Source organism: Flavobacterium sp. UBA7680 (genome assembly GCF_002482975.1).
Classification (GTDB): Bacteria; Bacteroidota; Bacteroidia; order Flavobacteriales; family Flavobacteriaceae; genus Flavobacterium.
Window position 1 is genome coordinate 1 of the sequence record NZ_DLHA01000045.1, and the last position, 57,671, is coordinate 57,671.

Annotated in this window: 51 protein-coding genes (1 of these 51 running past the window's edge); 26 read left to right on the forward strand and 25 right to left on the reverse strand. The window is 32.9% G+C overall.

Annotation, left to right across the window (positions count from 1 at the left end):
* Positions 1-7: 7 nt before the first annotated feature.
* Positions 8-391 (reverse strand): 30S ribosomal protein S12, encoded by a 384-nt coding sequence (gene rpsL, locus B3C18_RS19220; RefSeq protein ID WP_007136570.1) that lies wholly within the window; start codon positions 389-391, stop codon positions 8-10.
* Between the two features lie 183 nt (positions 392-574).
* Between rpsL and B3C18_RS19225 the strand changes: the two genes are divergently transcribed.
* The 5 genes from B3C18_RS19225 to B3C18_RS19245 all read left to right on the forward strand — a co-directional run bounded on the left by B3C18_RS19225 (position 575) and on the right by B3C18_RS19245 (position 8,803).
* Complete coding sequence (locus B3C18_RS19225) at positions 575-2,278, forward strand: hypothetical protein (RefSeq protein WP_291150364.1); 1,704 nt, start codon at positions 575-577, stop codon at positions 2,276-2,278.
* Positions 2,279-2,362: 84 nt separating this feature from the next.
* Entirely contained in the window at positions 2,363-5,659 is a 3,297-nt protein-coding gene (locus B3C18_RS19230; RefSeq protein ID WP_291150367.1) for a SusC/RagA family TonB-linked outer membrane protein, read from the forward strand.
* 42 nt (positions 5,660-5,701) lie between these two features.
* Entirely contained in the window at positions 5,702-7,141 is a 1,440-nt protein-coding gene (locus B3C18_RS19235; protein WP_291150372.1) for a SusD/RagB family nutrient-binding outer membrane lipoprotein, read from the forward strand.
* Positions 7,142-7,226: 85 nt separating this feature from the next.
* The gene (gene rlmB, locus B3C18_RS19240) at positions 7,227-7,961 is read left to right on the forward strand and encodes a 23S rRNA (guanosine(2251)-2'-O)-methyltransferase RlmB (protein WP_073486710.1); all 735 of its coding nucleotides are present in this window, start codon (positions 7,227-7,229) and stop codon (positions 7,959-7,961) included.
* Positions 7,962-8,002: 41 nt separating this feature from the next.
* Positions 8,003-8,803, forward strand: coding sequence for a DUF2490 domain-containing protein (locus B3C18_RS19245; protein WP_291150377.1), 801 nt, complete (start codon positions 8,003-8,005; stop codon positions 8,801-8,803).
* A gap of 2 nt (positions 8,804-8,805) precedes the next feature.
* On the opposite strand, the gene B3C18_RS19250 is transcribed toward B3C18_RS19245, so the two are convergent.
* Both B3C18_RS19250 and B3C18_RS19255 read right to left on the reverse strand, forming a co-directional pair.
* A complete protein-coding gene (locus B3C18_RS19250) occupies positions 8,806-9,312 on the reverse strand; it encodes a hypothetical protein (RefSeq protein ID WP_291150380.1) in 507 nt (168 codons plus the stop codon).
* Positions 9,313-9,364: 52 nt separating this feature from the next.
* On the reverse strand, positions 9,365-10,147 hold the full coding sequence (locus tag B3C18_RS19255; RefSeq protein ID WP_291150383.1) for a rhomboid family intramembrane serine protease: 783 nt from the start codon (positions 10,145-10,147) through the stop codon (positions 9,365-9,367).
* A 162-nt stretch (positions 10,148-10,309) separates the two neighbouring features.
* Between B3C18_RS19255 and B3C18_RS19260 the strand changes: the two genes are divergently transcribed.
* Positions 10,310-11,587, forward strand: a complete 1,278-nt coding sequence (locus tag B3C18_RS19260; protein WP_053470818.1) for a replication-associated recombination protein A — start codon at positions 10,310-10,312, stop codon at positions 11,585-11,587.
* A 13-nt stretch (positions 11,588-11,600) separates the two neighbouring features.
* Here the strand turns inward: B3C18_RS19260 and B3C18_RS19265 are convergent, their stop codons facing one another.
* From B3C18_RS19265 to B3C18_RS19280, 4 genes are all read right to left on the reverse strand, one after another.
* Positions 11,601-12,347, reverse strand: a complete 747-nt coding sequence (locus B3C18_RS19265) for a hypothetical protein (protein ID WP_291150389.1) — start codon at positions 12,345-12,347, stop codon at positions 11,601-11,603.
* A 2-nt stretch (positions 12,348-12,349) separates the two neighbouring features.
* Entirely contained in the window at positions 12,350-13,036 is a 687-nt protein-coding gene (locus tag B3C18_RS19270; RefSeq protein WP_291150391.1) for a YjjG family noncanonical pyrimidine nucleotidase, read from the reverse strand.
* A gap of 3 nt (positions 13,037-13,039) precedes the next feature.
* Positions 13,040-13,729, reverse strand: a complete 690-nt coding sequence (gene radC / locus B3C18_RS19275) for a RadC family protein (protein WP_291150393.1) — start codon at positions 13,727-13,729, stop codon at positions 13,040-13,042.
* A 172-nt stretch (positions 13,730-13,901) separates the two neighbouring features.
* Positions 13,902-15,257 carry a UDP-N-acetylmuramate--L-alanine ligase gene (locus B3C18_RS19280; protein WP_291150395.1) on the reverse strand — a complete coding sequence of 452 codons (1,356 nt, stop codon included), beginning with the start codon at positions 15,255-15,257 and terminating at the stop codon, positions 13,902-13,904.
* 207 nt (positions 15,258-15,464) lie between these two features.
* Here B3C18_RS19280 and B3C18_RS19285 point away from each other — a divergent pair, with 207 nt between their 5' ends.
* On the forward strand, positions 15,465-21,788 hold the full coding sequence (locus B3C18_RS19285; protein ID WP_291150397.1) for an alpha-2-macroglobulin family protein: 6,324 nt from the start codon (positions 15,465-15,467) through the stop codon (positions 21,786-21,788).
* A 244-nt stretch (positions 21,789-22,032) separates the two neighbouring features.
* Here B3C18_RS19285 and B3C18_RS19290 read toward each other — a convergent pair whose 3' ends face one another.
* Positions 22,033-24,177, reverse strand: coding sequence for a S46 family peptidase (locus B3C18_RS19290; protein ID WP_291150401.1), 2,145 nt, complete (start codon positions 24,175-24,177; stop codon positions 22,033-22,035).
* A gap of 312 nt (positions 24,178-24,489) precedes the next feature.
* Between B3C18_RS19290 and B3C18_RS19295 the strand changes: the two genes are divergently transcribed.
* Positions 24,490-25,020 (forward strand): outer membrane beta-barrel protein, encoded by a 531-nt coding sequence (locus tag B3C18_RS19295; protein WP_291150403.1) that lies wholly within the window; start codon positions 24,490-24,492, stop codon positions 25,018-25,020.
* A 118-nt stretch (positions 25,021-25,138) separates the two neighbouring features.
* On the opposite strand, the gene obgE is transcribed toward B3C18_RS19295, so the two are convergent.
* The 4 genes from obgE to hpt all read right to left on the reverse strand — a co-directional run bounded on the left by obgE (position 25,139) and on the right by hpt (position 28,941).
* A complete protein-coding gene (obgE, locus tag B3C18_RS19300; RefSeq protein WP_291150406.1) occupies positions 25,139-26,140 on the reverse strand; it encodes a GTPase ObgE in 1,002 nt (333 codons plus the stop codon).
* Positions 26,141-26,284: 144 nt separating this feature from the next.
* Complete coding sequence (locus B3C18_RS19305; RefSeq protein WP_291150409.1) at positions 26,285-27,559, reverse strand: hemolysin family protein; 1,275 nt, start codon at positions 27,557-27,559, stop codon at positions 26,285-26,287.
* Positions 27,560-27,762: 203 nt separating this feature from the next.
* Positions 27,763-28,335 carry an adenylate kinase gene (locus B3C18_RS19310; protein WP_053470808.1) on the reverse strand — a complete coding sequence of 191 codons (573 nt, stop codon included), beginning with the start codon at positions 28,333-28,335 and terminating at the stop codon, positions 27,763-27,765.
* Between the two features lie 75 nt (positions 28,336-28,410).
* The gene (hpt, locus tag B3C18_RS19315; protein ID WP_291150414.1) at positions 28,411-28,941 is read right to left on the reverse strand and encodes a hypoxanthine phosphoribosyltransferase; all 531 of its coding nucleotides are present in this window, start codon (positions 28,939-28,941) and stop codon (positions 28,411-28,413) included.
* 186 nt (positions 28,942-29,127) lie between these two features.
* On the opposite strand from hpt, the gene B3C18_RS19320 reads away from it, so the two are divergent.
* The 5 genes from B3C18_RS19320 (at position 29,128) to purE (ending at position 35,290) form a co-directional block, all read left to right on the forward strand.
* Entirely contained in the window at positions 29,128-30,402 is a 1,275-nt protein-coding gene (locus B3C18_RS19320; RefSeq protein WP_291150417.1) for a PQQ-dependent sugar dehydrogenase, read from the forward strand.
* A gap of 159 nt (positions 30,403-30,561) precedes the next feature.
* Positions 30,562-32,652: a TonB-dependent receptor family protein gene (locus B3C18_RS19325; protein WP_291150421.1), complete on the forward strand. Its 2,091-nt coding sequence runs from the start codon at positions 30,562-30,564 to the stop codon at positions 32,650-32,652.
* Between the two features lie 30 nt (positions 32,653-32,682).
* A complete protein-coding gene (locus B3C18_RS19330; RefSeq protein WP_291150424.1) occupies positions 32,683-33,234 on the forward strand; it encodes a hypothetical protein in 552 nt (183 codons plus the stop codon).
* A 298-nt stretch (positions 33,235-33,532) separates the two neighbouring features.
* Positions 33,533-34,687 (forward strand): 5-(carboxyamino)imidazole ribonucleotide synthase, encoded by a 1,155-nt coding sequence (locus B3C18_RS19335; protein WP_291150427.1) that lies wholly within the window; start codon positions 33,533-33,535, stop codon positions 34,685-34,687.
* 117 nt (positions 34,688-34,804) lie between these two features.
* Positions 34,805-35,290 carry a 5-(carboxyamino)imidazole ribonucleotide mutase gene (gene purE / locus B3C18_RS19340; RefSeq protein ID WP_291150430.1) on the forward strand — a complete coding sequence of 162 codons (486 nt, stop codon included), beginning with the start codon at positions 34,805-34,807 and terminating at the stop codon, positions 35,288-35,290.
* A 113-nt stretch (positions 35,291-35,403) separates the two neighbouring features.
* On the opposite strand, the gene B3C18_RS19345 is transcribed toward purE, so the two are convergent.
* Positions 35,404-36,072: a hypothetical protein gene (locus tag B3C18_RS19345; RefSeq protein ID WP_291150434.1), complete on the reverse strand. Its 669-nt coding sequence runs from the start codon at positions 36,070-36,072 to the stop codon at positions 35,404-35,406.
* A 221-nt stretch (positions 36,073-36,293) separates the two neighbouring features.
* Between B3C18_RS19345 and B3C18_RS19350 the strand changes: the two genes are divergently transcribed.
* Positions 36,294-38,321, forward strand: a complete 2,028-nt coding sequence (locus tag B3C18_RS19350) for a M3 family metallopeptidase (RefSeq protein ID WP_291150437.1) — start codon at positions 36,294-36,296, stop codon at positions 38,319-38,321.
* A 118-nt stretch (positions 38,322-38,439) separates the two neighbouring features.
* On the forward strand, positions 38,440-39,099 hold the full coding sequence (locus tag B3C18_RS19355; protein ID WP_291150440.1) for a SanA/YdcF family protein: 660 nt from the start codon (positions 38,440-38,442) through the stop codon (positions 39,097-39,099).
* 31 nt (positions 39,100-39,130) lie between these two features.
* Here B3C18_RS19355 and B3C18_RS19360 read toward each other — a convergent pair whose 3' ends face one another.
* The 11 genes from B3C18_RS19360 to B3C18_RS19410 form a co-directional block, all read right to left on the reverse strand.
* Entirely contained in the window at positions 39,131-40,318 is a 1,188-nt protein-coding gene (locus B3C18_RS19360) for a hypothetical protein (RefSeq protein WP_291150443.1), read from the reverse strand.
* Between the two features lie 10 nt (positions 40,319-40,328).
* Positions 40,329-41,243: a glycosyltransferase family 2 protein gene (locus tag B3C18_RS19365; RefSeq protein WP_291150446.1), complete on the reverse strand. Its 915-nt coding sequence runs from the start codon at positions 41,241-41,243 to the stop codon at positions 40,329-40,331.
* Between the two features lie 6 nt (positions 41,244-41,249).
* The gene (locus tag B3C18_RS19370) at positions 41,250-42,512 is read right to left on the reverse strand and encodes a hypothetical protein (RefSeq protein ID WP_291150448.1); all 1,263 of its coding nucleotides are present in this window, start codon (positions 42,510-42,512) and stop codon (positions 41,250-41,252) included.
* A gap of 15 nt (positions 42,513-42,527) precedes the next feature.
* The gene (locus B3C18_RS19375; protein ID WP_291150450.1) at positions 42,528-43,340 is read right to left on the reverse strand and encodes a hypothetical protein; all 813 of its coding nucleotides are present in this window, start codon (positions 43,338-43,340) and stop codon (positions 42,528-42,530) included.
* 191 nt (positions 43,341-43,531) lie between these two features.
* A complete protein-coding gene (locus tag B3C18_RS19380) occupies positions 43,532-44,110 on the reverse strand; it encodes a hypothetical protein (protein WP_291150452.1) in 579 nt (192 codons plus the stop codon).
* Position 44,111: 1 nt separating this feature from the next.
* The gene (locus tag B3C18_RS19385; protein ID WP_291150455.1) at positions 44,112-45,533 is read right to left on the reverse strand and encodes a radical SAM/SPASM domain-containing protein; all 1,422 of its coding nucleotides are present in this window, start codon (positions 45,531-45,533) and stop codon (positions 44,112-44,114) included.
* Between the two features lie 78 nt (positions 45,534-45,611).
* A complete protein-coding gene (locus B3C18_RS19390; protein WP_232680630.1) occupies positions 45,612-45,782 on the reverse strand; it encodes a DUF1843 domain-containing protein in 171 nt (56 codons plus the stop codon).
* Positions 45,783-45,871: 89 nt separating this feature from the next.
* Positions 45,872-46,048, reverse strand: a complete 177-nt coding sequence (locus B3C18_RS19395) for a DUF1843 domain-containing protein (protein WP_291150462.1) — start codon at positions 46,046-46,048, stop codon at positions 45,872-45,874.
* A 23-nt stretch (positions 46,049-46,071) separates the two neighbouring features.
* Positions 46,072-46,725 carry a hypothetical protein gene (locus tag B3C18_RS19400; RefSeq protein WP_291150465.1) on the reverse strand — a complete coding sequence of 218 codons (654 nt, stop codon included), beginning with the start codon at positions 46,723-46,725 and terminating at the stop codon, positions 46,072-46,074.
* A 665-nt stretch (positions 46,726-47,390) separates the two neighbouring features.
* Positions 47,391-48,875 carry a hypothetical protein gene (locus tag B3C18_RS19405; RefSeq protein ID WP_291150468.1) on the reverse strand — a complete coding sequence of 495 codons (1,485 nt, stop codon included), beginning with the start codon at positions 48,873-48,875 and terminating at the stop codon, positions 47,391-47,393.
* 141 nt (positions 48,876-49,016) lie between these two features.
* On the reverse strand, positions 49,017-49,430 hold the full coding sequence (locus B3C18_RS19410) for a DUF1842 domain-containing protein (RefSeq protein ID WP_291150470.1): 414 nt from the start codon (positions 49,428-49,430) through the stop codon (positions 49,017-49,019).
* Between the two features lie 401 nt (positions 49,431-49,831).
* Here B3C18_RS19410 and B3C18_RS19415 point away from each other — a divergent pair, with 401 nt between their 5' ends.
* From B3C18_RS19415 to B3C18_RS19460, 10 genes are all read left to right on the forward strand, one after another.
* Positions 49,832-50,335 carry a GbsR/MarR family transcriptional regulator gene (locus B3C18_RS19415; RefSeq protein WP_073486775.1) on the forward strand — a complete coding sequence of 168 codons (504 nt, stop codon included), beginning with the start codon at positions 49,832-49,834 and terminating at the stop codon, positions 50,333-50,335.
* Between the two features lie 801 nt (positions 50,336-51,136).
* Positions 51,137-51,874 carry a YqjF family protein gene (locus B3C18_RS19420; protein ID WP_291150473.1) on the forward strand — a complete coding sequence of 246 codons (738 nt, stop codon included), beginning with the start codon at positions 51,137-51,139 and terminating at the stop codon, positions 51,872-51,874.
* A gap of 19 nt (positions 51,875-51,893) precedes the next feature.
* Positions 51,894-52,253, forward strand: coding sequence for a hypothetical protein (locus B3C18_RS19425; RefSeq protein WP_291150475.1), 360 nt, complete (start codon positions 51,894-51,896; stop codon positions 52,251-52,253).
* A 5-nt stretch (positions 52,254-52,258) separates the two neighbouring features.
* Positions 52,259-52,645: a hypothetical protein gene (locus B3C18_RS19430; RefSeq protein ID WP_291150477.1), complete on the forward strand. Its 387-nt coding sequence runs from the start codon at positions 52,259-52,261 to the stop codon at positions 52,643-52,645.
* A gap of 67 nt (positions 52,646-52,712) precedes the next feature.
* Complete coding sequence (locus tag B3C18_RS19435; RefSeq protein ID WP_291150479.1) at positions 52,713-53,495, forward strand: fatty acid desaturase family protein; 783 nt, start codon at positions 52,713-52,715, stop codon at positions 53,493-53,495.
* 119 nt (positions 53,496-53,614) lie between these two features.
* Positions 53,615-54,526 carry a TIGR01777 family oxidoreductase gene (locus B3C18_RS19440; RefSeq protein ID WP_291150481.1) on the forward strand — a complete coding sequence of 304 codons (912 nt, stop codon included), beginning with the start codon at positions 53,615-53,617 and terminating at the stop codon, positions 54,524-54,526.
* Positions 54,523-54,915 carry a hypothetical protein gene (locus B3C18_RS19445; protein WP_291150483.1) on the forward strand — a complete coding sequence of 131 codons (393 nt, stop codon included), beginning with the start codon at positions 54,523-54,525 and terminating at the stop codon, positions 54,913-54,915. The genes B3C18_RS19440 and B3C18_RS19445 overlap by 4 nt, the downstream gene beginning before the upstream one ends.
* The gene (locus B3C18_RS19450; protein WP_291150485.1) at positions 54,912-55,367 is read left to right on the forward strand and encodes an SRPBCC family protein; all 456 of its coding nucleotides are present in this window, start codon (positions 54,912-54,914) and stop codon (positions 55,365-55,367) included. The genes B3C18_RS19445 and B3C18_RS19450 overlap by 4 nt, the downstream gene beginning before the upstream one ends.
* 69 nt (positions 55,368-55,436) lie before the next feature.
* The gene (locus B3C18_RS19455) at positions 55,437-55,832 is read left to right on the forward strand and encodes a DUF1090 family protein (protein ID WP_291150488.1); all 396 of its coding nucleotides are present in this window, start codon (positions 55,437-55,439) and stop codon (positions 55,830-55,832) included.
* Positions 55,833-56,369: 537 nt separating this feature from the next.
* On the forward strand, positions 56,370-56,636 hold the full coding sequence (locus B3C18_RS19460) for a DUF3781 domain-containing protein (protein WP_291150490.1): 267 nt from the start codon (positions 56,370-56,372) through the stop codon (positions 56,634-56,636).
* Here the strand turns inward: B3C18_RS19460 and B3C18_RS19465 are convergent.
* Positions 56,631-57,437, reverse strand: coding sequence for a hypothetical protein (locus B3C18_RS19465; RefSeq protein WP_291150494.1), 807 nt, complete (start codon positions 57,435-57,437; stop codon positions 56,631-56,633). The genes B3C18_RS19460 and B3C18_RS19465 overlap by 6 nt on opposite strands.
* Before the next feature lie 211 nt (positions 57,438-57,648).
* Between B3C18_RS19465 and gcvP the strand changes: the two genes are divergently transcribed.
* Positions 57,649-57,671: the 5' portion of an aminomethyl-transferring glycine dehydrogenase gene (gene gcvP / locus B3C18_RS19470; protein WP_291150497.1), read on the forward strand. The gene runs 2,827 nt beyond the window's last position; 23 of the gene's 2,850 nt are visible here — the first part of the coding sequence; the start codon lies at positions 57,649-57,651; the stop codon falls past the right edge of the window.

Sequence of the window (57,671 nt, forward strand, 5' to 3'; positions counted from 1 at the left end):
TTTTAAATTACTTTTTTGCTTCTTTTGGGCGTTTAGCACCGTACTTAGATCTTCTTTGCGTTCTTCCTGCAACTCCTGACGTGTCAAGCGCTCCACGAACGATATGATATCTAACACCTGGTAAATCTTTTACCCTTCCGCCTCTAACTAATACTATCGAGTGCTCTTGTAGATTGTGTCCTTCTCCAGGAATGTAAGCATTCACTTCATTACCATTTGTCAAACGCACACGCGCAACTTTACGCATTGCAGAGTTTGGTTTTTTTGGTGTAGTAGTGTAAACACGCGTACAAACCCCTCTTCTTTGAGGACAAGAATCTAAAGCAACCGATTTACTCTTCTTAGTTATCTGAGTTCTTCCTGTTCTTACTAATTGTTGAATTGTTGGCATAATTAATACTAAAAATTATTATGTTTATTAAATTCCCGCTTTTTACGGGGTTGCAAATGTATAAAATAATTTTCACTATACAAACGTTAATCTATTAATTTTCAACAACATTATTTATTAGTATGTTTTTACAAACAAACAATAGATATTTGCATACACTTTAATTAAACAAAACATTTTCACTTGAAACAGTTTTTTAATACATTGTTTTTTTTGCTTATAAGCTTTTCTGCTTATACTCAAACATTTCATCTAAAAATAAATGGATTAAATGATGTTGAAAACAAAATTATCGACTCCTTAAACTATAATACAATTCACCCAAATATCAAATCGCTATTTGACGAAATAAAAAACACTTCCGGAAAACTTTCAAAAAAGGGCTTTCTAGACAATAAAACACTAGAAAACAACAAAATAAATGACAGTACTTATACCGCTATTTTTAGTCTAAAAAACAGAATAAAAAGTATACATATATATATAGGTATAAATAATCATTTTTTTGATTCCCATAAAAACCAAAATGATTCCATAATCATCCCTTATTCTGAAATTGAAAATTATTTAAACACCAAAATAATTCAAACCGAAAAAGAAGGTTTTGCACTAAGTAAAATTAAACTCGAAAATATTCGAAGAAAGAATTTGATAATTTATGCCGACTTAAATTTTAAATCCGAAAAAAAACGTAACGTAAATTCAATTATCCTAAATTATGTAAATAGTAATTCTGGCGACTTTTTCCCTAAAGGTCATTTAAAACAACTTAATAAAAAATACCTAAACAAAACATTTAATCAGGAAATAACAAAACAACTTTACGAAGACATTAATAGTTTCGAGTTTGTTTCTCAAACCAAATACCCTGAAATACTTTTTACCAATGATTCTACCAAAATTTATACTTACGTAGAAAAAAGAAAAGCAAACACTTTTGACGGTTTTATTGGATTTTCAAATGACGAAAACAAAAAAGTAACTCTTAATGGATATCTTGACGTTCTATTAATCAATACACTTCACGCTGGGGAACAATTTTCATTATACTGGAAAAGCGATGGAAACCAACAAAAGACTTTTAGCACCAAACTCGAAATTCCATATATATTCAAATCACCACTCGGAATAAAGGCCCAATTAAACATATTCAAACAAGACAGTACTTTTCAAAACACAAAAACAGCAATTGATTTAGGTTATTACATAAACTACAATTCTAAAGTATATCTAGGATACCAATCTACAGAATCAAGCGACATTCAAAACACAAATAACTCGACTATTAGCGATTTTGACAATTCGTATTTTACATCAACTTTTGAATATAAAAAAGCTGACTACAACAATAACCTTATGCCCAAAAAAGCATTCTTGAATTTAGCTGGCGGCTATGGAAAAAGAAACACAAATAATGATTTGGAAACAGCAGGATCAAGCAAACAATTCTATATAAATTTAAATGCCGGCTATAATTTTGAACTCAATGACAAAAACTATATTAACATAAATTCACAAAATTTTTATCTGCAAAGCAAAAACTACATTTCGAACGAATTATTCAGATTTGGCGGAATCAGGTCAATAAGAGGATTTTTAGAAAATAGCCTTCAGGCAAATTTCACAGCGTCCATTCTTACAGAGTATCGATATATCGTTTCACCAAACCTTTACATTAATTCAATCTTGGATTATGGAATATACCAAGACTTGACAAGCGTTTCAGATCCAAACAAAATAAAAAAATTAATAGGAATTGGAATTGGAACCTCAATACAAACTCCAAACGGATTAATAAATATTAATCTCACAAACGGAGGAAACAAAACACAGGAATTACAATTATATAACACTATCATAAACATATGTTATAATGTTAAATTTTGACCTTTAACGAAAAAAAAAAATATTTTACTAGGAAAGTTAACAAATTATTAAGAGTTTTGCGATACTAATTCAAAATATTTAAAAATGAAACTAAAGTTCAATGGATTCTTAGTGCTTTTATTAGTACTAGTTGCGCAACTTTCTTTTGCGCAAGAAAGAGCTGTTTCGGGAACAGTTTCTGACAATGCAGGAATGCCTTTACCAGGTGTTAGTGTAATCGTCAAAGGAACGAAATCTGGAACGCAAACCGATTTTGATGGTAAATATTCTATCAAAGCTTCATCAAGCCAAATTTTGGTATTTAGCTACATTGGGATGAAAACCCAGGAAATAGCTGCAACTTCATCAACAGTTAACGTAAAATTAGCTGGAGATGCGCAAGAACTTGAAAGCGTTGTTGTAACAACAGCTTTAGGTGTTAAAAGAGAGAAAAAATCTCTTGGTTATGCAACACAAGAGGTAAAAGGCGGAGACCTGAAAGCAGGAACTTCAAGTGGAAACTTCTTAAATGAACTTTCTGGAAAAGTTGCCGGTGTTAACATCACAAGAAACCAAAACTTTGGAGGTTCTACAAGTGCAGTTTCTCGTGGTATTAAAGCTATCGGACAAAGTAATGAGATGCTTATCGTAATAGATGGTATGCCAATTAACAACAGTAATACTTCTGTTGATGGAACAACAAATCAACAAAGAGGAGCTACTGGTTATGATTATGGTAACAATGGTATGGACATCAACCCTGACGACATAGAAAGCGTTAACGTACTTAAAGGTGCTGCTGCATCTGCATTATACGGATACTTAGCTGGAAATGGAGTATTGATGATTACTACTAAAAAAGGTAAAGCTAAAAAAGGTCTTGGAATTACAGTTTCATCTGAAGTTGTAACAGGAACTATTGACAAAGATACTTTTGTAAAATACCAAAAACAATACGGAGCTGGATATGGTGCTTCTTTTGGAAGTGAAGACGTTAATGGTGATGGTATTCCTGATCAAGTTGTTGCAATGGGAGATGATGCTTCTGCAGGTGATGCTTTTGATCCATCATTAAATGTATACCAATGGGATGCTTTTTCTGCTTACCCAGGTAACAACAATTATGGAAAAGCGACTCCATGGGTAGCTGCTAAAAATGATCCAACAAAATTCTTCAAAAATTCTCTTTCTTTAGTTAATGGAATCTCTTTTGAAGATGCAAATGACAAAACAAATGTAGTTTTCAACTACACAAACACTAAACAAACTGGTATACTGCCAAATAGTGAATTAAACAAAAACAACTTCAGTTTAAAATTGAATCACCAATTTACTGACAGATTATCTCTTGCAACATTTGCTAACTTTTCTAACCAAGCAACTATAGGTAGAAACATTACTGGATACAGTGATAACTTTGTTACTGGATTCCGTCAATGGTGGCAGACGAATGTTGACATCAAACAATTAGAAGATGCTTACAACAATTCTGGACACCAAAACATTACTTGGAATAGAAAAACATCCGCTAATGGAGCTCCAAACTATTGGAATAACCCATATTTTGAACGTTACCAAAATTACCAAAATGACAGCAGAAATCGTTTTGTTGGATATGCTAACTTAACATACAAAGTTGCAGAATGGTTATCTGTAACTGGAAAAATTTCAACAGATACATATGCCGAGCTTCGTGAAGAAAGAGTAGCAGTTGGATCTGTAACTAAAACATTTGGTATTAACTTATTAGATGAATCATCTGGTTACCAAAGATATAATGGTAATTTCTCTGAACAAAACTATGATTTACTTCTTAACTTTAAGAAGAATTTTGGTGAAGACTTTAGTTTAACTGGAATTATTGGAGGTACTGTAAAAAGAAATGAATTCACATCAATTACAGCATCAACACAAGGAGGATTAATTGTTCCTGGATTATATGCTTTATCAAACTCACTTCAAACAAGCCCTTTCCCATATGAAAGAGCTCAAAAACTTGGTGTAAATAGCTACTATGCTTCAGCATCGTTAGGCTACAAAGATTTCTTATATGTTGACGGTACTACAAGAAGAGATGCATTCTCAAATCTTCCTGTAGACAACAATTACTTATGGAGTAACTCTATCTCTGGCAGCTGGGTATTCTCAAACAATTTAAAAGCTGATTGGTTAACTTTTGGTAAAGTTAGAGCTGGTTATTCTGAAAGCCCGCTTGGAACTCCTGGATTAGCATTAGTAGATACTTATACTAAAATTGATGCTTTTAATGAACAGCAACAATATTCTGTTAACAACATCAAAAACAATCCGAACTTAGAGCCAATTAAAACTAAAACTCAAGAGCTTGGTCTTGAAATGCAGTTCTTAAAAAGAAGAGTTGGATTTGATGTAAGTGTTTACAAAAACGTAAACAATGGTGAAGCTGTAAACGTTCCTTACTCTACTGCAACTGGATATACTTCTCGTTATATCAATGCTGCAACTGTAGAAAATAAAGGTATTGAGGTTCAATTTAATTTGACCCCTATTAAAACAAATGATTTTTCTTGGGATATCAATGTAAACTGGTCTAAAAATGACAACATGGTAACAGCATTGGCTCCAGGAATCTCAAACTTACTTATCACTACTTACCCAGGTTCTGGAACTTTAAATGCAGTAGTTGGACAACCTTTTGGAGTAATAAAAGGTACAGATTATACATACTATGATCCAAATTTCGTTCCTAGCTACCCAGGAGAAGTTAATAAAAATGGACCAAGAGTTGTTAGTGCTACAACTGGAAGATACGTAATCAATACTTCTACAAACAATATTGTTGGAAATGTTAATCCAGATTGGATTGGTGGTATCCGTAACAAATTTGCTTATAAAAACCTATCTTTAAGTTTCTTAATTGACATGAAAAAAGGTGGAGATATTTTCTCAACTGACCAATGGTACGGTGTAGGAACTGGTTTAGGTGTACAAACTGCTGGAAACAATGACTTAGGCAACCCTATTAGAAATACTGTAGCAAATGGTGGTGGTGTAATTTTTGACGGAGTTACTCCTGATGGAGCAGTTAATACACGTAGAACTGCTTATTTCAGACCTGAGGCAGGAGCAATCACAAACTCTTACTCTGGTGGTGCTACTAAAGGATATGTTTATGATGCAAGTTTTGTGAAATTAAGAGAGGTAAATATTACTTATAATGTACCAACTTCTTTAGTTCAAAAAATCCATTTAGTTGATGCTAAAATATCTCTTGTTGGATCTAACTTATGGATCATCCATAAAAACCTTCCAGATGCAGACCCTGAAAGTGGACTTGGTTCAAATACTGGTTCTATGGGACTATCTATCGGATCTTTACCAACAACCAGAAATATTGGTTGTAACTTAACAATAAAATTCTAAGCTATGAAAAATAGACTGCTTATATTTATCCCCCTTTTAGCTTTGTTTGCATCATGTACTGATGACATTACAGGACTAAACCAGGATGTTAAACGTCCTACCACTACAAAACCAGAGTTCTTGTTCACTAGTGCTGAACATGCAATGATGGATCAAGTAACAAGTACAAGTGTAAACTTCAATGTATTTAGATTATATGCTCAACAGTGGACTGAGACATCATATCCACAAGAATCTCAATATGATCTAACTGGTCGTAGTATCCCAGACAGACATTGGGCTACATACTATCGTGATGTATTAAAAGATTTCAAAGAAGCTAAAAGTATCTTACAAGACCAAAAAGCTAATTTTACAGGAAGCCCAGCTGATTTAAAGGTTCTTGAAAACAAGATATACATAGTTGATATTTTAACTGCCTATTCTTATGGGGTTTTAGTTGATACTTTTGGTGACATTCCTTATACAGAAGCTTTAGATATCCTTGGTAATCCACAGCCTAAATATGATGACGCTCAGACTATCTACAAAGATCTTATATCGAAATTAACAGCTGCATCTCATGGTTTAGATCAAAGCAGCGACAGTTATGGTGATGCAGATCTTGTATATGGCGGAGACACTGCGAAATGGGCTAAATTTGCGAACACTCTTCGTTTAAGAATGGCTATTAATATCGATGATGTGGATCATGCTTATGCAAGCACACAAGCCTTAGCTGCTCTTGCTGATGGTGTTATTATAAACAATGCAGATAGTGCTTATTTGAACTATGCTGCCGTTCAGCCAAACGCTAACCCTTTGTATGTTGATTTAGTAGCTTCTAATCGTGATGACTTTGTTCCTGCAAATACTTTAGTAAATAAAATGAATACTCTTGCTGACCCAAGACGTCCTAAATTTTTCACAGACTACCCAGTAGGATCAGGAAATTATGCAGGTGGTGTATATGGTGTTCTTAATGTTTATACTAATTATTCACATATTGCAGGAACACTTAAAGATCCTGAATATCCTGGAGTTTTGTTAACTGCATCTGAAGTTCAATTTTTACTAGCTGAAGCTGTAGAAAGAGGTATTGCCGTAGGTGGTACTGCAGAATCTCACTACAACTCTGCAATTACATTATCTATGCAGGATTGGGGTGTAGCAGCAGCAGATATTACAGCTTACTTAGTTAAACCAACTGTAGCTTATACAACTGCAACAGGAACTTGGAAACAAAAAATTGGTGAGCAATCTTGGATTGCATTATACAACAGAGGTTTTGAAGCATGGACTTCATACAGAAGATTAGACTTCCCTGTATTAGTAGCACCTCCAGTTACATTTGATGATGCTGATGGTCCAACTACTATTGTTCCGAGACGTTATTCTTATCCAGGTAACGAGCAAACACTTAATGCTGACAATTACGCAGCAGCAGCAGCTAAACTTGGAAGTAACGGTACTTCAAAACGTATTTTCTGGGATAAATTCTAATTTTATTCTAAATCAAATACTAAAAGCCATCCCGTTCATTCGGGGTGGTTTTTTTTTATATAAACATTATACCTATATTTGCCTCATGGAAAAAGAACATCAAATATTTGGTATTAGAGCCATTATAGAAGCGATACAAGCTGGTCAGGAAGTTGACAAAGTATTTATACAAAAAGAAATTTCTGGAGAATTAATGAAAGATTTAATGAAGGTAATGAAACGTGCCAACATTAATTTTTCTTATGTTCCAGTTGAAAAACTAAATAGATTAACACCAAATAATCATCAAGGTGCTGTTGCAACAATCTCCCCTATTGGATTTATTGATATAGAACATTTAGTAGAGTCAACAATTGCTTCGGGTTCAAAACCTTTATTTTTAATATTAGACCAAATCTCTGATGCGAGAAATTTTGGTGCTATTATCCGAACTGCCGAATGCACAGGAGTAAATGGAATTATCGTCCAAAAAGCAGGTTCTGCACCAGTAAATGGTGACACAGTTAAAACATCTGCAGGAGCAGTATTCAATGTGCCTATTTGCAAAGTTGAACATATCAAAGATGCTATATTCTACCTTCAGGGATCTGGAATAAAAACTGTAGCTGCCACTGAAAAAACAGATCAAAACATTTATGATTTATCCTTAAATGAACCTTTAGCTATTATAATGGGATCTGAAGATAGAGGTATAAATCCTTCTGTTTTGAAAATTGTAGATGAAAAAGCAAAATTGCCAATGTTTGGTTCCATAGGATCGCTTAACGTATCTGTTGCATGCGGTGCGTTTTTATACGAAACAGTTCGTCAGAGAAGTTAATAAAGCATCCAGAAGTAGAATGACAACTTAATAACTATTAAATGTCTTCAAAACTTGCTCAAAATATAGTACTTAGAAAAATCTGTTTTGTAATTGTAATTTTTCTAATTACAACCATGAGTTATGGACAAACAACAAAGTATAATCAATTTTGGGGTGAAGTTCAATTTACCAAAACCATCACCAAAAAATGGTCAGCCGAACTTAATTTGGGAACAAGTTATAGCAGTACTGAATCATCCCCAAACATTTTTGAGCAAAATACACAAAGATCATTTAGAGCCTGGGGGCATTATTATTTAACTCCTCGATGGAAACTATCTTCATTTATAGGATACTTTAACAACAAAGATGTCCCTGAAATTGGTCAGTTTGAATCTCCAGAATGGCGATTTGCCCTGCAAGGTATTTATTATTTCCACAAAACCGGATATACTTTAAGTACAAGAATGCGAACGGAGCTTCGTCATATGAAAAATGAAGATGACTCTTATGAAACCGTAGTTCGATATCGCCAGCAAATTAAATTCATAAAACCTATTAACAGCAAAGTTTTACGGGAAGGAGTTGTCTACGCTATTGCATCTGACGAAGTATTTATTAAATCCGGGACAAAAGTTACTGGTCTTAGTTTTTTTGACAGGAACAGATTCAATATTGGCGCTGGTTATTTGTTTACAGATAACATACAAATTGAGCTAACTTATGGAAACGAATATCTACCGAGAGATAACGGAAATCAAATCATAAACGCCGCATCGTTTACACTTACTTTTAATAATTTTTTTGAGAATCTAAATAAAAAGTTATTGCACAAATCAGAAACTACAAGTGATGATTAAGTCTACTTTTCTTCTTCTTTTAAAAAACAAGCAAGCTGTTTTACAATTTCATCTTTATGCAATTTGAAATTGTAATCACGAATAAACTCAGTTCCTTTCATATTTATAGAAGCTACAACGGCTTCGAATTCAGAAAATGCTTTTAAATCTTTTTTGTCCATTAGATACAAAACCTGCATAACAGAATCATTTTTTATATACTGGGTATCATAATGCGTCAATTTATAAGCATTATTATCTGCTAAATGTATAATCAAATCATCTTTAATTTCTTTACCAACTTTCTTTTCCGGAAAAGGTATTGGCTGAAGAGCAACAAAATAATTTTCTTTATCAGTAACAATATTTATTTTTAGAGATTTAGATTTTGTAGTATAAAAAACCGCCGGGTCAAAATAATACACCATCGAACCGTCTGCAAGTACCCTATTCTTTACATCACATTGAGCAAAAGATTCAGTACTTCCAAAAATCAATAAAATTAAAACTAAAAAAAAAGTATTTTTCATGAGTTGGATTAATCAAATTAAAATGGTCCTTAACAAAATTAATCATTTTAATTCATAAAAACCATCCTTCAGAACCTTTATCAACTGGTTTTGATTTAGTTATAATATAATTCACAATAACATTTGAATTAAAATACGCATCAGAACTGTCATCTTCTTCTTCAGGAATTTCAGTATTTACGAAATTTCCATCTTCATCAAAATGTCTCATAAAAGCATCTTGTGAAGGATCAAAATCTGGTTTCTGCCAATCGTAAATTATAGGTTTTGTATATTCAGAAGTCTTATAATATAAAGAAAGACCAAATCCTGTAATAAATCCACCTAAATGACCTTCCCAGGAAATTGCGGCATCTACATCTGGAAAAACATACCAAATCATTCCGCCATAAAGTAAAATAACGGATAACGAAAGCGCCACCAGGCGATAATATTTAGTTTGTATTCCTTTAAAAAAAATAAAACTTACCAAAACATAAATTAATCCGCTGGCACCAATATGAAAGTTTGGCCGGCCAATAATCCAGGTTATTAATCCGGAAAATAAAATTCCATAACAAATAATCCCTAATGATTGCTTTGGATAAAAAAACTGCAAAGCTGTCAGCAAAACGAAAAGCGGAATTGAATTATTATATAGATGCTCTAAATTTTCGTGGATAAATGGGCTAAACAACACGCCTTGCAATCCAGAAAAATCTCTGGGATAAATTCCGTTTTGATAAAAGTCAAAATCGAATCGAATCTGAATCCAGTATATAACCCAAAGAAAAAGCACAAAAAACACTGGAACTCCAATAACTGCAGTTGAAAATTTAAATTGATTATCATTCATATGGTCTCGATTCTAACTCATGTTTTGACATCAAAAAACTATCCAAATAAAAATTACTGATAATTTGTCAGCTATTCTATTATATGTTAAATGTTTAAAATTTGAAATGGTATATACTATCTCATGTAACAAAATTAATTTTGAAAATAGTAATTTTACAAAATGGAAGCACCGTTAGCCGAGCGTATTCGCCCACAGAAATTAGAAGATTATGTTAGTCAAAGTCATTTGGTTGGACCAAATGGTTCATTGACGCAGCAAATTTCAAAAGGAATAATTCCTTCACTTATTTTTTGGGGACCGCCCGGAACAGGAAAAACAACTTTGGCACAAATTATTGCACAGGAATCTAAACGTCCGTTTTATATTTTAAGCGCCATTAACTCTGGTGTTAAGGATATTCGCGATGTAATTGAAAAAGCAAAACAAAGCGGAGGCCTATTTACTGCCAAAAATCCTATTTTGTTTATTGATGAGATTCACCGGTTTAGTAAGTCGCAGCAAGACTCACTTTTAGCTGCTGTTGAAAAAGGATGGATTACACTTATTGGCGCAACAACAGAAAACCCAAGTTTTGAAGTTATTCCCGCATTATTATCCCGTTGTCAGGTTTATATACTAAATGCTTTTACAAAAGATGATTTAGAGGCTTTATTACATCGTGCAATGAAAATTGATGTAGAATTAGCATCTAAAAAAATCACTTTAAAAGAAACGGAAGCATTACTCCGACTTTCTGGCGGAGATGGCAGAAAACTGCTTAATATTTTTGAGCTTGTAGTTAATGCTTCTCCAAGCGATAATGTAATTATTACCAATGATCGTGTTTTTGAACTGGTTCAGCAAAATACTGTTTTGTATGACAAAACTGGTGAACAGCATTATGATATTGTCTCTGCTTTTATAAAATCAATAAGAGGAAGCGATCCAAATGGTGCAGTTTACTGGCTGGCAAGAATGATTGAAGGCGGTGAAGATGTAAAATTTATTGCGCGCAGAATGCTGATTTTATCTAGTGAAGATATTGGAAATGCAAACCCAACGGCATTTATTATGGCTAATAATACTTTTCAGGCGGTCTCAACGATAGGTTATCCGGAAAGCCGAATTATATTGAGCCAATGTGCTATTTATTTGGCAACTTCGCCAAAAAGCAATGCATCTTATATGGCTATTGGAAATGCGCAGCAATTAGTAAAACAAACTGGAGATTTACCTGTTCCTATTCATTTGCGAAATGCTCCAACAAAATTGATGAAAGAATTAGGTTATGGCGAAGATTATAAATATTCTCATGATTACGCTAATAATTTTGCCGAGCAGGAATTTCTTCCTGATGCTATAAAAGAAACGGTTCTTTACAATCCGGGAAGCAATTCTAGAGAGAACAGCAACCGCGAATTTTTAAAGAACCGTTGGAAAGATAAATATGGTTATTAAACCATCGTATATTTTAGAATTTTACAGAAACTTTTTCTGAAATCAATTTATCATTTTGATAATACTCAAAATACCATTGATTGTCTTTTGCGTTTAAAGATCCCTGAATTCCATCTTTAATGGCAATAAAAGAATCTGCACGTGAAGTTTTCAATAATTTCATTACCACTTTTGGTGTTTTATCAATTAACTGAAAACCATTTTCTGTTGGCTGCGCATATAATAAATTTGGATCTGAAAGATTAACTACAGGCTTCTCTTCAACATGAGTACTTGCAACAGCAGCAACTGGAGTTACAGCTTGCGCTACTACTGCAGGAGAAGTTGAAGAAACAGTTTTTCCATTATATTTATAATGCAATGCAATAACAGATACAAATGCGCCCTCAAGACTTTCTTTGTATGCCACTTCGTAATCCTTCTCCCTACTCTTACCAGTTTCAGAAGTATAAATTACTTTTCCGTAGCAGTCTTTAAACTGAATAAAAAGTTTTGTTACTAAAAAAGCATTGTCTCTTTTAACATCGATATACAAAAGCTCACATCTATCAATTCCTGCAGGTATTTGCTCATTAGTATAATAAGCCTCAAAACCGGCTTTAAGTAAATTTGATTTAGTTAACGTAGCTAATCTATATTGATTATCTGTTTTAATAAAATCATATTTAAGAGGAATTATAACTGCTTTATAATCGTTAACAGATTGCGAAAATCCAATAGCCGAACAAAATAGTAAAGCCAGTAAAACTTTTATTTTCATAATTATAGGTATTTTTTTAGTTCTAGTAAATGATTAATTTGTTTTAAATTTTTAGGAACATCAATATTTCTGATGTTAAAGAAAATGGCATCCAGACCAGCGTTTAAAGCACCATTAACATCTGCATCAAAATCGTCTCCAATCATGATACTGTTTTCTTTTGAAGCCTGAGCCAAATTGACAGCATAATCAAAGATAATACTATTTGGTTTTTTAACCCCGGCTAATTCAGAATTTGTAATGGTACTGAAATAACCTCCTAACGAAGCATTGTTAATTTTCTTGGTTTGAACGTGCGCAAAACCATTTGTAATAATATGTAATTTATACTTTGGTTTTAAATATTCTAAAACTTCGATTGCGCCATCAAAAAGATAATTATTATCGGTCAAAAACTCAATATAATCGTTAGCAATTTGATCTATGTTTTCATCTGAAATGGAATAATTTAAAGCATCAAAAGAAAATTTTAATCGGTTATAACGTAATTCCTGATGCGTAATTTCATCATTTTGATACAACCTCCAGCATTCCTGATTTATGGGAACGTATTTTTGAATAAAATCTTCAATTTTTATCTCTCCGAAATTATTTTTAAAAATGCGATCAAAGGCCATTTCTGAATTTTTATCAAAATCCCAAAGCGTGTGATCTAAATCAAAAAAAATGTCTGTAATGTTGGTATTCATAGATTAAAAAATTCCTTCATCTACAAAACTATAATATTTTGTCTCAGTAATAATCAAATGATCTAAAATTTTAACATCTAGAATCTCTCCTGCTGTTTTTATTTTCTTTGTAATATGTTTATCGGCATCACTTGGATTTAAATTCCCGGACGGATGATTATGACACAAAATCAAACCTGTAGCGCCATTTTCTAAAGCTAGTTTAAAAACCAATCGTATATCTACAATCGTTCCGGCAATTCCTCCTTTGCTCAATTGTGATTTAGAAATTACCTTATTAGAATTATTCAGAAAAAGCACCCAAAATTCTTCATGCGATAGTTCACCTATGATGGGCTGCATAATTTCGAAAGCATTTTTACTTGAAATAATTTTGTCCAATTGTACTATATCTTCTGCCCTTCTTCGACGACCTAATTCTAAAGCAGCTATAATGGTAATTGCTTTTGCTTCTCCAATGCCTTTAAATTGCATTAATTGAGAAATAGATACTTTTCCCAAAGAATTTAGATTTCCTGCACTGGCTAAAATCCGTTGACTTAATGCAACTGCCGATTCGTTACGACTGCCAGAACCAATTAAAATAGCCATTAACTCAGCGTCGCTTAAGGCATCTTTTCCTTTAAGCATTAATTTCTCCCTTGGTTTATCATCTTCTGACCAATTTGTAATGGGAAAATTTGTAGTTTCCATCTAAAGTAAAATTTAATTATTTGAAGGAAACTCTTTTCTTAATCTCCACGGCGAATATATTAAAAAATAAGAAAAATCTCTCGTAAATAAAATTCAGATTTCTAATAATAAAAAAATGTGCCAGCTGCAAAAAGCAATTGGCACATTTTCTAATTCTTAAAATGACTAATTTCTAATTAATCAATTGTTTTACTTCATCAAAATTCAAACCTCCGTAATTTCCTGAACTCATTAATAAAAGTGCAGAATTATCTAAATTCAAATTGAATAAATATTCTTTAAATTCGGCTGGATTTGTATAAATGATTAAATCTTCTCTATTAAAAGCAGAAGCAATTTGTTCGTATGTAACTTCTTCTAACTGCTTAATTTTTACAGCATCTGGCGAATAGAAAACAACTGCAACATCAGCATATTCTAATGCACCTTCATATTCTTTCAAAAATTCGGCATTTAAACTGCTATATGTATGCAATTCTAAACACGCCACCAAAGTTCTGTTTGGATATTGTTCTTTTACCGCTTTAGTTGTTGCAGCAACTTTACTTGGCGAATGCGCAAAATCTTTATAGGCAACTTTTCCTTTTCCTTCTGCAATTTTTTCTAAACGTTTAGAAGCTCCTTTAAAACTGGCAATAGCTTCATAAAAATCTGCTTCATCAACACCCATGTTTTGGCAGATCCATTTTGCTCCAGCAAGATTGTTTAAGTTATGCGCTCCAAAAACTTCAATTGGCATATCCCCTTCTGGTGTTTTTAATAATGTTACACCATCGCTAACCGAATATTCTGGAGTATGATAAGCTAATTTACGAATAGGATTTGTCGCAGCCTCAGAAACTCGTTTTACCTCTGGATCATTTTCGTTATAAACTAAAATTCCACCATTTGTAATTTTCGAAATAAAGATTTCAAATTGTTCTACATAATTTTCATACGTTGGAAAAACGTTGATATGATCCCAGGCAATTCCCGAAATCAAAGCAATATTTGGCTGGTATAAATGAAACTTCGGACGACGATCTATTGGTGAAGATAAATATTCATCACCTTCTAAAACCATAAAATCATTTTCTTCAGTAAGATGCACCATCGTATCAAAACCTTCTAACTGTGCACCAACCATATAATCAACTTCAATATTATGATAATGCATTACGTGCAAAATCATAGAAGTAATGGTTGTTTTTCCGTGCGAACCGCCAATTACAACACGCGTTTTATTTTTAGATTGTTCGTATAAAAATTCTGGATAAGAATAAATTTTAAGTCCCAATTCCTGCGCTTTCAACAATTCCGGATTATCAGCTTTTGCATGCATTCCAAGAATTATAGCATCAATATCAGCCGTGATTTTTTCAGGAAACCAGCCCAGTTCAGCAGGAAGAATTCCTTTTTTGTCTAATCTCGATTTTGAAGGCTCAAAAATAGCATCATCACTTCCTGTAACCTGATATCCTTTATTATGCAATGCTAATGCTAAGTTGTGCATAGCGCTTCCGCCTATAGCGATGAAATGTGTTTTCATTTAAAATGTTTAATCGTTAAACTGTTTAATTGGTTAATCGAAAAAGCCAATAACTAATAAAACTCAAATAATTATTTTTCAAAAATAAGGAAATATAAAATGTGTTATTTCCTTTTATAGATAAATTAGTACTTTGTACGAAAATTATTTTTAATGTTATCCAACCTTTACGCCACAAAACACTCTCTTATATAAAAAATCAACTTTATGAAAAAGATTTTACTGTTATTTTTATTGATTTCTACAACCGTTTTTGCTCAGCAGTTTGAGAAAGAATGGAAAAAAGTCAATGCCCTTGAAAATGTCGGCAGAATCAAATCTGCCAATAGAATCGTAGATCGTATTTATAAAAAAGCAGTTACTCAAAAGGATGAAGTACAAATGATAAAATGCTTTTTCTACACGTCAAAGTACCTTTATACTTTGGATGAAAATGCTAAAACCAAAACATTGGCTAATTTAAAAAGAGATATTGATCGAGTTTCTGTTCCATCAAAAGCACTTTTAAATCTGGTTTATGCAAAATGCTTGATTCATCACCACGATTATGGCGATACAGAAGTAATGGTAGATAGTGCAGCGTCAGTGGTTGATTACGAAACGACTTCGGCTGACACGACGGCTTTGGATCCAGATACGCAGACAAAAAAGTCACAAGATTCAGATTCTAATGAAGTTGATTTTTATTCAGAAGATAAAATTATTGAGCTTTATAAAAAAACCTTAGAAAATGCATCTATCTTAAAAAATACACCTTTAAGCAATTACGAAACACTATTTTATTTTCATGAAAATTCAAAATTCAAAAAACAGAGTTTATTTGACTATTTATTAGATGAGAATATTGCTTTTTTTTCCTCTAAAATAGAACGTTGGGAAATTTCAGAAAATGAATTCCTCCCTTATACAGAAGCGTTTTTTGGTAATTCTGAAGCTTTCATAAAACTTAATCTTGATTTTGTAACTGAAACAAACCTAAAAAATACTCTATTCTTATATCAACAAAAAGAAATTAACGATCCTTCTTTAGAAAATCAGTTTGAACGAGCTAAATTCTGTCAGGAAACATTTTTAAACTTAAATGATCGTTTCGATACTTACCTCGCCCTCATTGAAAAAGAAGCCAAAGAAAAATCCCTGATCCAAAAAATTAAACTGGAACAGGTTTCAATCCTCGTGAGCAATGCATCCAAGACAACTTATCCGGAAAACAATATTAAAGCCCTTGTTCTGATTGATGAAATTGTAAAAATTAACGAAAATTCATATCCTGCGAGCAATGCTTTAGAAAAAAAATCAGGAATCCTCTCCAAATCATTGTCATTAGAACTTGAAGAATTTAATTATCCAAATGAAAACTCCAGAGCATTTATACGCTACCAAAATATAGAGCGTTGCAAAATTTCTTTCTTTAAAATTAGTCTTGCGGAATTAAAGGAATTCAAAAGAGGCGAGAGACAAGACAGCTTATTTAAATTAATTACTGCCAAAAAACCTCCGGTAATTTCTCAAAATTATAATCTCCTAAACAAAAAAGACTATTTTGATTATACGACAGAAGTTTTACTGCCAAAATTATCGATTGGAAATTATTTAATTTATGTAGAAAGCGATTCCGATTCAAAAGATAAAAAAGCCTATGCAAGCGATATCATTACAATTTCAAATTTTATGGCACTTGCTTCTGAACAAAAAAACACAGAAACTTATCAGGTTCTCGACCGAAAAACTGGTAAACCTGTTGAAGATGCGGTTGTAAAATTTAAAAATGCTACAACAGAGACAAATGCAAAAGGCATTGCTTCTTTTACAAAAATTTCAAATGATGACGACGATTTGTTTGTTGAGTTTTCAAAAGATGGTGATTCCTTAATGGTTCAGAGAAATTATTACATACAACATGTATCAGAATATAATCCTGATAACAGAACAAATGGCAAAATAGAATTTTATCTAGATCGTGCTATTTACAGACCTGGTCAGACTGTTTTTTATAAAGGTATTGCTTTTCAGAAAAACAAAAACAAAACCATTATTGTGCCCGATGCAAGGTTTGAAGTCTCTGTTTATGATGACAATAATCAAGTCCTACAAAAAATGGAAGTTACTGCTAACGAGTTTGGTTCGTTTTCAGGAGAATTTGTACTTCCTAAAAATGGCCTGACTGGTAATTTCAGTATTTCCGCTCAAAAAGCTCACATTTCTTCACACGAAGAATCTAAACTTCTGCCATGGTATAAGGTGGATTTTTCTAACTCTAGAACTTATTTTAAAGTAGAAGAATACAAACGCCCAAAATTTGAAGTAACATTTGAACCTAAAAAAGAATCTTTTAAACTCAATCAGGCAGTTAAAATTAGGGGAAACGCCAAGGCATTTGCTGGAAGTACTATTTCTGATGCTATAGTAAAATACACTGTAACCCGATATACAAGCTATTATAGAAATTATTACGGTAGTGAAGAAAAAGAAACCCTCGCTGTTGGAGAAACAAAAACTGATGCCTTAGGAAAATTTTCAATAGACTTTACAGCACTTCCTTCAAAAAACAATAGAAAAGAGGAACTGCCAATTTTCAATTATCAAATAGAAGCAACGGTTACAGATCTAAATGGAGAAACACATACTGCGCAAACAGATGTAAAAGTCGGCTATCATGATTTGATTCTTAATGCCTCTGTTCCTTCAACTATTGAAACTAAAGACAAAAACGAAATAACACTATCGAGTACCAATCTTAACGGAGAATTTTTGGCTGCCAAAGGCGAAGTAAAATTGTATTTCGCGCGTCCGTTTGCCAATAAATTTAAACGCAGAATTTTTCAACAGCCAGATATAAAAGGTATCTCAGATGAAGATTTTGAAAAACTATTTCCTTATGAAATCAATAAAGATGAAGACGAAAATAAAATTGCAGAAGTTTTAGTATTCTCTAAAAAGGTAGACACGCAAAAAGACAAAAAAATTGTCCTGGATTTTATTTCCAACTATAAATCGGGCACTTATAAAATGGTCTTTTCTGCCAAAGACAGTTTCAATAATCCTATCGAAACTTCGTCTATATTTCAAATTAAACAAAGTGCCGAAAAATTTTATGCAGGAAGTTTACTAACAGTAAAAAAAGTCAATGACGACCCAAGAAAAGATGGATTTGTACTAGTAAAAGTAACCTCTCCTATTCCTGATCTTTATATTGTTGTGAGTGGCAATTACCAAAGTGGTAATTTCTTTGAAGATATTTTTCATTTAGAAAACAATGAAACTGTAATTAAAATTCCTTTAAAGGATGAATTTGAAAACCAAATAAAACTAGGTTTTGAAAGTGTTTTTGAAAATTCCAGTTATACGCAGACACTTGATGTAGCACTTAAAGATCCTGAAGCAACATTAGAATGGACTGTTGAAAGTTTTAGAAGTAAGATTGAACCCGGAAGTCCGCAAAACTGGTCTTTTAAATTAAACGGCCTTAATACAAAAACTGAAGCTGAAGTTTTAGCTTCAATGTATGACAGCACGTTAGACCAATTCAGTATCAAAAACTGGCAGAACTTGAATATTTACCGTAACAGTTACAACAATATTAGGTTTAAAACTGATTTAGGTTTTGCCAAAACCAATATAGAAGTAAATAATCTAAACGACTATTTTGGTCCAACTTATTTTGAGGATGAAGAAACACAATTAAACTGGTTTGGCTTTAATTTCGATTACAGTCATTTTGGTGATCTTGGTATGACTATACTAGAAATTAAAGATGGAAAAGTGGGAGCAATAACCATTAAAGGAGATCCAGATGCCGTTTTAACACTTTCCGAAGCTGTTGGAAATGCTCCTGCAATGGTTCCGGAAGATTCTGGAGTAGATATGGTAAGATTTGTAAAACCCGCTTTTATTAAAGCATCAAAAGATTCTATAAACAGTCCGGAATATTATTTCAGTACCAATAAAATCAAATTTGTTCCTGGAAAAAAAATCGTAAGTGGCATGACCTCAATGGTTGTTAGTGAGGAAACATTGTATATTATCGATGGAGAAATTTCTTCTGAAAGCAATTTTAAAAAAATAAATCCTGACAATCTTCTTACTATAGATTTCTTAACGGCAGAAAAAGCTATTGCATTATACGGAAGCAAGGCTAAAAATGGAGTAATAATTATTACAACAAAAAGTGCTCTCGAAGCTCTAACTCAGGTAAAAGCCAGAAAAAACCTTTCTGAAACCGCTTTCTTTTTTCCAAATTTAAAAACAGATTCAACCGGAAAAGTGAGTTTTAATTTTACTTCTCCAGAAGCATTAACAGCTTGGAAACTTCGCCTTTTAGCTCATAATAAAGATGCAATTTCCGGTTATTTAGAAAAAAGTGTTATTACTCAAAAAGAATTAATGGTAATACCAAATTTCCCAAGATTCTTTAGAGAAAAGGATGCAATTGTAATCAGTGCAAAAATTTCAAATGTTACCGCTGAAGCGAAAACCGGAATCGCAAGTTTACAGTTTTTTGACGCCGTAACCATGCAACCAATTGATGCTAAAATGCTAAACGCAAAAAACATTAAAAACTTTACCATTTCGACATACGGGAATACAACAGCAAACTGGATCATTACAATTCCCGAAGGTTTACAAGGTATACAATATCGAATCGTCGCAAAAGCTGGTAATTTCTCTGATGGAGAAGAAAATATTATTCCAGTTCTAACAAATAATATGCTGGTTACTGAAAGTATTCCTATTTGGGTTCGTGAAAATTCAACGAAAGAATACACTTTTGAAAATTTAAAAAACAATAATTCTACAACATTAAAAAATCATCAGTTTACGTTTGAATACACTTCAAATCCAACTTGGATTGCGATTCAATCTTTACCGTATTTAATGGAATATGAACACGAATGTGCTGAGCAGACTTTTGCTCGATTTTATGCTAATGCTTTAGCCTCCGAGATTATTTCAAGCAATCCGAAAATTGCAACTGTTTTTGAAGATTGGAGAAAAAATGGAAAACCAAATTCAAAACTGGAAAAAAACGAGGAATTAAAATCGCTTATTTTGGCCGAAACTCCTTGGTTAAATGATGCTCAAAATGAAGATGAAAAGAAAAAGAATCTTGCGCTTTTGTTCAATTTAGAGAAAATGAAAACGTCTCAGGAAGCGGCTTTCGACAAATTAAAACAAAAACAAAAATCATCTGGAGGCTTTTCGTGGTTTGATGGCGGTTATGAAAGCGAATACATCACAAGACATATTCTGGCCGGTTTAGGACATTTAGAAAAACTAAGTAAAAACAATAATTCTAAAATTGATCAAATTGCTCAAACTGGAATTCCATTCTTAGACAGTAAATTTTTAGAGTATCATAAAGCAAGAACCAAAGACTCAAAAACAACTGACAAACTAATCTGGATCAATCCGTATTCTGATCTTCATTATTTGTACACAAGAAGTTTTTATCTGGATAAATATCCGTTATCAGATACTTTGAAAAAAGCGACTAAATTATACTTAGAAACAACCAAAAAAGACTGGCTTAATTATTCTCTTTACGAAAAAGGATTAACTGCTTTGACTTTGAATCGTTTTGGAGAAAAAGAAAGTGCTAAAAAAATAATCGAAAGTTTAAAAGAAACTTCTTCAAACAATGAAGATTGGGGAATGTACTGGATTGCCAATAAATCTGGCTGGTATTGGTATCAGGCGCCAATTGAAACTCAGGCCTTATTGATTGAGGCTTTCGCCGAAGTAACACAAGACACCAAATCTGTGGATGCAATGAAAGTCTGGTTATTAAAAAACAAACAAACCAAAAACTGGCCCACAACAAAATCAACAACCGAAGCAATTTATGCTTTATTAATGCAAGGTACAGATTGGCTTTCTGTAAAAGACAATACAATTATAAAATTGGGTGATGAAAAAATCATGACTAAAAAACTGTCTGAAAATCAAAAAGAAGCTGAAACCGGTTACATCAAACTAAACTGGAAAGGTGAAGAAGTTAAAAAAGAAATGGCTTCTATCAGTATTCAAAATAAATCAAAAGTTCCGGGGTTTGGTGGTATTTACTGGCAGTATTTTGAAGATTTAGATAAAATCAAAAATAATTCGGGAGCCGTTTTATCTGTTTCGAAGGAATTGTATATAAAGAAAAGTACTTTAAATGGCGATCAGCTTCAAAAAATAACTGCGGCAAACGAATTGAAAATAGGTGATTTAGTAACCGTAAGATTAATTATAACTTCTAAAGAAGATACAGAATATATCCATTTAAAAGATATGCGCGCTTCTTGTTTTGAACCAGTTAATGTTCTTTCACAATATCAATATTCAGATCGTTTAGGATATTATATGAGTACAAAAGATGCGGCAACACATTTCTTTTTTGACCGAATCAATAAAGGAACTTATGTTTTAGAATATGATATTAGAGTAAATAACAGCGGCGAATTCTCAAACGGAATTACAACAATTCAAAGCATGTATGCTCCGGAATTTGCGAGTCATACAAAAGGAATTCGGGTAAAGGTTCAATAAAAATTCTACCCTTTTGTCAGGCTGAGCGAAGTCGAAGCCTTTCTCAGCACACAAGCCTTCGACTTCGCTCAGGGTGACAATAAATTTTCATAATTACGTTATGTCAGGCTGAGCGAAGTCGAAGCTCTTCCTGGCACACGAGCCTTCGACTTCGCTCAGGATGACATTCTTTTTCAAAATTAAAACAACAAAAAACCCGACAGATTTAAAATCTGTCGGGTTTACTTTTATCATGAAATTGAGATTATTTTGTAATCGTCAATTCGTCAATAATATTTTTAGCTCCAGCGTATTTGTCAATAATCCAAAGCACATAACGAATATCAACGTTGATCGTTCTTTGTAATTTAGGATCAAAAATTACGTCCCCAGCCATCGCTTCGATATTTCCGTCAAAAGCAATTCCAATTAATTCTCCTTTTCCGTTTAAAACCGGTGAACCTGAGTTTCCTCCAGTAATATCGTTATCAGTCAAGAAGTTTACTGGCATGTAACCCGCTTTATCAGCATATTGACCAAAATCTTTTGCTTTGTTTAATTCTAACAAACGAGCTGGTAAATCAAATTCCTGATCTCCTGCTTTATACTTTTTCACCATGCTTTCCATAGTAGTATAATTGTTGATTGCCGCATCGTTACGAGGATCAGCAGGCAACGCACGAACTTTTCCATAAGTCAATCTCAAAGTAGAGTTAGCATCAGGATATTTAATTGCGTTTAATTTTGATTCTCTTAAACCCTCAACAAGTTCACGGTAAGCAGTTGCAAAACCATCATCAGCTTTTGCCTGATCATCTGTTTTAGCACGGTATTTTGTCAGTAAATCATTTGAGATAATATACAAAGGATCGTGTACAATTGCTAATGGTTTAGGATCAGCCATAAATGCCAATACTTTTTCTTTAGTTGTAAAATAACTAATTTCAGTTGCTTTTGCTACGTCAGCAGTAAAGTCACCATTATTAGCCGTTTTCATTTTAGCAACTTCTGAAGCAAGGCCATATTCAGCCGCTTTAGAAGCATATAAATTCAATTGCGCTGTCAATACATCTTTTTCAAGCGGAGCATAAAAATTGCCGTAGATATTGTCAATCATTGTGTTGATCTTCGGTAACATCTCTGCTCTTTTTGCTTCATTTTCTTTATAGTAAGCAATCAACTCATTTCCTAAATTTGCAGGACCTGTCGCATAAGCAGAAGTACGCAAAAGCTGCGTTAAGTAATTATCGTGACGCGCTTTTAAATTTGTTTCTCTGTAATAATCGTTAATAGTAGGAATTACATTTTCATACTTATCTTTATTTGCAGGTTTGCTCGCCCACTCATAAAATTTATCTTCTTGTTCTGATTTAGCATCTACCGTTCCTGCTTTTGTTAAAGCATCGATCATACCTTGACGGTTTTTCCAGTAGTTTGCTGTTGAAGCATATTTAGATGCATATTTCAAACGAACAGTTGCATCTGTATCCATATACTTTTTCATTACGTCCATTCCAGTTTTAGCACCTTCAACCCACGCAGGATAAGCGTATTTTATATTCTGCTCAATTCCTCCCGCCGGCATCCAGCGATTTGTTCTTCCAGGATAACCTAGAATCATGGCAAAATCATTTTCTTTTACACCTTTAATACTTACAGGCAAATAATGTTTTGGCTGTAAAGGCACATTATCTTTCGAGTAAGCTGCAGGATTTCCATCTTTATCAGCGTACACTCTAAACATAGAGAAATCTCCAGTTTGACGAGGCCACTCCCAGTTGTCAGTATCACCTCCAAATTTACCAACACTTTCCGGTGGTGTTCCCACTAAACGAACATCTGTGTAATCTTGGTAAACGAAATAGTAATATTCATTTCCTTGAAAGAAAGGACGAACAGAAACTGTATACTTCCCGTTTTCACTATTTTCTTTTTCAATTAAACTAATCTCTTGCTGAATGATTTTGTTTCTTTCAGTCTCGGTCATAGTATCATTTACTTTTGATAAAATTCTTTTTGAAACGTCGTCCATACGAACAAAGAAACGAACGTATAAAGATTTAGGTTTCATTTCGGCACTTTTTTCTTTTGCCCAAAAACCATCTTTCAAATAGTTTTGTTCTGCAGTAGAAAGTTCTGCAATCGCATTATATCCGCAATGGTGGTTTGTTAAAACCAATCCGCTTTTAGAAACGATTTCAGCAGTACATCCACCATTAAACTGCACAATTGCATCTTTTAAACTATGATGATTGATACTGTAAATTTCTTCGGCTGTTAATTGCAAGCCCATTTTCTCCATATCTCTATGGTTCAATCTTTCGATAAACATCAAGAACCACATTCCCTCATCAGCTCTTACAGGAAAAGCCATAAGGCACATGGTCAAGAATAAAACTATTTTTTTCATGTTATTTTGTTTAAGTACTGCGAATATAACTCATTTTCGCAAAAAAAATAAACATTCGATCTAAAAACAAAACATAATAAATAAATATCAAGATGATTTTGCGAAATTCATAATTTGATAAAAAAGGAAAATTATTAGACTATAAAAAGATAAAAACTAATTAAACTTATAAAATTCTAGATTTAATGAAATCAAGTTTTTAAATCTTAATAAAAATTGTAAAAATTAACTTTCAATTAAAAATATTTAATTTAATCTATTTCTTACAAATAATTATTCCTTTAATTTGCCTTTCTAATTAAAAAAATAAAAATGAAAAAATTATTAGTAGCAGTTGTTCTATTAGTGACAACAATGATGAGTGCGCAAAAAGGATCAGTTTTACTTGGTGGAAATGTTGGATTTGGTTCAGAAAAAATTGGAGATGATAAATATGAAAATTTTGAATTTTCTCCAAAAGTAGGATATCAATTTACAGACAAGTGGACTTTAGGAGTTGAAGGTTCAATCTTGAACTATAAAGAATCTGGTTCTAAAAGAGAAGAAGCATACAGAGTTGGTGCTTTTACTCGTTACTCAGTGCCTCTTTCTGATTTATTCTCTTTCTACACTGATTTAGGAGTTGGGTACCAAGAAAGAAGTATTGATAAAACAAAAGGTGTTTATACTAGTTTAACACCAGCCTTATTTATTAATATGAAAAGAGGTTTTGGTTTAAATTTTTCTATTGGAGGAGTTGGCTACGATAATCTTAGCGGAAAAGGAACTGCGAGAGAGCATCGTTTAGGTTTTGATTTTGGAAAAACTTTAAACATTGGAATCTCTAAAAACTTTGGACTATAATTTCACAGGATTTAAGTTAGAAAGTAAAATCCTTTATACTTTTTGTTTTTTCGCGCAGAAAGTAAAAAACCCGACAATGGAAACTGTCGGGTTTTTATGTTTTATAATAAAAACGATTTTATTCGTTAAGCATTTTCCAAAGTTTATCCTTCAAATCTGTCAAACCTTGTTGTGCAACAGATGAAATAAACATATACGGAATATCTTTAAACGAAACGTCTAATTCTGTTTTCAATTCAGCTTTAAGTTCGTCATCCAGCATATCACATTTTGAGATAACTAAAAGACGTTCTTTATCCAGCATTTCAGGATTATATTTTGTTAATTCATTTACCAAAATATCATATTCTGCTTTAATATCTGGCGTATCAACCGGAACTAAAAATAGTAAAGTCGAATTACGCTCAATATGGCGAAGGAAATAATGTCCTAAACCTTTTCCTTCTGCAGCACCTTCAATAATACCCGGAATATCAGCAATTACAAAAGATTGATAATCTCTGTAAGCTACAATTCCTAAGTTTGGTTTTAAAGTAGTAAAAGGATAATCGGCAATTTTTGGTTTTGCTGAAGTCAATACAGATAGTAAAGTAGATTTTCCTGCATTAGGAAATCCAACCAATCCAACATCTGCCAGAACTTTAAGCTCCAGAATTACATCCATTTCTATACCTGGCAAACCTGGCTGCGCATAACGCGGTGTTTGGTTTGTCGAACTTCTAAAATGCCAGTTTCCTAAACCTCCCTTTCCTCCTTTTGCAAGAATTCTTTTTTCGCCGTCTTCTGTAATTTCAAAAAGTACTTCACCTGTTTCCTTGTCTTTTACAACAGTTCCCAACGGCACTTCAATAAATTTATCATCTCCATCTGCTCCCGTGCTGCGGTCTCCTCCACCGTCACCACCGTATCCGGCTTTAATATGACGCGCAAACTTTAAATGAAATAATGTCCAGAGTCCTTTATTCCCCACTAAATACACATGTCCGCCTCGACCACCATCACCACCGTCCGGGCCGCCTTTTTCAATAAATTTCTCTCTATGTAAATGCGTAGATCCTTTTCCTCCTTTTCCGGACGAAACATATATCTTAACGTAATCTACAAAATTTCCTTCTGTCATTTTTCTGAATTTCAGATTTTAGATTTTAGATTTTAGATTGCTCTAAATTCTACATCTAAACTCTATTTTATTTACTTTTCAGTCTCAATCCCATTTTTCAGTACAACCTGCGACTGAATACTGCGACTGAATACTATTTTCTTTTTATTCTTTAAGCGCTTTTACAAGCACTTTATCAATCTTTACGCCGTCCATGTCGACAACTTCTAAGATGAATTTTTGCCAAATTAGTTTTTCACCTTCTTTTGGAATATGTGAAAGTTCGGTCATAATCATTCCGCTTACGGTGTTTACTTCGTAATCGTTTGTTAGTTCATCTAATTCGAAATACGTTAAGAAATCGTGTAATGAATAATGTCCGTCAACCAGCCATGATCCGTCTTCTCTTTCTATAAGCTGGAATTCATCTTTATAAAATTCAGATGCGTCTCCAACTAAAGCTTCAAGAATATCATTCAATGTAATTAAACCTTGAAAAACGCCATATTCATCTGAAACCAAAGCGTAATGAACGCCTGTTTTTTTGAAATTTTCTAATGCTTTATAAGCTGTTGTCTGCTCCATTAAATAAGGTGCATCAGAAATTATAGCTGCAAAATCAAAATTATCATTTTCGATATTCGCGAATATATTTTTCAGCGTTACAACCCCAACAATGTCATCATAATTTTCGTTAAAAACCGGATAAACCGTATGCAAATCCTGAACAACTAATTCTTTTATTTTGGATTTATCAGCATTTAGCGGAAGCATATCAACTGATTTTCGGTGCGTCATTAACGAACTTACTTTTCTGTCTCCAATGTGGAAAACACGCTCCACAATATCTTGTTCAATTTCCTGAACTTCTCCTACTTCTGTTCCTTCCTTAATGATGGCTTTAATTTCTTCCTCCGTTACTTTTCCGTCAGCAGTTGGTTTTATCTGCAAAACATTCAATAAAAAATCTGTTGAAGACGTTAGTAACCAAATGAACGGTGCCGTGATAATAGAAATTACTTTCATTGGCATTGCTACCATTTTGGCAATCGATTCCGGATAATTTAATCCGATACGTTTTGGAAGTAATTCTCCTAAAACTAAAGAGAAGAACGTTAAAACTACAACCACAATTCCAACCGCAACGGAATGAGCGTATGGTTTTAAAATTGCAAAACCGCTCACAAATGTTTCTACATCTAATGTGATTTTATCACCAGAATAAATACCTGTCAAAATTCCGATTAAGGTAATTCCGATTTGTACCGTTGATAAAAATTTGTTTGGAGAATTTGCCAGATCCAGCGCTGTTTTGGCACTTTTGTTCCCTTTTTTTGCTGCTGTTTCCAGTCTATTTTTTCGTGCCGAAATCAATGCAATTTCTGACATTGAGAAAACTCCGTTTAATAGTATTAGAAAAAATATTATTAGTATTTCCAATGTTTAGTAGATTCGTTATTTGTTTGGTTCGTTGTTTGGTATAAATTCTTATTGTTCTTTTTTAGCCCAGATGGAAGTGAAGAGCTCGGAGCTAAAAAAACTAATTTTTCCTGCCAGAAAACAGCGACCAGCGGAAGCTCGTTTTATGGTTTGGAAAAATAGTTTTTTTAGTGAGGACTCGTAACGTACAGCTGGATTAGCTTCTACAAATTATCTATAACTGACGTTAAGCGTTCTGTAATTTCTTCGATGGTTCCAATTCCGTTTACGGCGTGAAACTTATTCTGCTCTTTATAATATCCAATTAATGGAGCTGTTTTTTCATTGTATTCCTGATATCTTACACGAATTTTTTCTTCGTCCTGATCATCTGGTCTTCCGCTTGTTTTTCCTCTTTCCAGTAAACGTGCTACTAAAATTTCGTCATCAGCCTCTAATGCAATTGTTGCTGTTACGCTTGAACCAATTGTTGGTAAAAATTTATCTAATGCCTCAGCCTGATCTAAAGTTCTTGGATATCCGTCGAACAAAAATCCTGCGCTTTCCGGGTGTTTATTTACTTCATCAATTAACATTGCAGTTGTTACTTCGCACGGAACTAATTCTCCGTTATCCATAAAAACTCTTGCTTTTTTACCTAGTTCAGTATCATTTTTTAAATTAAAACGAAAAATATCTCCTGTAGAAAGATGTGTTAAATTGTATTTTTCTTTTAAAAATTCTGCCTGAGTTCCTTTTCCTGCTCCAGGCTTTCCAAATAAAACAATGTTAATCATAGTACGTTTGAGTTGTGTGACTTCTTATTTTTTGAAGAAGTTTAAAATGAATATATAGTTGTGTTTTGTTTAATATTATTCAGCTAATTTATATACTTCGGTCAGGTTTCTTCCTAAACCATCATAGTCTAATCCGTAGCCAACGATAAATTTATTCGGGATTCTGATTCCGATATAATCTATCTTAATGTCTTTTTTATAAGCTTCTGGTTTAAAGAACAAAGTAGCCACTTTAAAGTGTTTTACATTTTGTGCTTTAAATAAATGTTTCAATTCTTCAAGCGTATTTCCTGTATCGATAATATCTTCGATAATAACAACGCTTCTTCCAGACAAATCCTGATTGATTCCAATCAATTCTTTAACTGAATTTGTTGTTTCAGTTCCTTCATAAGAAGCCATTTTGATAAATGAAACCTCGCAAGGACTTTTATATTTTTTCAGGAAATCGGCAACCACCATAAAGGCGCCATTCAAAACTCCAATAAAAATTGGAGTATCATCTCCAAAATCATCTTCTACCTGTGCAACTAATTTGGTTAAAGCAAAATCAATTTCCTTAGCCGAAATAAACGGAACAAATTGTTTATCGTGAAGTTGTATCATTATTTTTAAATTTAAAATAATGGACAAAGATACAGAATTACAACCAATCTGCCCACATGAAAATAGAATCGAAAGATGACTTTTTTGCGAATGTTAAATATCAGTTAATAATTACAAAATCGTTCTTGCATCTACTTTTTAATTTACTAAATTGTTGTTGAATAATCATTTAACTCCAAAATACCAATGAAGAATTACTTACCACTATTTTCTATATCATTATTAATTTTAATGACTTCCTGCAACGGACAAGTTAAAAAAGAGGAAAAAGAAGCGCTGGCAAAACAACCCGGAAATGTTGTAAAAACTGCTGTTGGCGACATTACGCTTCCTCCTCCATATGCTACTGAATCTAAAACGAATAACAGCAAAGTTATTGGCTGGCCAAACGGAGTTACTCCAAAAGCTCCTGAAGGTTTTACGGTTACGAAATTTGCTGATGGTTTTGAAAACCCACGCTGGACTTATATCGCACCAAATCAGGATATTTTTGTGGTAGAAAGCGGAACTAGATCGAGCAAAAATCAAATCACAGTTTTTCGGGACAAAGACAAAGATGGAAAATTTGAAATCCGTCAAGTTTTTATTACCGGCTTAAACAGACCTTTTGGAATGCTGGTTTTAAAGGACTTTTTCTACATTGCAAATACTGACGGATTATACCGTTATCCTTATAAAAACAATCCGCTGAAACTGGAAACAAAAGGCGAAAAAATTCTTGAACTTCCTGCCGGAGGTTACAACAATCACTGGACACGAAATTTATTAGCAAGTCCTGACGGAAGCAAAATTTATGTTTCCGTAGGTTCAGGAAGTAACAATGCTGAACATGGCGTTGACAAGGAAGTGCGTCGTGCCGGAATTCTTGAAATTAATCCTGACGGAACAGGTGAAAAAATCTATGCTTCGGGTCTTAGAAATCCTGTTGGAATGGATTGGAATCCTGTTAATAAAGAGCTTTGGACAGCCGTAAATGAGCGTGATGATCTGGGTGATGATTTGGTTCCTGATTATATTACGAGTGTAAAAAAAGATGGTTTTTATGGATGGCCTTATTCTTATTTTGGAAGTATTCCTGATCCGAGAATGAAAGGCGAAAGAAAAGATTTGGTCGAAAAAGCAATTGTTCCAGATGTTTCTGTTGGTGCCCATACAGCTTCGCTTGGATTGGCATTTTATACTAAAGATGCATTCCCGGCAAAATATAAAAATGGTGCTTTTGTTGGGCAGCATGGCTCTTGGAACCGTTCTAAAATTTCAGGTTATAAAGTGCTGTTTGTTCCTTTTAAAGATGGAAAACCATCTGGAAAACCGGAAGATTTTTTAACTGGTTTTGTTTCGGATGAAAATAAAGCTGAAGTTTACGGACGTCCGGTTGCTGTGACCGTTATGAACGACGGATCGCTTTTAGTAAATGATGATAGTAGTAATACGATTTGGAAGGTTACGGCGAATAAATAAATTCCAATTTTTGAAATGCCAAATTCCAATTGTTCAATAATTTAAACATATAGAAACATAGATTTTATATTTTATTAAAAAGCGAAACACCTTTTTTGCCTCCATGAATCCTATGTTTCTATGTGTTTTAAAAAACTACATTTTTAATTCGAATCATTTATGATCTTAAAAAAATATTGCTTTTTTCTTTTTGTGGTTTTTGTTTTCCAAAACATTGAAGCGCAGAAAAGAGAAGGCAAAAATATTGACTCTCTAAAAACCGAAAAACTGAAAGAAGTTGTAATCAGTTCGCTTCATATTGATAACAATTTATTAAACACGCCGGCTTCGATTGGTGTTCTTTCTAAAAAAGATTTACTGCAAAATAATACTACAGATATTACAACGGTAATCAATACAATTCCGGGTGTTTTTATGCAGTCTTCTAATTTTACCACAACCCGAATTTCGATTCGGGGCATTGGCGCGCGAACTACTTACGGAACCAATAAAATCAGAGCATTTTATGGCAGTATTCCTCTGACTTCCGGAAACAGCGAAACGGTTATTGACGATATTGATCTTGAAAACCTCAACCAAATTGAAATTATAAAAGGGCCGCTTTCGAGTGTTTACGGCGCTGGATTGGGCGGTGCAATTTTAATTTCACCCCAGCTTTCTAAAAACGGAAATCAAAGTGCCGGAATAAGTTCTGTTTTTGGTTCTTTTGGATTATTGAAAAGCAGTGTGAATTTTGGTTTAGATGAAAAAAACGGAAGTTTAAACATTAGTTATCACAATTTAAAAACCGATGGCTGGCGCGAAAACAGTGCGTACAAACGCGAAGGAATTACGCTTGCGGGAGAATTATTTAGAAAGAAAAACAGCAAACTAACTTACTTTTCAAATTATACTTATTTAAAAGCTTTTATTCCGAGTTCGATAAATAAAAATGCTTTTGAAAACAATCCGGAATCTGGTGCGCCAACCTGGGTTGCTTCAAAAGGTTATAAAGAGTATAAATCGACTTTGGGCGGATTGGCTTATGATTTTTCGATTAATGAAAATTTGAAGAATTCAACTTCTGTTTTTATCAATTATAAAGACAGCAACGAACCAAGACCTTTTGACATTTTACGTCAATATACTTTTGCAACGGGCGCGAGAACGCAATTCTCCGGAAATTTTAAAATTGGGAAAATAGAAAATAACTTCATTACCGGAATTGAATATTTTACGGATACTTATAAAGGTAATACGTTCGAAAATCTGTATCAGCAAAATAATGGTTTGGGAAGTCTGCAAGGCGATCAGCTTACAGAAACCGGACAAAAAAGACATTTTTATAATATCTTTTCTCAATTGAGAACTTTACTTTCTGATCAATTTGAAATTCAGGCAGGTTTAAATTATAACAAAACTAAATTCAGTCTCGACAATTATAATGAAAACTCGAATCAGGAATATAGTTATGACGGCATTTTTTCACCGCAATTATCTTTATTATTTAAGCCGAATTTGCAGCAGACGGTTTATTTTTCGGTTAGCCGAGGATTTTCATTGCCCGCAACAGAAGAAACTCTTACAAGCGAAGGCACAATCAATACGAATATAAAACCTGAAAATGGTTATAATTTTGAAGTGGGCGGAAAGTTCTATTTCTTCAATAAAAAACTTTACACAGAAATTGCGGTTTACCGAATGGAAATTAAAGATTTATTGGTTGCAAAAAGAGTTGGCGATGATCAATATGTGGGTTTAAACGCTGGGAAAACATTTCATGAAGGAATCGAAATTACTTTAAATCATAATTGGCCAATTAATAATTTCTTTTCTCTGAATTCTTATTTAGCCGGATCTTTAGGAAATTATGAGTTTAAAGAATTTGTTGATAACGGAAATGATTATTCCGGAAATAAATTGACCGGAGTTGCAGCTAACAAAATCAACGCCGGAATTACTTTAAACACCAATCTCGGAATTTATTTTAATGCCGATTATCAATTTGTAGATGAAATTCCGATGAACGATGCCAATACTGCTTTTTCAGATTCTTATAATCTTATCAATTTAAAAAGCGGTTATCGCTTTGAAATTCTTCCGCAGCTAACTACAAATTTTTCTGCCGGAATAAATAATGTTACAAATACAAAATATGCGTCTCTAATACTGCCAAATGCCGTTGCGGTTGGAAACGCGGCACCCCGCTATTATTATCCCGGACTTCCTATAAATTATTACGGAACTATCTCATTAAATTATTTATTTTAGATGCTTGAAATCACCCCCAAACCTAAAAAAATGCTTTCTGTATTACAAGAAAAACTGGATTATGTAAGTGCTTATCGGGAAAACCGGTTAAAGTGCGCGCAAGACATTCTCGAAAACCCATCTTTATTTGAAGAATTAGTTTCGATTTGCTTTTCGCCCGACAATAAAAACAATCATAAAGCCTGCTGGATCCTTGAATTTGTATCGTACGAAGAATTAATCTGGCTCCAGCCTCACCTTGATTTTTTCTGTTCTAATTTGAAAGTTCTGAAAGACGAAAGTTCGCTCAGACCAATTGCAAAAGTGGTTCAGCTTTTAGTAAAATCACATTATAAAAAAAACGAAAACAGTATTTCTTTATCCGAAGAAAATCTTCAGGATTGCATTGAAGCGAGTTTTGACTGGCTTATAAATGATGTAAAAGTCGCAACAAAAGCTTATTCTATAAGAACTTTATATGTTTTGGGAAATTATTACGACTGGATTCATCCTGAACTTCGAGTTATTTTAAACAAAGATTACGGAGATCATTCTGCAGCTTACAAAGCCGTTGCGCGCGAAGTTTTGAAGAAAATTGAGTAATTTTTTTTGCCACAGATTAAAAGGATTATATAGATTTTTTTTGTTTGCCACGAATTACACTAATTTCCACGAATTATTTTTTAGATTGAACCTGAAAAATTAGTGGCAACCAAAAACCCGCACAGAGATAAATCATTTTAATCCTTTTAATCTGTGGCAAAACTTTAAAATATAATTCGTGGAAATTAGTGTAATTCGTGGCAAAGCTTTAAAAATATAATTCGTGAATTCGTGGCTGAAAAACTAAATTTTGGCTAAAAAAAGATTAAAAGGTATCTTTGCAAAAACACAACACAAAATGAATTATTTTTCTTCTGATTTTAAATTAGGAATATTAGGCGGCGGACAATTAGGTAAAATGCTTTTGTCCGACACCAGAAAATTTGACATACAAACTTATGTTTTAGATCCGAGTGATGAAGCACCAAGTAAAATTGCCTGTAATAAATTCTTTCAAGGCGATTTAATGGATTATGAAACGGTTTACAACTTCGGGAAACAAGTCGATGTTCTAACTTTTGAAATCGAATTGGTAAACCTTGAAGCTTTAACACAATTAGAAAACGAAGGCTTAAAAGTATATCCATCTCCAAAAACTTTAAAAGGAATTCAGAATAAAGGAACTCAAAAAGATTTTTATACCCAAAGTAATATTCCAACTGCATCCTATTTACGTTTTGAAAGTCCGGCACATTTACAAAAATCAGTTGGAAATAATGAAATCACCATTCCGTTTGTATGGAAATGTACCGAATTTGGTTACGACGGAAATGGCGTAAAAGTTATTCGCCAGATTTCTGATATGGATGATTTACCAAATGTAGAATGTATTGCTGAAACTATGGTTCCGTTTAAAAACGAATTGGCGGTAATTGTGGTAAGAAATCCATCGGGAGAAATTAAAACATATCCAGTTGTAGAAATGGAATTTCATCCAGAAGCAAACCAAGTTGAATACGTAATTTGCCCTGCAAGAATCGATGAAAAAGTTGCCGAAAAAGCCAGAGCAATTGCTTTAAATGTTTCTGAAAAATTCAATCACGTTGGACTTTTGGCTGTTGAAATGTTCCAAACCAATGAAGATGAAATTTTAGTGAATGAAGTTGCTCCGCGTCCGCATAATTCAGGTCATTATTCAATTGAGGCAAGTTATACTTCACAATTCGAAAATCATTTACGAGCTATTTTAGATCTTCCGTTAGGAAACACAGACAGTAAAGTTGCCGGAATTATGGTAAATTTAGTGGGTGCTGAAGGTTATTCTGGAGACGTTGTTTATGAAAATATCGAAACCATTTTAGGATGGGACGGCGTTACTCCCCATATTTACGGTAAAAAGCAAACACGTCCGTTCAGAAAAATGGGTCACGTTACAATCGTAAATGAGAATATGCAGGAAGCAAGACGAATTGCTCAGGAAGTTAAAAATACTATTAAAGTGATTAGCGCTTAGTAATTAGTTCGCAGTTTACAGTCGCAGTCACAGTCTAAATAAACATTTTATAGTCTCGGTTTTCAGTTTCCAACAACTTGAAACCTGAAACTTGAAACAAAACAAACAAAAACACACATGAGCAAAGTAGCCATTATAATGGGAAGCATTTCAGACATGCCAGTTATGCAGGATGCAATCGACATATTAAAACAATTTAATGTAGAAGTTGAAGTAGATATCGTTTCGGCACACAGAACGCCGGAGAAATTATTTGATTTCAGTAAAAATGCACATACTCGAGGAATCTCGGTAATTATTGCCGGTGCGGGCGGTGCGGCACATTTACCTGGAATGGTGGCTTCGATGTCTCCGCTTCCTGTAATTGGAGTTCCTGTAAAATCAAGTAATTCAATTGATGGCTGGGATTCGGTATTATCGATTCTGCAAATGCCGGGCGGAGTTCCTGTTGCAACTGTAGCTTTAAACGGAGCAAAAAATGCCGGAATTTTAGCAGCACAAATCATCGGAAGCCACGATAAAAAAGTTTTAGATACGATTATTTCTTATAAAGAAGAATTAAAAACTGCGGTTAATAAAGCTGCTGAAGGTTTAAATAAGTAATTTCACAGAGATACACAAAGAAGACACAGAGGTGCACAAAATTTTTGTGAATCTCTGTGTTTTTTCTTTGAGAATCTTTGAGAAACTAAATTTAAGATTTTACCTCTTTTAAATTAAGCGATATCTTCAACTTCTTCTAAAATAGATTCAAATTCAGATTCTTTTATATCTTCCTTATTTATCCAATTTTCTGAAGTCACCAAATCGTAATTTATATTGTCTTCTGTCTTCAATTCCCAAATAATACTTTCAGCTTCCGGAAACGGAATATTTTGAGATATTTGATTTTCGAATAATCTTTTGATCAGATTTCTATCAGACAAACCGTTATTCAATAATTTTAGTACGTTTTCGGCTGTCAGCTTTTGTACTTCTCCATCTGTTGGCGTTAGTGAAAAATGGACAATAGAAGCTTTTGCATTTGGAAATTTTCCATTATAGGCTTTAAAAAGCAATTGATTTACATGAAACAAAGTGCCTTGCATGTGTATTTCGGGATATTCCTCACAAACCTTATCGATTAACATATTGTTCGATATTTGCTCTATTTGTCCTTCGCTTAATTGATCTCCTAATTTATATTGCAAAACTATTTCGGCAGCTTCGTTAGGCTCATAATCTGAAATCGCCATTTCTAATAATTCCGGTAAACTGCTTTTCTCTGCCGCTGCTCCATCGGGATAATTGAATTTTTCTAATAACGCAATAAAATCTTCGTCTGACCAATACCCTTCAACTTCATTAACCGTATCAATATTCTTTATAACAACTTGATAATTCATCCTATTTTATTTTTAGTTATGATTAGCATTTTATAATGCTAAATCTATTTTTTCAATTTACGCTTTTAAAAACGCCTACAGAAATAAATAACATATCTATAACACAATTTAAGAGGATTTTATGCCGAGAATCGATCTTGTTTAGATGATTAGGTTTTTATAAATTGCTATCTTTGGAATTCAAAAAATTGCCTTCTATTAATAAAAAATATAATATCATAATGAGTGTTTTACTTTCAAAATTTATAACCAAACATAACACCGCACCTTTTTCGCAAATTAAAATCGAAGATTATGTTCCCGCTTTCAACGAAGGAATTGTTTTGGCTAAAGCCGAAATTGATGCAATAGTAAATAATCCAGATGCGCCGACTTTTGAAAACACCATTGTAGCGATGGATTTTTCGGGTGATATTTTAGATCGTCTTTCTAGTATTTTCTTCAATTTGAATTCGGCAGAAACGAATGACGAAATGCAGAAAATAGCTCAGGAAGTTTCGCCTTTGCTTTCAGAATTTGGGAATGACATTCGTTTAAATGCTAATTTATTTGCGAAAGTAAAAGCCGTTTACGATCAAAAAGAAAGTTTAGGTTTAAATCCTGAACAAACGACTTTATTAGATAAAAAATACAAAAGCTTTTCAAGAAACGGAGCTAATTTGCCAGAAGACAAGAAAAATCAATTAAGAGAAATTGACAAAGAATTATCGAAATTGAGTTTACAGTTTGGCGAAAATGTTTTGGCAGAAACCAACAATTTCGAATTGCATTTGACTGATGAAAAAGATCTTTCAGGATTGCCAGAAGGTACAATCGAAGCGGCAAGATTATTAGCTAAAAACCAAGAAAAAGAAGGCTGGATTTTCACTTTAGATCATCCAAGTTATGTTCCGTTTTTGACTTATGCTGATAATCGCGAATTGCGTAAAAAAATGGCAATTGCATTTGGTGCAAAAGCATTTCAAAATAACGAATTTGACAATCAGGAAAATGTTTTAAAAATTGCTAAACTGCGTTTTGAAAGAGCTAATTTATTAGGCTACAAAACGCACGCGCATTTTGTTTTGGAAGAAAGAATGGCCGAAAGTCCGGAGAAAGTTTTTTCTTTCCTGAATGATTTATTGGCAAAAGCAAAACCTGCGGCTCAAAAAGAATTTGCAGAATTAACTGCTTTCGCGAAAGAATTGGACGGAATCGAACAGTTAGAAAAATGGGACGGTGCCTATTATTCTGAAAAATTAAAACAACAGCTTTTTAATTTAGATGATGAAAAACTGAAACCTTATTTTCAATTAGAGAAAGTTTTAGACGGTGCTTTTACAGTTGCCAAAAAATTATATGGTTTAACTTTTACCGAGGTTTTTGATATCGATAAATACCACGAAGAAGTTACAACTTATGAGGTAAAAGATGCTGAGAATAATTTGGTTTCGATTTTCTATGCTGATTTTTTTCCAAGAAAAGGAAAAAGAAATGGCGCGTGGATGACTTCATTCAAATCGCAATATGTAAAAGACGGCGTAAATGAAAGACCACACATTTCGAACGTTTGTAATTTTACAAAACCAACAGAAACAAAACCATCATTATTGACTTTTAATGAGGTAACGACTTTATTCCACGAGTTCGGGCACGGTTTACACGGAATGTTGGCTGATACAGTTTACCCAAGTTTATCTGGAACTTCTGTTTACTGGGATTTCGTAGAATTACCAAGTCAGATTATGGAAAACTGGTGTTATGAGCCGGAAGCTTTGGCTTTGTTTGCGAATCATTACGAAACGGGAGAAATTATTCCGATTGAATATGTTCAGAAAATTAAAGAAAGCGCGAGTTTCCAGGAAGGTTTGGCAACATTGCGTCAGTTGAGTTTTGGATTATTAGATATGGCTTGGCATGGACAAGATCCAACTTCAATTACAGATTTAAAAGCTTTCGAAACGGAACAATTTGCCAACACACAATTGTATCCTGATGTAAAAGAAAATGCAATGAGTACTGCTTTTTCTCATATTTTTCAAGGTGGATATTCTTCCGGATATTACAGCTACAAATGGGCAGAGGTTTTAGATGCTGACGCTTTTGAATATTTTCACGAAAACGGAATTTTCAATGAAGAAATAGCGAAGAAATTTAAAGATAATGTTCTTTCTAAAGGTGGAACAGAACATCCTATGACTTTATACAAACGTTTTAGAGGACAAGAACCAAAACCTGAAGCTTTATTGAAAAGAGCAGGTTTGTTATAATTTTAGATTTCAGATCTTAGATTTTAGATTAAAACCGATGTACTTCTACATCGGTTTTTTATTTGATTATACTTTAACTATCTTCGTGTTTTTGAATCTTAATCTTACAAAATAAGCCGTGAAAAAATATTTTAGAATCTTCCTTTACCTTGTAATTATCGGATTAATTACCATTGTTTCTGTGAATTATTATGTAAGATCTTCTACTAAAAACAAGATTTATTATACGGTTAAAAAGTTTCCGAAAAATGATGTGGGAATTATTTTTGGTGCAGGAATTAATGGAAATCAGCCAAGTAAATATTTAAAGGATCGTTTGGATGCGGGAATTTTATTGTACAAGATGAAACGTATCAATAAAATTTTACTTTCGGGAGATAACGGCCGCGATGAATATGATGAACTTACTGTAATGAAAAATTATTGTTACAATCACGGAGTTGACACTACAAAAATCTTTGTTGATTATGCTGGGTTCGACACCTACTCTACTATGTATCGTGCGAAACATATTTTCAAGATTAAAAAAGCGACATTAATTTCTCAAGAATATCATTTGAACCGAGCGATTTATATCGGGCAAAAACTTGGAATAAAATCGGCTGGATATTCTGCAAACAATGGAGAATATCACGGATATAAATATGTTTGTTTTAGAGAATATGGTTCGATTTTTAAATCCTTTTTTGATGTTTTAAGAGATCGCGAGCCTCGTTTTCTGGGAACTCCAATTAACATTAATGATTCTTCTAATTATTCTAAAGAAGATAAAAGGTAAACATACTTTTTAATTCTTTAAAATACTTTTATCATCTCAAATCTAACAATTGAGGGGTTTTGGTCGTATTGGGATCTGTATATAAATCAGAGGCCGCAACTAGTAAAACCTCAACTTCCATAAAACGTTCGTTGTAATCTAAGCGTTTTTTTAATGCTTTGGATTTTTCTGCAATAAACTCTGCTTTTTGGTTTTGGGGAACGTTTTGTACAAGCAGCATTTTTACAACTTCTTTAAAATCTTTACTGGATAATTGAATCTGAAAAGCTGTTGCAGAACTCGTAAGAAAATTAAATTCATCTAAATCATAGTGTTGTTCAGAAAGTATAAAAGATTTGGTTTCTCTTGATTTTAATTCCAGAAAAGCTTTTCCGTCTAAATTAACCCATCTTCCTAAATCGCCAATCGCATATCGAAAAACAGGAAATCTTTTTCGGAAAGTATTCGTAACGGCAATTGTGCCATATCCATCACTATCCGGATTAATGATTTCGATTATAATTCCTTCAATAACTGAAAACAAAGAAGGGTTTTGAGTAAAATCTGACCACGCCCAAATCCCTGTTTCGGCAGAGCCATACATGGAATAAATTTGCTGAAGCCCAAATACTTTTTCTAAAAGTTTTTGAACTTCGGGTCTTAAAAACTCTCCTGCATATAACAAGTTTTTGATTTGCAGTTTTTGATTATTCTCTTGTAAAAATTGTGCAAAACATAATAATTTTGAAGGCGTTCCCATTATAAAGTCCGGCTTAAAATAAGTCGTGGCTTGTTCCATATCTTTATAACTGGCGTGTGCACTCAGCGCTAATGTTGTTGATTGACATTTTTCTAAAATATCATCCATTATAGCAGCCGTTCGGTACATATCTGAATATCCAAAAATATTTAAAGCTATTGTTTTCGGAGTAAAAAAATTATTCTTGGTTAATTCCCTCGCCATCGCAAAACGCTGATTTTGATTTTCTTGTATATCTACTGGAAAAACTAAAGGATTTTGAGTACTTCCGCCTGAGCGTACTAAATATACTCCTGTCTTTTCTTCATGCAGTTTAAAATTGTTTTTTAAAATGGGCATCAATTCTTTTTTACTAAGAACGGGAGCTTTCTCTGCACAATTATGTTCTTTATAGAACTCAATGTATAAGGGATTCTTTTTTGCCAATTCAAAATAATCCTGCAATTCTCTTTTTTCTGTTTTTGGAATATCTGGGGACATAGTTTTTATTTTAATTCGGTCTTTTTTTGAAATAATACCAATTCCTAATTAAGCTTTTAGAATGGTTAATCAGAAATAACATTTTTTGTCGCCAGGATGGTAATCGTTCCATGGCATGTTCGAGCCATCTTTGTGATAACATTCCCATGAGCTGTTGGTCGTATTTGTCAGTACTTTTATGGTATCGTTCTATAGTAACGGGAATTTTTAATTCTTTCCAATTAGAATATTTAATTCTCGACAAACTGCCTTCAACTTCTCTTACTTCTATGCAGACTTTGTTTAGTAAGGCTACTTTTGGTTTATCTTTTAAACTTTTCACGACACGATACCAAAAGTCAATTCCTTCGTTTAAGGATACATCGGTTTCATAACGAATATTTTCTAAATGCTTTTTTCTGATTACCACATTACTGCCAACGCCCATAATAAAATCTGGAGAACTGATGGTATGTAATATATTTGGAATCAAAAACAATTCATTTGAGAGTGAAGTCATTTCTTTTTTGAAGGATGAAATGTTGGGCAGATAATAGTTTGATGGTATTAATAAAAGTCCGAGTACCAGAACATCTATGTTTTCCTGTTCCATAATTAAGCCGACTTCTTTTAAACAGGAAGAAGTATAACAATCGTCGGCATCCAAAAAACTGATCAGATCTCCTGTTGCGAGTCCCATTCCAATATTTCTTGCATGACCGGGGCCTTTATTTTCTTTTAATTCAATAATCTCAACTTCTGTTAGTAAAAACTGTGGTGCAAAAAATGCCAGAGCATCTTTTAGCAAAAACATACTTTGATCTGTACTAAAATCATCAACAATAATAATTTGTGAGGCTTTTTTTTCCTGAAAAGCCAGCGACCGAATCGTATCGTATATGAACGCTTCTTTATTATAAAGAGGAATTACAACTGTATGTTTCATAATTTTTCACTCTGCTAATTGATAAATTAAAGCTCTGCCCTGATGTACGTTTACAACCGATTCATCTGAACCGCGAAACAAACCGGGGCCATAGTTTTTGTCGTCTTTACACAACAACATTCCTACTAAATGAATCTGACGATTGTTTTCTAGATCTTTAAATTCTTTTTGTTCGACAAAATGCTGAATTAAATATTTACTCCAGTTTTCTCTAATAATAGTGTCCCATTCCTGAGCTGTACAATCACTTTTTACGTAAGCTCCAATCCCTCTTCCGCCGCTATTTAATTTTAAAATCAGGTTCTGATCATTTTTAATAAAAGCATCGCAGTCGGCGGGATCAACAATTACATAACTTGGAATTAGGTATTGTTTTAAAAAATCGTAATCTTCTTCGCTTAGATAATCATACATTATTTCGGCATCGTACATTACGGCTAAAACTCTTTTGTCATGAATTAAGATTAAGGTTCTGATATCATTAAAATAACAGTTTTGCTCAATCAGTTTATCGAGTACATCCGGTTTTATTTTTTTTAGTTCTTTCCGATCCATTTCTAAGATAAACTGCGAAACGGGTTCTCCATTTACATAAATAGAATCGTTTGAAACGATTAAATCCTGAGGTTTTACCGAAATTAATTCAACTCCTAATTTTACTAATTCTTTTTGAAGATAAAAAATCTCGGTTCCTTTTTCGTCGTCATGAACGAGAGCCAGTTTTTTATTTGGAGCAAATTGATAGTATAAACCGTCGATCAGGTTTTTTAAATCGGGATCTTTAAAAGTTAGTCCATCTTTGGTTTCACTTATTTCGTCGTTTATCAATTTTAAATAATAACTAATCATCCAGCCGTTTAGCGGATAACGTGCGCCTATCTCGCAAATTTTTGCCTGATTGTTTATATCATATAAAAAATCAGGGCGATAAAAGCCCTGATTGTATGTTGCGCTGTAGCTTTTTTTCAATAAAGCTTCAAGGTCTTTGTCCAGCTGATAATAATTTCGAATTCTCTCGTCTTCAAAATAATTCTGGACAATTGCTTTACAAGCGTAATTTAAAATAGAACACAAACGATTCATTTCGTTATCATATCCTAAAGGTAGTTTTACCGAAGAATTAGCAAAAAAATGACTTCCCAATCCTGTATTTTTTTCAAAATATTCAGAAAATAATTCCTTCCATTTTTTCTGTTTTTCAGGCTGATTTTGCTGCAGACTTATTTTAGGGGCATTGAGCTGCGCTTTTGGTTCTTTCTTTGTAATCATGTATTGAAATATGAATTATAAACTAAGTTCTTCAACTTCCATAACATCTTGCATTACTGCAGATTTTTTAGCCAAATAATCTTTAATGATAGGTTCCATATCGTACGTTTCCAGATCAACATTCATGGCTTTGGCATAATGGAAAATAGAGCTTACGGCAAAAAAGAAATGATTTTTCTCTGTTGGACCGCAGTGAACGCTTATCCACGCTAATGTTTTGTCACGATCTTCTTCTGAAAAACCGTAATCGTTTGTAAGCCATGATTCAAATTTTGGAAGAATATATTCTACTTCTCCATGCGTATAAATTTCATGGATTAAAGTGGTCAATAAAGCGATCATGATGTCTTTATTTCGCAAAGAATTTTGGTCTTTCCACGCTTTAAAATCGTAAGCACTCAGGTTTAAATATTTACGTGAAAGCCAGTCATCGTCTGTACAAATATTGGTTGCCATAGTATAAAATAACTGAGAATGTAAAACTCTGCCCACAACTGCCAAGTCTTCGTCTACAATTCTATTTAAACTTGTAATAGACTGCAAAAGAGCTTCTTTGTCTGCAATAGGTTGGTTTTTATGAACCAGCATTGTCATACGGTTGCTGATTCCTGCAACTGTCATGGCGCTGTTATTCGTTTGGCTCCAACTGTGAAAAAATAACTGTAAACGTTCTTTGTCCTGAACTTTTGATGTTAATTGTTTGAAGCTTTTTTCGATTTTTGAAAATGATTCCTCTTGATTAGGAAGGAACTTTAATAGTTGATCTTTTAAATAAGATTCTTCCATATCTTGAAGAACCGGAAGAATAATTGAACTTAGATTTGTCATGATTCTTGGGGTTTTAGGGTTTATTTTTGATTAGTTTTGAATTTGTGTTTGGTTTGTGTTTGGTTTGTGTTTGTAAACTTATTCTTTAAGTATTTACTGATTTTAAAAAATGCCACAAACACATTAATATCAGGCATGAGTTGGTTAATCTCTGTAATGAAAAATAATTAGGAATCTTGGTTTTGATGGTTTTAAAAAATCTTAACTGAGCGATAGTATTTAATTTTTCTAACCACATCAATATCTTTAAGGTGATATTGTTCTAACCATTCGGCTTCATCAAAAAAATTACATCTGGATTCTGCAATTACGATGATCGGTTTATGCAATGAAATCTGATGTAGTTTATCCAATAATTCGGCATATTGAAAATCATAAAGAGGATTGTACAGATAGAAAATAGTCCCATCAGAAATATTAGTTTTTAAAATATCCCCGCAAATTGCAGCGACATTTATTATTTGTTCTTTTTCGATTAAACCGGCACAAACTTCATGTCGTTCTTTTAGAATTTCAATTCCTTTAAACTTCGCATTTGGATATTTTACAGCTCCATATAAAATGATGTTTCCATAACCGGAACCTAAATCGTAAAATACGGTTTCGTTTGTTATTTCGATAGGATCAAAAAGATCAGATAAAAAACTGGAAGAACCATATCGATAAGAATTAAGACCATATTTAATTGTAATTTCAGGAAGACTTAAAGTTCCTTCAATTGTATTTGAATATTGGTCAATTTCTGATTGAATCTTTTTTAGCAGTTCCATATTATTTCATCATTAGTAATTCTAATTTTTCCAGTGAACGTTTGGCTATTTCCATTTTAGCGGCATATTCATCGTTTACTTTTTGAATGTCGGCATTGCAAAAAGTACATGTCGTTTCTTCTTCATAAACATAATTATCACAGCCATTACAAAGTTTAAGTGCTTTTGGAATTCTTGGAACTCTGTCTGTATTTGCTACCGGAACCAGAGGCGCATTATGTGGTGACTGCACTTCGACTACTTCTCCTTTTTCATTTTCTACTATGATTTCAAATAAACCAATATCAAAAGAGAGTCCGGGTGCTTCTTTTATTTTTCTTATTCTTTCGTGAAGTCCTTTCTTTTTTAATTCTAAGGCGCGATAATGGCAAAAAGGGTTATTGCCTCTTTTTCCAAATAATACATGGCTCGTCCAGGTGCAGCCAGCCAGGCAAGAAGATTCGTAATAACAGCCTTTACATCCTCCCCATAATTCTTCTTTATTTCTATATCTGGAAAAAACCATTTCTTCACTGTATCTCCAAATGTCTTCCAGTTTCATGTCTTTTACATTACCTCCTGTATATTCGGTTGTGGGTAATGACGGACAGCCTTTTATTTTTCCATCGGCTTCAATGCCAATTCCGGTATGTCCCGCAGAACATCCTGTATAATATTTTTCGTTTCCTTGTCGCCATATATGTTCATAAGGCCCAAAGTAACCAATGTTGTTTCCGGCTTGTATTAAAACATTATTTGCCAGTGCTTTTCTGTATATAACAATAAGTTTTTCGTAAAAGTCGATTAATTCATAAGGCTGAAGAATCAATTCTTCAGAATGATCAACGGCATTTCCCATAGCAACTGCCAGTTGTATCTGCCAGTTTCTTACGCCATTTTCGATCAAAACATCTAGAAGTTCGCTCAGCTCATTTTGATTTAATTTTGTGATTACGGTATTTACACTAGATGGTATATCGTACTTTTTTAGTAATTGGAGACAATGGATTACATGATCAAAAGAATCTCTTCTTCCTCTTATTTTATTGTGAGTCTCCGGTAGTCCATCAATAGAAACACCAATGTTTCGTATTCCTGCTTTTTTTGCATCACTAATTCGCTCTTCATTTAAATTATATGCTCCAGACTGCATTGAACATTCAATTCCGCTTTCGTGAATTTTTGCAATTATGTCAAGCCAGTCTTTTCTTAAAAAAGCTTCGCCGCCAATAATTGTGATTTCTCTTGTACCCAGACGTTTAAGACTATCAATAACGTCAAAACATTGTTCGGTAGTTAGTTCACCAGGTCTCACTTTTCCGGCTCTGGAACCGCAGTGCGAGCATTTCAAATTACAGGCAAGAGTTATTTCCCAAACAACATGAACCGGGGTTGCTGTTTTATAATCATCTCGTACTCTGTATCGTATAGAAGTCTTATCCATTTTAATTGATTTAGGGTTTTGTTGATTTTTTTAAAGAACGGTTTAAAAAGCAAGGCTTAATAAACCGTTCTTTTTAGATTACTTTCTAAGCTTTTCAATAGCCTCCAGCAATTCTACCAAAGCAGCGCTCAGGTCTCCCTGCTCTCTAACTGTTTGTTTCGCTTGTTCAGCTACTGCTCTCATTTTTTCTAAATCATTTGAAGCTATCGCTTCTCTGATTCCTGCTGCGTAAAGCATTACTACTCCCATAACATTTTTGTTTTTTAGTTATTCCTACTCTTGAGGTTTTTCGGATTCACCCTTGTTATCCTGAACAAGTCAGCTTTTTTTGTTTGTTTTTATTTTTTGTTCTTTAGAGCTTCTATTGCTTCCAGTAATTCTAACAAAGCGGCACTTAAGTCCCCTTGATCTTTTATTACTTGTTTTGCTTGTTCTGCAATAGCTTCCATTTTTGCTAAATCGTTAGAAGCTATCGCTTCTCTGACTGCAACACCGTAAGGCATCATTATTCCCATAGTTATTTTGTTTTTATAGATTATTAACCTCCAAATTGATGTAGAAAAATGGCTGGATCATTTGGGTTTAAACAAGTTAAATTCCCCATAGTAACCGTTTTTCCATCTTTGTTTTTTCCTGAAATCATGATATTTTTCAATCCTGTTCTTAATTGTCCAACACGATTTCCGCCAGTTACTTCAATTCCCATTTCGTGAGGAGTACCTGTTCTTGTTGCGATAATATTTCCTTTTCCATTTTCGATTAGAAGAATCTCTCCAATTGCCGGAGGAGGAAATGACTGCGTTACGGTAATATCAGTAAGTGGTCCCAGTATGATATAATCTGGTAAAATTTCTGTGTTAATAGCGTCTAACTCTGGTTTAAGAAGGTTGATAGTTCTTCCAAATTCTGGATTATCACCTGCATTTGTGCAGTACATCCATGGAGTTGTGAAAGAAGTTCCGTCTTCTGTTTCTCCAATTGCTACATATCTTTGGTGTACTACCAGTTTAGTTTTTTGAGTAACTGAAGTAAGATCAAGATTGTAAAATACAGATGTTATAAGTGTACCAACAGCATACGTTCCGCTGGCTCCTTCGACAACAGGAAGAATAACAGGGCCAACGCCGCCGCCTTTCCAGTCTATATAAGGATACACATTTACATTTTTAACTTTTTGAGGTATAGGTTGCATAATTCTAATTTTTTGGGTCTTACTCATAAGGCTTTTCGGCTCCGCCTTCGCTTTTTCCTGTGCGAAACAGTTCGTTTTTTAAAGTGAGTTCTGCTCCACTACTACTATAATTTCACAATGAATATTTTAAGAAACCATGCTTGCCTATGACATAAAAAGAGCTGTTCTTAAAAATCAAATAGAAATAATTAATAAAATAAATTCTGCCGGCTGCTTTTATTCTATACTTTAAAATTAATCTTGATATACAGACATTTACTACAAAAATGTTATGAGAAGAATATTTTTTGTCATGAAACAGAAAAAACAATACATAAGATTATTCTTAAAAAACATAAACACATTAGATAAGTTTTTATTTACATTTTTATAACGTTATAAAAATTTTAAAGACAGGGATTTACAGTGAGGTTTAAAAATAAATGGAGATATAAAAAAACAGAGTTTCTATTGTAACAATCAGTTACAATAGAAACTCCGTTTTTTCAGGATTGGAATATCGTTTTATATTTTAAGAAATTGGAAAACTCATTTTCTGGGAAATCCAATTAATGATTCTTCTAATCATTTTAAAAGAAGATAAAATAGAAAAGCCGAAGTAATACTTCGGCTTTTCATTTGGAGCAAAATTAAAATAAGACACTTTTTGTTTTCCAAAAAATGAACTATTTATTTCGACGAACAAACACTTCTTCAAACTGTTTAAGTTTAAGTGTTCTTGTTTCTTCGATGCGTTTAGATTTCAAGTTAACGTTTTTAGCAGTTGCGGGTTGAGGTTTTGTAGTATACAAATAAGACTCAAATACATGGCTTAAATACAAAGGAGATTTTCCAATTCCTCTTATAGTGTCAAAATTTTGAGATTGATGACAACTAAAGCAATTCGCTAAATTACCAACATTAATTTTATGTATACTATCTTTAAAAGTCTGCGTGTAAGTTTCCATTGTAATGTTTGCTAAATTAGCAGAACCTCTTGCCAATGAATCTGGAAGAACGCTTGAAATTTTACTTTTTACAATAGTTTGTGCTTGTTGCGCCGGAGTTAATCCGTCTGTATTTAACCAAATTGATCCGTTGTAGAAGTAATTCTTGAAAACGTCTGTTAATTTTGAAGCTACACATTTATTGATCGTATCGATGTTGTCAAAATTAGCAGGCTCAGATTGGCTTGTTTTCATGTAAGCATTTGTAGTTATTACTTTTGGAACTCCATATTCATAAAGAACAAAAGCTTTATACGGCTCTAGTGGTTTCTTGTTTACTTTATCCCATTTTATTCCTTTTAAGCCAGAAGTTGTTCCGCTTTCATAAAGCAGCATTTCAGTTGCTGAAGTCACAGAATTGTTTTTCCAGTCATAAATCGGAGCCATTTCTTTATGCTCAAAAGTTGCCCAGATAAATTCAGGATGATTTTTTACAACTCCCACAACGTGCATTCCTAATAAAGCAACAGATTTTGCTACATATTGTCCTTGCTTATTTTTGAATGCCGCCTTAGTAACGAAATACTCTCCAATTTTTTCTTTCGGAATTGCATCTGTACTTATCCATGAAACTTTTAACTCTAATGAACCAACAGGAAATGTTTCTAAATTAGAATAAGGAACTTTCCCGCTATTAATTTCAGAAGCCGCAATAATGGCTTTATCATGTAATGTCTTATTTACGTGTATGGAATAATATACCGTATCACCAGCCGTTTTCCCAGAAACAAATTTCGGATTAGAAACTAATACTCCTTCTGGACCTGCCTGATTAATGGAGCTTAAAACTAATTTTAATCCTAATTGCGGAGCAACTGGTGCCATCTCAGGACTAACTACATCCAAAGAATCTAAAAACAACGGATTTCCAGATGGCAGTGGTTTTGTGACCCAAAGGAATTTTTGCCATGACCATTGATGGAAAATACAATTTGTTGTACTTGAAGTATCAAAAGGACTTCCGTCTCCTTCTGCAGGCGGCGGTGTCTGTTCGTGCGGGAACCAGCTTGCTTCGCATTCGCAAGGTGCGGCTGCTGCTTCGGTTTTAGCATATCCCGAAACTCCGGCTTTTCCGAATAATTTTTCTTTATTCAAAAAGAATATTGTAACAGCTGTAGCAATAAACACAACTAATACAATTATAATAATAGGTTTTCTTTTCATGTTTTTGTAATTTATTTTTTTTTGACAATAAAAAAGGTCGTCTAAAAAGACGACCCTTTCAATCAAAACTGTAACCAAATCAGGCGTAATTAAATCCTAATATGTTTCGTAATTCGAGTTGTTAATATTTGGGGTCTCTTATTATGCCAACTCTGCTTGTAAATTTGTTGCTGCTTTTACAGGTACGTTTTCAATATGATGTTGGTAGTATGAAAAACCTCCAAGTCCGTTCCAATCTGCATTAACAGCTAAATGAGCGTCAAAATCAGCTAAAAAAGCACCAATTGCCGGAGCTGGAAAAGTTTGAACATATTGTCCTTTTAAACTAACTAATTGTGTATATGGTTCAATTCCTGCTGCATATATTTTTCCAGTTACAGAAACAACAATATGACTATCAGGACCAGGTATTGCCTGAGTAATTACTACTGTACCAGAAACAGAATGTTGTGATGGTACAACAACTAAACTAAATGATGCAATTGGAGCACCTGGTGTTCCTACATTTCCGATTGTGCCACTTGCTAAATAAGCACCTGCTAATAAATCTGCCATAACTTTTATATTTTTTGGTTTTCCTACTCATAAGGCTTTTCGGAACCGCCTCGTTTTTTTAGGTGGGTTCTGCTCCACCTATTTTTGATATTTTATTTTTATATTCTTATTTAAATACTTTTATCAAGTGTTTTAAATAGTAATACTTTGGTTTATTTCTACTTCAAAACTATATCAGATAAGTAGACTTAATTAAAAAAATGATATGAAAGGGAGATTCTTTGGTATGAATCGAATAAAGAATGGCACAAGATAATTTTATACGTAAAAACACGTGTTTAAAGCAAAAACAAATGATTGGAGAGCAATGATTTAATTGAATTAAAAAAAAATATAAAAATATTTCAAACAAACTTTCAATTATTTTTGAAAGTTTAAAAACTTTTAATTACTTTTGATCTATGGAATTCAAAGAAGCAAAAAATAAGTTTGTACAAACCTGGGGAGCTTTAGGTTCTCAATGGGGAATTAATAAAACGATGGCACAGATCCACGCTTTATTAATGATCTCAAACGAGGCTGTTTCTATGGAAGACATTATGGAAGAATTGCAGATTTCACGCGGAAATGCAAGCATGAATCTGAGAGGATTAATGGATTGGGGAATTGTTTATAAAGAATTTAAAGCCGGCGAAAGAAGAGAATTTTTTACTGCCGAAAAAGATTTAGACGAATTAGCTGCAAAAATTTCCAGAGAAAGAAGCAAAAGAGAAATCAAACCTGCTCTTAAAATCTTAAAAGAAGTTTCGACAATTGAAGCAAAAGATTCTGCAGAAGAAAAACACTTTGTGGATCAAACTTCCAAATTATACGATTTCGTTTTAAAGGCAGATAATATGCTGGACAAAGTGACTGAATTCAATGAAAACTGGTTAGGGAAATTGGTTATAAAAATGATGAAGTAAAAAAATTTAATTAAAACTTTCATTTTTTTCTGAAAGTTTAAAACAATCAATAACTATGATACCAACAAAAAGTATAAACAAATTTGCCTTAATAATCTGTTTCCTTTTCTATTTAACATGTTATTTACGTTTTGCCGGACAAGCATTTTTATTAATAGTACAATTGATTTCGGCATTTTTTTTAAGTATTGAAATATTTTCAAAACCAAATAATTATAAAATAAAAAAACAAATAAAAACATATTGGACAGTTACGATTCTAAATGCGATCATTCTTTTCTCATTTTTTAATTTCATAATGTGGAATGATTTTTTACAAGTCGTTTTTGTAACTCTAATACCGAATGTTACTGCCATTTATTTTTATAGAATACTAATTAAATGTGAAAACTCAGGATTTGTGATCTAAAATTATCCAAAATTCTTTTTTCAAAAAATTAAAATTATCCATAATCATGAAAAATCTTAATTACCTAAATTACTTTTTTTACCGGAGTTCCAGCTATTTTAATCTTGATTGGTCTTTTAGACAATTCCCCTCTTTCTGGCCTCTTTGTATATGGATTGCTTTTCAGCATTTTGACAGGATTATTTCAGGTTGCAATTGGAGGAAGTATGCTTGCAGATGAGCCAAGAGATAGAAATCTTCAATTATATATATACGGAGTTATTTTCTTTTATAACCTTATTTATTATCAACCCTTTTTTACCAGATTACTTTTTTAAAAAACATTTCATATTTGGAATGCCAGCTGTCCTCGCCTTATACCTTTCAATAATAATTTATAAAAAAGCACACAAATGAACTTCTTAAAAGCAGAATGGAAAAACTTAGCACTTTTCAATTATGAAGTTGATGCTAAATTATTGGAAAAATACCTTCCCGCAGGAACTGAAATAGATATCTGGAATAACAAATGTTACGTAAGTCTTGTTGGGTTTATGTTTAAAAACACAAAAGTATTAGGCTTAAAAGTTCCGTTTCATGTAGATTTTGAAGAGGTTAATTTAAGATTCTACGTAAAACGTTTTGAAAGTGGTGAATGGAAACGCGGTGTAGTTTTCATTAAAGAAATTGTTCCTAAAAGCGCCATAACTTTTATCGCTAATGCTTTATATCAGGAACATTATGAAACTCAAAAAATGAGACATCAAATTATTGAGAATGAGAATACCAATACTTTTATTTATCAATGGAAAAATGAGAAAAAGTGGAATACAATTAAACTGGAAACCAAAAATGTTTTAACTCAAATTGAAGTTGATTCTGAAGCTGATTTTATTACAGAACATTATTTCGGATATACAAAAATTGATGAAGAAACAACTTTTGAATATGAAGTACAACATCCAAGATGGGAACAACTGGAAGTTTTAAATCATACAATTGACATTGATTTTGAAAAAACTTATGGAAAGGATTTTGGATTTCTTCAGCACACACAGCCAACTTCAGTTTTCATGGCTAAAGGCTCAAGAATTACAGTTAAAAATAAAAGAAAACTACAGGCAATTCCAGTTTTAGAAGAAATGTATTAACCCATAAATAAAACCAGTCATGAATTTCAACATCATCGGATATTTAATATATCTCAGCATTACGACTTTCATCATTTTAAAAGTTGGAAAAATCTGCTACAAAAACGGAAATATTTATGTTGCAGATCTAATCCCTAATCACGCTGATCTTTGCCAAAAAATCAATCAGGTTTTGCTTTTAGCTTATTACCTTTTAAATATTGGTTATTGTGCCATGACATTAATTTCCTGGCAGAAAATTATTTCATCAACACAATTGATTGAAATGATCTGTATAAAAACAGCTGTCATAATTTTTATTATTTCAATTCTGCATTACCTCAACATTTTAATTATAACTAAATACATTCAAAAACTAATTCATAACAACAAAAACTAAATATTATGGAAACTACAAAAATCTTAATCGGTTACAGTATTTATTTACCAGTCGCTTTATTTCTAACTTATTACGTTTCTAAAACACTTTTTAAAAACGGAAAAATCTTTATGCTTGACATCTTTAAAGGCCGTGAAGAAATTGCAGAAGCAACCAACAAACTTTTTGAAACCGGATTTTATCTTTTAAATATTGGTTTTGCCTTAATGATCTTAGAATTGCAATTAAGCAACGATACATATCAGGAATTAATTGAAAATTTAAGTTATAAAATTGGCGGTTTTTCTATTTATCTTGGTATCATGTTATTCTTCAACTTGTATTTCTTTTTTAGAGGAAAACGAAAAGCCAAAGAAGCTCAAAGAGAAGAAAGATTGGTTTTTAAAGCATAACTATCCGTTCTAAACCCGACAGGTTTTAAAAACCTGTCGGGTTTGATAAAACCTAAATTTAGATAAAATGACACATCAGGAAATACTCAAAAAAGTGCAATGGAAAGATTTGAAAACACTTAGCTTTAAAGAAATGCTAATTGAAAACAACTTGACAATTCCGTGGTTTCTAGTTTCTATGACACTTTCTTATTTTGGCTATTATTTATTAGCGATTCCTTTTTCAGCTTTTTTCTTTCTAGCCGGATTAAGACAAGTGCATAATGGTTTTCATAATTCATTGGGAACAAACAAATTCTTGACTTGGTTTACACTTTATTCAAACAGTATTTTATTGATGGTTTCAATTCATGCCGTTAAATTCAATCATATTCGACATCATAAATATTGTTTGTCTGATGAAGATTACGAAGGAAAATCAGCAAAAATGACTTGGTACGGAGCTATTCTTTATGGACCAATTCATATGTTTTTGATCCATAAAGTGACTTTGCAAAAAGGAAATAGAAATTATGTCAAAAATGTAATCTTAGAGCTTTTTTCTATTGCAGTAGTAACTTTTATAATTTTCTATTTTCAGATTCATTTTCTGATCTATCATTTTATCATAATGGTCTTCGCCGAATTTTTAATGGCTTTCTTTGCGGTTTGGACTGTACATCATGATACCGAAGATTCTCCGGAATTTGCCAGAACACAGCGAGAAGACTGGAAAAACAAAATTACTTTTAGCATGTTTTATCATTTAGAACATCATTTATTTCCGGCTGTTCCAACAATTAAATTACCAGAACTGGCAAGAAGAATTGATGATGTATTTCCAGAAATTGAGAAAAAGAACACTTTTTAGTTGTAAAATATTAGGTTGCCACGAATTACACTAATTTCCACTAATTTTTATTTTCTAAATCAATTGCAAAAATGAATTCGTGAAAATTCGTGCAATTCGTGGCAAAAAATCTACACCCAATGAAAAAACTCATAATCGCAGCCGGAACAGGTTTTCTCGGACAAGTTTTAATCAATCATTTCAAAGATAAATTTGAAGAAATTGTAATTCTAACCCGAGGAAAATCTCAAACAATTAACGGAATTAAATATGTAAACTGGAATGCCAGAACTTTTTCTGGCTGGGAAAAGGAATTGGAGAGTGCGACGGTTTTAATTAATCTCGCTGGAAAATCTGTTGATTGTCGTTATACCAAAGAGAATAAAAAAGAAATTCTTTGGTCTAGAATTGAAAGTACCAAGATTTTAAACAAAGCGGTTTTGAATTGTAAAAATCCACCGAAACATTGGCTGAATTCATCAACGGCAACTATTTATCGTTTTTCTTTAGACAAACAAATGGATGAAGTTAACGGTGAAATTGGAAATGATTTTTCTATAAATGTGGCACTTTCATGGGAAAAAGCATTTTTTAAAACCGAAACTTCAAATACGTTAAAAACGGCTTTGCGGACTTCTATTGTTTTAGGAAAAAATGGAGGCGCTTTAATTCCGTTGAAGACTTTGGCTAAAATTGGTTTTGGAGGAAAACAAGGAAACGGAAATCAGTTTATAAGCTGGATTCACGAAGAAGATTTTGCAAATGCGGTTGATTTTATTATTGAAAAAGAAATTACCGGAGTTATAAATGTGGTTTCTCCAGAACCTATTCGTAATGCTGATTTTATGCAGAAACTTCGAAAAGCTGTTGGTTTTCCTTTTGGAATTCCGCTTAACAAATTCTTTCTAGAAATTGGAGCATTTTTTATTCGAACAGAAACAGAACTGGTTTTGAAAAGTCGAAATGTGATTCCGAAAAAGCTTTTGCAAAATGGATTTCAATTTAAGTTTGGAGATATTGATAATGCTTTTAAAACTTTATTAAAGAAATGAATTGGACCTTTACAGGTAGACATTGGACTTTCACACTACTATGCGGACCATTTATTTTTGCATTAATAAATGGTTTTAATACCAATTGGAGTCCAAACAATTATCTTGATTTTTTTCAATTATATCCATTTACAATATTCATCGGACTTCTCTTTTCCCTGCCAACTTATTCTTTTTATATCGTTCTTTTTACCTTTTTTAAAAACAAAAAGATAAAAACGATTAATGAAAAAGCAGCTCTAATTATCATTGTAATAATTGGAATTTTTATAACAACATCACTTATAAATGGGACTGTATGGCTTGACCTTGCCATATCTTATTCAATCTCATCAATTATAACAGGGTTATTTTTTACACAATATTTTAAAGATCACGAAGAATCATGACAACAATACACCTCACAACAAAAATAAAAGCGTCAAAACAAATCGTTTTTGACGCCTCAAGAAATATCGATATTCATCAGCAATCTGCAAGTCCTACAAAAGAAAAAGCAATTGCCGGAGTGACATCTGGATTAATAAATTTAAACGAAACAGTAACTTGGCGAGGCAAACACTTCGGGGTTTATCTCACACACAAAACCCGAATTCCTGTAATGGATTTCTACGATTATTTTGTGGATGAAATGGAAGAAGGAAAATTTAAATCTTTCAGGCATGAACATATTTTTGAGGAACAAAATGGCGTAACAATCATGAAAGATGTATTACAATATGAAACTCCGTTCGGGATATTTGGAGAACTTTTCGATATTCTATTTTTAGAAAAGCATCTTACTAATTTTCTTTTGGAAAGAAATAAGGTTTTAAAAGAAGTATCTGAAAAACTTAGTTAATATAATTTTCTTACTTTTATAAGTAATTCATTTCTGAATGATTCAGATAAATTAATCAAAAACATACTTATGAAATTAAAAACAATATTAACTGTACTTCTTTTTACTATTTCTTTTATTGGTTTTTCGCAAAGCAATTGTAAAACTTTAAAAGGCTGCGAACGTAAATTATGTGAGTTAAATACAAAATTAACTGCTGCTAAAAAAGCTGGAAATCAAAACCAGATTAAAGGAGTTGAAGATGCTATCGCGCAGACCAAGAAAAACTGTACCACAAAAACAGTCAATAAAGATCTGGACAAAAAGGTAAAAAAGAAACAGCAAAAAGTCAACGAAAGAACTGCCGATTTGAACGAAGCTATTAAAGACAAAGAAAGCAAAGAAAAAATCGACAAAAAAAGAAAAAAACTTGATGAAGCTAAAGCTGATTTGAATAAAGCTTTGGCAGAACAAAAAGCGAAATAGATTACTCTAGAATTATTTCACGCAGATTTCGCAGATTTGAGCAGACTAAAAAGATAATTTCAATTGCCTCCAGCTTTAGCTAGGGGTAAAAATGAGCATCCAATCTGGGCTTTAGCCAAATGATAAAATTTGGCTAAAGCCTCCAATATTTGAGCATATCTCACCTCCAGCTAAAGCTGGAGGCAATTGAAAAATGAATTAAATCAAAATCTATTTTTCAAACTCTACAATTCAAACATAGCCCGCAGTTTCAACCGCGGGAAACGTTATGTAAAGAAAGCGCCCCAATGGTTGAAACGATTGGCAATATTCCTAAAGCATTATATTCCTAAATATTTTAAAATGAATTTTCTCGTTTTACAGTTTGCGTGAGGGATAGAAGCGGATAGCCCACAGCCTGACGAAGGAAGTGCGAGGACTTGGAGCGGATAGCCCGACCCGGAGGGACACGCCCAAATGCTGAAATTCATTTATACTGGAGAATATCTTATTTAATTATATTTGCGATTTAAATAAACAAGAAAATACATCTGATAAATGAATCTTTTCAAAATTAAAATACTGGAAAATATCTGCTATACTGAACTTGTTTATGGCAGAATAAATAAAAAGCTAAAAACAAACTTCACGAAATCTGAGATTGAAGAAATGATTTTTGCAGTTTTAGAAAAAACGGATGTAAAGTATTATCCGAAAATTGGGAAAAACTTTTATGTTTCCAATACAGAACACAATATTAAAATTACTGTAAATTCAAACACTTACAGAATTATTACAGTAGACAGAATTAATAAGAAATTATAAAAACGCAATCATTAACCACCAAAATATCGGTACACTTTCGACCCAAAAAGAAGTATAATATCGAGATCGGTTTGTATTAGCAAAAAAGATAAAAAACATTAAAGTCACAACCATAATGAGATTAATGATAAGATCGTGAACTGTAAAAGTTAAAATTCCTAAAACCCAAAACGGAACCAAAAGTAAAAACCCTAAAATCTTTGTTCTTTTTACGCCAATCGTCTGCGGAACGGTTTGCAAATGCGGATCATCATTAGCTAAATCCAGAATTTCGAAAACTAAAATCAGAACAAAAACCAATACAAAACGCTGGATACATTTTACAAAAAAGTTGGCTGTAAACTGAATTTCGGCATTTATATAGGGTAAAACCAAAGTCGCTCCTACCCAGCAAAGTGCTACAATATAAATTTTTACTCCTGCCCAGTTTCGGGCATTTTTTCTGTTTGGGAAAAACGGTAAAGTATAAAGCGCCGTTATGGCAAAAATTACTACGGAAATAATTTGGGTGATTCGCTTTAAATGGAAAAAATAGTAGCCGACTAAAATCACCGAAATGAAACTTAAAACAGCGATAATTTTTAATTGAATGCCAACCGGTTTTCTTTTCACCCGAACTAAAGCATCATATTTTACAAAATTATATCCTACAATTGTTCCAAAAAAAACAAACAATGCCATGGGTTCATCATACTGAATATGAAAGAAATGAAAAGTAATACGAACCAAAGCATAACACGATAAAGCCACGTGAATACTGCTGTTTAAATAAAAATCTAATATTTGTTTTAGAAGTTTCATGCCTCAAATCTAATCAATTGGTAACAAATCAACTCTTTAGTTATAAATTTGATAAAAATTGAAGTTAAAAATACCCATTAAATTATTAATAATACTTAATTTTGCGCCACAAAAAAACAACACATTTACTATAAAATGTAATAAACCTTGTGAAATCGTATAAAAACACTCGGCAAATTACTTTTGATCTTTAAAAAATAGACTGCTACAGATGAAAACAGATGCTTTTGCTTT

What these genes read in the sequence shown, in the direction of transcription:
- rpsL (WP_007136570.1), bottom strand. Translation starts at nt 391, where the DNA reads ATGCCAACAATTCAACAATTAGTAAGAACAGGAAGAACTCAGATAACT.
- B3C18_RS19230 (WP_291150367.1), top strand. Translation starts at nt 2,363, where the DNA reads ATGAAACTAAAGTTCAATGGATTCTTAGTGCTTTTATTAGTACTAGTT.
- rlmB (WP_073486710.1), top strand. Translation starts at nt 7,227, where the DNA reads ATGGAAAAAGAACATCAAATATTTGGTATTAGAGCCATTATAGAAGCG.
- B3C18_RS19245 (WP_291150377.1), top strand. Translation starts at nt 8,003, where the DNA reads ATGTCTTCAAAACTTGCTCAAAATATAGTACTTAGAAAAATCTGTTTT.
- B3C18_RS19250 (WP_291150380.1), bottom strand. Translation starts at nt 9,312, where the DNA reads ATGAAAAATACTTTTTTTTTAGTTTTAATTTTATTGATTTTTGGAAGT.
- B3C18_RS19255 (WP_291150383.1), bottom strand. Translation starts at nt 10,147, where the DNA reads ATGAATGATAATCAATTTAAATTTTCAACTGCAGTTATTGGAGTTCCA.
- B3C18_RS19260 (WP_053470818.1), top strand. Translation starts at nt 10,310, where the DNA reads ATGGAAGCACCGTTAGCCGAGCGTATTCGCCCACAGAAATTAGAAGAT.
- B3C18_RS19265 (WP_291150389.1), bottom strand. Translation starts at nt 12,347, where the DNA reads ATGAAAATAAAAGTTTTACTGGCTTTACTATTTTGTTCGGCTATTGGA.
- B3C18_RS19270 (WP_291150391.1), bottom strand. Translation starts at nt 13,036, where the DNA reads ATGAATACCAACATTACAGACATTTTTTTTGATTTAGATCACACGCTT.
- radC (WP_291150393.1), bottom strand. Translation starts at nt 13,729, where the DNA reads ATGGAAACTACAAATTTTCCCATTACAAATTGGTCAGAAGATGATAAA.
- B3C18_RS19280 (WP_291150395.1), bottom strand. Translation starts at nt 15,257, where the DNA reads ATGAAAACACATTTCATCGCTATAGGCGGAAGCGCTATGCACAACTTA.
- B3C18_RS19285 (WP_291150397.1), top strand. Translation starts at nt 15,465, where the DNA reads ATGAAAAAGATTTTACTGTTATTTTTATTGATTTCTACAACCGTTTTT.
- B3C18_RS19290 (WP_291150401.1), bottom strand. Translation starts at nt 24,177, where the DNA reads ATGAAAAAAATAGTTTTATTCTTGACCATGTGCCTTATGGCTTTTCCT.
- B3C18_RS19295 (WP_291150403.1), top strand. Translation starts at nt 24,490, where the DNA reads ATGAAAAAATTATTAGTAGCAGTTGTTCTATTAGTGACAACAATGATG.
- obgE (WP_291150406.1), bottom strand. Translation starts at nt 26,140, where the DNA reads ATGACAGAAGGAAATTTTGTAGATTACGTTAAGATATATGTTTCGTCC.
- B3C18_RS19310 (WP_053470808.1), bottom strand. Translation starts at nt 28,335, where the DNA reads ATGATTAACATTGTTTTATTTGGAAAGCCTGGAGCAGGAAAAGGAACT.
- hpt (WP_291150414.1), bottom strand. Translation starts at nt 28,941, where the DNA reads ATGATACAACTTCACGATAAACAATTTGTTCCGTTTATTTCGGCTAAG.
- B3C18_RS19320 (WP_291150417.1), top strand. Translation starts at nt 29,128, where the DNA reads ATGAAGAATTACTTACCACTATTTTCTATATCATTATTAATTTTAATG.
- B3C18_RS19325 (WP_291150421.1), top strand. Translation starts at nt 30,562, where the DNA reads ATGATCTTAAAAAAATATTGCTTTTTTCTTTTTGTGGTTTTTGTTTTC.
- B3C18_RS19330 (WP_291150424.1), top strand. Translation starts at nt 32,683, where the DNA reads ATGCTTTCTGTATTACAAGAAAAACTGGATTATGTAAGTGCTTATCGG.
- B3C18_RS19335 (WP_291150427.1), top strand. Translation starts at nt 33,533, where the DNA reads ATGAATTATTTTTCTTCTGATTTTAAATTAGGAATATTAGGCGGCGGA.
- purE (WP_291150430.1), top strand. Translation starts at nt 34,805, where the DNA reads ATGAGCAAAGTAGCCATTATAATGGGAAGCATTTCAGACATGCCAGTT.
- B3C18_RS19345 (WP_291150434.1), bottom strand. Translation starts at nt 36,072, where the DNA reads ATGAATTATCAAGTTGTTATAAAGAATATTGATACGGTTAATGAAGTT.
- B3C18_RS19350 (WP_291150437.1), top strand. Translation starts at nt 36,294, where the DNA reads ATGAGTGTTTTACTTTCAAAATTTATAACCAAACATAACACCGCACCT.
- B3C18_RS19360 (WP_291150443.1), bottom strand. Translation starts at nt 40,318, where the DNA reads ATGTCCCCAGATATTCCAAAAACAGAAAAAAGAGAATTGCAGGATTAT.
- B3C18_RS19365 (WP_291150446.1), bottom strand. Translation starts at nt 41,243, where the DNA reads ATGAAACATACAGTTGTAATTCCTCTTTATAATAAAGAAGCGTTCATA.
- B3C18_RS19370 (WP_291150448.1), bottom strand. Translation starts at nt 42,512, where the DNA reads ATGATTACAAAGAAAGAACCAAAAGCGCAGCTCAATGCCCCTAAAATA.
- B3C18_RS19375 (WP_291150450.1), bottom strand. Translation starts at nt 43,340, where the DNA reads ATGACAAATCTAAGTTCAATTATTCTTCCGGTTCTTCAAGATATGGAA.
- B3C18_RS19380 (WP_291150452.1), bottom strand. Translation starts at nt 44,110, where the DNA reads ATGGAACTGCTAAAAAAGATTCAATCAGAAATTGACCAATATTCAAAT.
- B3C18_RS19385 (WP_291150455.1), bottom strand. Translation starts at nt 45,533, where the DNA reads ATGGATAAGACTTCTATACGATACAGAGTACGAGATGATTATAAAACA.
- B3C18_RS19390 (WP_232680630.1), bottom strand. Translation starts at nt 45,782, where the DNA reads ATGGGAGTAGTAATGCTTTACGCAGCAGGAATCAGAGAAGCGATAGCT.
- B3C18_RS19395 (WP_291150462.1), bottom strand. Translation starts at nt 46,048, where the DNA reads ATGGGAATAATGATGCCTTACGGTGTTGCAGTCAGAGAAGCGATAGCT.
- B3C18_RS19400 (WP_291150465.1), bottom strand. Translation starts at nt 46,725, where the DNA reads ATGCAACCTATACCTCAAAAAGTTAAAAATGTAAATGTGTATCCTTAT.
- B3C18_RS19405 (WP_291150468.1), bottom strand. Translation starts at nt 48,875, where the DNA reads ATGAAAAGAAAACCTATTATTATAATTGTATTAGTTGTGTTTATTGCT.
- B3C18_RS19410 (WP_291150470.1), bottom strand. Translation starts at nt 49,430, where the DNA reads ATGGCAGATTTATTAGCAGGTGCTTATTTAGCAAGTGGCACAATCGGA.
- B3C18_RS19415 (WP_073486775.1), top strand. Translation starts at nt 49,832, where the DNA reads ATGGAATTCAAAGAAGCAAAAAATAAGTTTGTACAAACCTGGGGAGCT.
- B3C18_RS19420 (WP_291150473.1), top strand. Translation starts at nt 51,137, where the DNA reads ATGAACTTCTTAAAAGCAGAATGGAAAAACTTAGCACTTTTCAATTAT.
- B3C18_RS19425 (WP_291150475.1), top strand. Translation starts at nt 51,894, where the DNA reads ATGAATTTCAACATCATCGGATATTTAATATATCTCAGCATTACGACT.
- B3C18_RS19430 (WP_291150477.1), top strand. Translation starts at nt 52,259, where the DNA reads ATGGAAACTACAAAAATCTTAATCGGTTACAGTATTTATTTACCAGTC.
- B3C18_RS19435 (WP_291150479.1), top strand. Translation starts at nt 52,713, where the DNA reads ATGACACATCAGGAAATACTCAAAAAAGTGCAATGGAAAGATTTGAAA.
- B3C18_RS19440 (WP_291150481.1), top strand. Translation starts at nt 53,615, where the DNA reads ATGAAAAAACTCATAATCGCAGCCGGAACAGGTTTTCTCGGACAAGTT.
- B3C18_RS19445 (WP_291150483.1), top strand. Translation starts at nt 54,523, where the DNA reads ATGAATTGGACCTTTACAGGTAGACATTGGACTTTCACACTACTATGC.
- B3C18_RS19450 (WP_291150485.1), top strand. Translation starts at nt 54,912, where the DNA reads ATGACAACAATACACCTCACAACAAAAATAAAAGCGTCAAAACAAATC.
- B3C18_RS19455 (WP_291150488.1), top strand. Translation starts at nt 55,437, where the DNA reads ATGAAATTAAAAACAATATTAACTGTACTTCTTTTTACTATTTCTTTT.
- B3C18_RS19460 (WP_291150490.1), top strand. Translation starts at nt 56,370, where the DNA reads ATGAATCTTTTCAAAATTAAAATACTGGAAAATATCTGCTATACTGAA.
- B3C18_RS19465 (WP_291150494.1), bottom strand. Translation starts at nt 57,437, where the DNA reads ATGAAACTTCTAAAACAAATATTAGATTTTTATTTAAACAGCAGTATT.